This window comes from Nonomuraea jabiensis, assembly GCF_014204795.1.
Taxonomy (GTDB): Bacteria; Actinomycetota; Actinomycetes; order Streptosporangiales; family Streptosporangiaceae; genus Nonomuraea; species Nonomuraea jabiensis.
In genome coordinates, this window is sequence record NZ_JACHMB010000001.1 from 4,242,624 (window position 1) to 4,298,141 (window position 55,518).

Genomic DNA, 55,518 nt, shown 5'->3' on the forward strand with positions numbered 1-55,518 from the left:
GGTTTTGAGATGACTGTCACAGAGCTGGACGGGCGCCGTATCGCCAGGGTGAGAGTGAAACGCGGCCCGGCGGTCGAGTCGCCGCCCGAGCAAGATTCCTGACACAATTGCGTGCTATGGCCAGACCTCGTGTACTCTCCGGCATCCAGCCCACGGCGGACTCCTTCCACCTGGGCAACTACCTGGGTGCCGTCCGGCAGTGGGTCGCTCTGCAGGAGACCCACGACGCCTTCTACTGCGTGGTCGATCTCCACGCGATCACGGTGCCGACCGAGCCCGCCGCGCTGCGCCGCCGCACTCGCGTCGCCGCGGCCCAGCTCTTCGCCGCCGGCCTCGACCCGGAGCAGTCCACGGTCTTCGTGCAGTCGCACGTGCGTGAGCACACCGAGCTCGCCTGGATCCTGATCTGCCTCACCGGCATGGGCGAGGCGGGGCGGATGACCCAGTTCAAGGACAAGTCGGCCAAGTTCGGGGAGAGCGCGGCCAGCGTCGGCCTGTTCACCTACCCGATCCTGCAGGCCGCCGACATCCTGCTCTACCAGGCCAACCGGGTCCCGGTGGGCGCCGACCAGAAGCAGCACCTGGAGCTCACCCGCGACCTGGGCCAGCGCTTCAACCACCGCTTCGGCGACACGTTCACGCTGCCCGAGCCGTACATCCTCAAGGAGGTCGAGAAGATCACCGACCTTCAGGACCCCACGGCGAAGATGTCGAAGTCCTCCTCCAGCCCCGCCGGCATCCTCGACGTCCTGGAGCAGCCCGGCCCGCTGCGCAAGAAGGTCATGCGGGCGGTCACGGACACGGGCTCGGAGGTCCTGTTCGACGAGGAGAACAAGCCGGGCATCTCCAACCTGCTCCGCATCCAGTCGGCCCTGACCGGCACCCCCATCCCCGACCTCGTGGCCCGCTACGAGGGGCAGGGGTACGGCACGTTCAAGAAGGACGTGGCGGAGGCGGTGGCGGACACGTTCACGCCCATCAGGGAGCGCACGGAGAAGCTGCTGTCGGACGAGGCCGAACTCGACCGCCTGCTCGCCATCGGCGCCGAACGCGCGGCGGCGGTGGCCAAGCAGACCATGGCCGAGGTCCGCGACAAGGTCGGCTTCCTCCCCACGCCGTAGGTGGCGCGGCTCCACCCGCCCGTTGCCTGGTTACCGGGTGGGCCTGCTGGAGCCCGCCCCGAGCGGTCCTCGCTATCGCTCGGGCTGTCTTCCTCGGGCGCCCTTCGGTCGCCCGGGCGTGGTTCACCGACCACAGGGGCACGCGAATCGAACTGGCGCGAGAGCCGGACCGCTGTCCTGATCAGGCGGTGTGCAGTGCCTCGGGGTGGGCGGCGAAGTAGTCGGCGATCGACGCGGGCTTGCGGCCGGTGAGGCGTTCGACCGCGTGCGTGGTCACGTCGAACCAGCCGGCGCGCTTGTACGCCCCCAGGCCCGTCCATCCCTGGACGTACGTCTCCGGCATCCCGCGTTCGGACAGCACCGCGGCCAGATCGGCGTCCGATACCGGCTCGCAACGGACCGGACGGCCGGTGACCTGGGCGAGCGCGTCGGCCACGTCCGTGTCCGTCACCGCCTCGGGACCGGTGACCTCCAGGAGCTGCCCCTCGCAGCCGCCCTCCGCCAGCACGGCCGCGGCCACGGCGGCGCTGTCGTCGCGGGTGATGTGACCCACCCGGCCGTCGCCCGAATTGCTGGGCAGCACGCCCGTGGCGACGGCGAAGGCGGGCACGCCGACCAGGTTCCACATCTCCGGCCACTGGTTGAACCGCAGCGCCGTGAACGTCAGCCCCGACTCGGCCAGCAGCCGCTCGGTCTCCTTGTGATTCTGAATGAGCGCCTGCGGCTGGCCCGGCTCGCCCGCTCTGGTGAACGACGTGTAGATCACCTGGCCCACCCCGGCCTTCGCCGCCGCCTCGATGGCGTTGACGTGCCCGCCGGGCACGCCGTCGAACGAGCCCATACTGATCATCAGCAGCCGCTCCGCCCCCTCGAGCGCGCTGGGCAGACTGGCCGGATCGTCGAAATCGGCGTATCGGGTGGCCACTCCCAGGTCGGCGACGGCGTCGGGGGTACGGGTCAACGCCACCGCGCGGGCGGCGTCCACGCGCTGGAGAAGGTGCTTGACGGTGAGGCGTCCGAGCTGCCCGGACGCGCCGCTGATCACGATCACGGCAAATCTCCTTGGAGGTTTGGATGCGTATCCTGATCATTGGCCAGCAGGCGAGAGGTCCGAAAGAAGGCACATCTATGTCCACTGCCGCCATCACCGTCCCCGTGACGGTGAACGATCACGAGAACTGCCCCGCGACCAGCATGCTGCGCCGGGCGGGCGACAAGTGGAGCGTTGTGATCCTGTCGGTGCTCGAACGCGGCACGTACGGCTTCAACGAACTGGACCGGTCCGTGGAGGGTCTCAGCCGCCGCATGCTCACCCGCACGCTGCGGAGCCTCGAAGGGGACGGGCTGATCAGCCGCACGGTCCATCCCGGCGTGCCGCCACGCGTCGACTACGCGCTCACCGAACTGGGGCGCTCCTTCCTGGAGCCGGTACGCGCCCTGGGCCTGTGGGCCCTCGCACACCAGTCCGACCTCGAAGCCGCCCGCACCCGTAACCGTTAGACGGCGCCCGTCACACAAATGCGGCCACACGAATGCCGCCTGATCTCCGAGGTGAAGCCGGCCGACGAGGTCGCTGCGGCATTCGGCGACGTCTCACGGCAGCAGCGTCTGGAGGGGTGGCTCGTGCGCGTACGAGCCACCCCTCATCACGAGATCAACGGAAGGAGAGCATCCAGCCCGGTGTGCCGGGCTGCGGGGTGACGGGCTTCCTGAGCGTCCGGACCTCGGCGGGCGGGACGGCCGGGCAGCGGGCCCCCGGCGCGGGGAGGGTCCGCGAGATCAGGTACGCGTCGGCGGCCTCCGTGGCGCAGGCTCCGCGTCCGTAGACGATGTGGCCCCAGCCCTCGTACGTGAGCAGCCGGCCCGACCGGCCCAGCTGCTGGGTCGTGCTGAGCGCCCACGGGTAGACGGTGGCCGGGTCGTGCAGGGAGTTGAGGACCAGCAGCGGGGTGTCCGTACGCACCTTCAGGCGGTGCTGCGGGTTGGGGATCGGGTCCGGTTGGCCGAGGCACGAGACGACCGGGCCGATCGCCAGCGGGCTGTAACGCATGTCGGGTGCGATCTTCGCCTGGCGGCGCAGGTGCTTGCTGAACTCGCGGTAGTCGCGTACGGGCAGCCGGAAGTCCAGGCAGAAGATCTGGAACGGATTGGGGCTGACCTCCTGCGCCTGTGTCCGGTCGATCGCCAGAGGCAGCGCGTCCGCGCGCGGAGTCCGCCCGGACTCAAGGTCGGCGATCACCTGAGAGAGCGGCAGCCAGTTGGCCGGATCGTAGAAGGCGCCCGAAGCGGAGCTGATGAGCTGGAAGGCGGTCAGTCGCGTGTCCGGCTCGCCCGGTATGGGGAGTTCGCCGCGGTCGGCCCGGTCCAGCAGCCCCCGCCAGATCGCCCTGAGGTCCTTTCCATGCTGGAGGCAGCGGTCGTCGCGCTCGCACCAGGCCACGAACTCGTTGAAGGCGTCCTGCGCGCCCCAGGTCTCCGTGTCCATGAAGCCCTGCGTGCCCAGGCTGTGGTCCATCGTGCTGTCGAGCACGAAGGCGCGGACCCGCGACGGGTAGCGCTCGGCGTACAGCTGGCCGAGGAGGGTGCCGTAGGAGCCGCCCCAGTAGGTCAGCTTGTCCTCGCCGAGCGCGGCGCGGAAGGCGTCGAGGTCGGCCGCGGTGCTGAGCGAGTCGACGTGGTCGAAGAGCGGGCCGGTACGCGCCCGGCAGTCGGCCCGCAGGCGGTCGTTGAAGGCCAGCATCCTGTCGAAGTCGGCCTGGCTCTTCATGAGCGGGTCCGGGGCCTGGGTCATCAGGTCCGTGGAGCAGACCACGGGGTGGCTGCGGTTGGTGCCGCGCGGGTCGAGGCCCACGATGTCGAAGCGGCGCAGGACCTCGGGGCTGAGCATCTGCGGGCTGCCGAGGACCAGCTCCACCCCCGAACCTCCAGGGCCGCCCGCTCCCAGCACGAGCGCGCCGATCCTGGCGGCGGGATCGGTGGCCTTGCGGCGGGCGACACCCACCTCGAACGTGCCGTCCGACGGCCGGCTCCAGTCGATGGGCACGGTGAGCGTCCCGCATTCGACGGCCGGCTCCTCCGGGCACGGCGCCCACGAGATCGTGTCCCGTGGCTGCGCGGCCTGCGTGGTGGCGGTCGCGCCAGGCGTGACTAAGGAGAGCGGGACGAGGAGTCCGATCAACAATGCGCTGATTCTTCGCATGTTCTGATCTTCGACGGCCGCCGGACGGGTGTGAATCGGGCGCAAGTATGGACCGCCGGCTCCTTCCCGAGGACTACGGCCCTGGGCCTTTGGTCCTAGAGGTCGCCCTCCAGCCCGCCCGCCCAGGCGCCACCACAGCCGGGTGCTCCAGGTCCTCGCCAGGCGGCGAACGTCATGGGCGTCCGGGCTTCAGGACGCGGTAGCGCAGGTGGGTCACGGACGCGGCTCCCGTGACGGGCGCACCCTCCGGGACCAGCTCGGCCCGCACCCCGCCGAACAGCGGCGTGCCCGCCCCCAACAGCAGGGGGACGAGGTGGAGCCACACCTCGTCGAGCAGGCCCGCCCCGAGCAACTGGCGGGCGACGTCCGCACCCAGCACCAGGACGTCCTTGTCCCCGGCGGCGTCCTTGGCGCGCCGGGCCGCGGCCTCCAGCCCGTCGAAGGCGAACGTCCCGCCGTTGTCGCCGAGGAGGTCCTGCCTGGTGCGGTGGGTGACCACGAAGCTCGGGACGCCGGGCCAGGGTGTGCCGCCCCACGGGACCAGGCCGAGGTCGAAGGTGCGCCGTCCGATGACGGTGGCTCCTACCGCCGCGTCCACCTGCCGGCGGATGCCGGTGTCGACCCCGCCGTCCGGCCCTTCCCCGGACATCCACTCGTGCAGCCGTTCGCCGCCGTCCCCCATGGGCTCTTCCTTCCGGACGTTCGCTCCCGCCGTGAACCCGTCCAGGGACATCGACACATCCAGCACTACCTTGCCCATCGCGAGCCTTCCTTCGATCCAGCGGCGCCGCCATCCGGCGCCGTCACAAGGAGGTCGGAGCCGACCCGGCCGTCTTGACACACCACGGGCATACGTCCGCACGGGGCGGGGCGGTGTCGTACTACTCGGGATCGATCGCGTCCGCCACGGTGATCTCGGAAGCCGCTGTCGGTGTGCGGAGAGTCCGGCGGACGGCGTCGCGGAGCCAGCGGTGGGCCCCGTCGGCTGTGTGCCGGGGATGCCAGGCCATTCCGATGGTCAGTGGTGGCAGTGCCAGGGGGATGTCGAGGAGGTGCAGTCCGAGGGCGCCGGCGTCGTGGGTGAGGGGCGAGGGGGCGGCGCCGGGAAGCGCGGCAGGTACGAGGCAGACGACGTCGCTGCGGGCGGCGAGGGCCATCGCGGCCAGGTGGCTGGGCAGGACGACGCTGACCCGCCGGTGGAGGTTCTGCTCGGCCAGGGCGGTGTCGAGGGGGCCGGTGAACCGGCCGCGGCGGCTGACCGCGACGTGTTGGGCGGCAGCGAGCCGGGCCGGGGTCAGCGGCCCCTCGGCGAGCGGATGGCCGGGCCGGACGGCCGCCACCATTCGGAGGCTGACCAGTTCTTCGACCTGGGTTTCCGGATCCACGTGGTCGATGGATCCGATCTCCAGGTCGATCCGGCCGTCGCGCAGGGCGGGTCCGGCCTCCAGCTCTTCGGCCCGGATCCGGAACGAGACCCCCGGCGCCTCCCGCTGGGCCAGTCGCAGCAGTCCGGGGGCCAGTGCCGCGCCGACCAGGTCGGCGGCTTGGAGGGTGAAGGTGCTGCGGAGGCCGGCGGGGTCGACGCTCGCGCCGGGGCTGAGCAGCGCTCCGAGGCTGCGTACCACTGCGGCGGCCTCCTCGCGCAGGGCCTGGGCGCGTGGGGTGGGAACCATGGTCTGTCCGGCCCGGACCAGGAGGGGGTCCTGGAGGATGCGGCGCAGACGGGCGAGGGTGCGGCTCATGGCGGCCGGCGAGGTGTGCAGGCGTGCGGCGGCGCGGGTCACGCTGTGCTCGGCCAGCAGAGCATCCAGCGCGATGGCGAGATTGGCGTCGATCACCGGATCCGGGCTGCTCACCAGCATTATTCCATTTCAGTCAAGGATTCCGTGCCGAAGTTCCCATTGTGGCAGCACGGAGATCCTCCGCAGGATGAGGGCGTACCGAACCGGCACGACCTGCGAGGTTTTCATGATCGTCATTACCGCTCCCACCGGGAACATCGGCCGTCACCTGCTGTCCCTGCTCCTGGAGTCCGCCCCCGCCGCGGGCGAGGAACTGCGCGTGATCGTGCGAGATCCCGCCCGGCTTCCGGACGCGGCGCGCGGACGCGTCGAGGTGGTCACAGGCTCGCACGCGGAAGCCGAGGTCCTCGACCGGGCCTTCGAGGGGGCGGACGCCGTCTTCTGGCTCGTCCCCCCGGACGCCTCCCTGACCCCGCAGGATGCCTACATCGGTTTCACCCGCCCTGCCGCCAAGGCGCTCGCCGTCCACGGCGTCGGCCATGTCGTCGGCGTCTCCGCGCTCGGCCGCGGCACCCCGCTCGCGGACCGGGCCGGGCTCGTCACCGCCTCTCTCGCGATGGACGACCTCATCGCCGGCACCGGCGTCGCCTACCGGGCCCTGGCCAGCCCGTCCTTCTTCGAGAACCTCCTGGAGGAGTCCGACTCGATCCGCGAGAAGGGCGTCTTCACCGACACCGTCGAGGCCGACCGCAAGGCCCCCTTCGTCGCCGTCGCCGACCTCGCGGCCGCCGCCGCCGGCCTGCTGCTGGACCGCTCGTGGACCGGCACCGGCAGCGTCCCGGTCCTCGGGCCGCAGGACCTTTCCCCCAACGACCTGGCCCGCATCATGACCGAACAACTCGGCCGCCCCGTCCGCTACGAACGCCGGCCGCTCGACGAGCTCTACGCCACCCTCGTCGGTCACGGCCTCAACGAGGCATTCGTCCAGGGCCTCGTCGACATGAAGCGGGCCAAGGACGAGGGTCTCGACGCCGGCGTCGCCCGCACCCCGGACACCACCTCCCCCACCAGCTTCGAGCAGTGGTGCGCCCAGACCCTCAAGCCCGCCGTCCTGTCCTGAAGCTTTGGAGGCACCCTGATGCCCACCGAGAAGACCGAACCGCCGGTCACGGCGTTCATGCTGGTCAAGACCACACCCGAATGGCTCGCCCTGAGCGTCCAGGAACGCGTGGACGCCTTCACCACCCGGGTCCTGCCGGCCATCGAGGCCAAGACCACCGGCGTCCGGTCACGCTTCTACGACACGGAGTTCTACTCCGCGCGCGTCACCGACGTCTGGGTGTGGGAAGCCGAAGACCACCACGCCTACCAGCTCCTCATCGACGCACTGCGCGAAACCCCGTTCTGGGACCGCTACTTCGAGGTCGTCGACCTCCTCGTCGGCACCGAGAACGGCTACGCCCGAACCTACGGCCTCGAACCCGTAGCCACCATCACCACCTGACCCACCTGCCCGGAGGGCAGTAAGCCCCGCCAGGCGGCTGGAGCGCCGCAAGCGCTCCCTGAGCTCTCGAGGTCGCAAGTCCCCGGCGGCCGCCGACGTTCCTCGGTCAGTTCCGGCGGGCGCCCCGGTGGAGCCGGAGCAGGGCGCGCAGGGCCGCCAGGCTGGGGCGGGTGAGGCGGGTCTCCCCGTGGGTGGCGGTCCAGCCTGAACGATCCCGCTGGAACGACCACCCGGGGAACTCCCGCGTTGCCTCCTGAAGCAGGCGTTCCATGACGAACTCGGCACTCGGCGCTGTGGTCATGAACGCAGAGTGTCACCCGCACCCCGTTCCGTGACGAACTCGGGCCGCAGAACTCCTCGTTCGTACGGCCCGAACTCTCAGTTCGCGATGCCGTGGCGCTCGGCCAGGTAGCGGACCTCCGGCGCCCACGACGGCCGGGCGCGCCGCGCCAGGGACCGCACCATCTCCCTCAGCAGCAGCTTGTGATCCAGCTCCTCCGGGCATTCGCGTTCGATCCGCAGGAGATGGAGCAGGCTGGCGGCATCGTCGCCCACGTCCTCGCAGGCACGGGCGACCTGGCTGAGGTGGGTGGCGCGCCGCTCGATGGACGGGGTGTGCCGCAGGTCGATGTCGTCGGCGATCTGCAGCACCGCCTCCGGGCGCCCCATGTCGTTCTCGATGCTGGCCATGTGGATGGCGACGTTGGTCGGCCCGAAGAAGGCCAGGTCGTAGACGTCGGCCCCGTCCTCGACGCGCTGCGCGAGCCGCGCCGCGGGCCCTCGGACGATCTCCCTGGCCTCGTCGTCGTCGCCCCCGCGCGCCGCGCCGATCGCGGTCAGCAGGTGCAGCGCGCCGAGCGCCTTGACGTGGCGGTCGTCGCCGTCGGCGACGTGGGGCTCCAGCATCTCGATGCCGCGCCGGCCGACGTCGTACGCGATCTGGTGCATGTCGTCCGACAGCATCGACTGCCCCAGACTCCAGTACGCCCACGCCCGGATCAGCGGATCCCCCGACTCCTCCGCGAACCGCATGGCCCGGTCCGCCGCCAGATGCGCCAGATCGACCCGCCGCAGGTGCTTGAGCACGCCCCTGGCCAGCATGTACGCGTCGGCCGCGACGCGGTGGGCCGGCGGCGTGTCCGCGAGCGCGAGGTTCTCGGCGTCGGAGATCAGGGACGGCAGGGACGCCATCAGGATCGAGTAGCGGTGCGCCGAGGTGAACCAGGCGTTGCGTGCCGAGGCCACCCGTTCGGAGAGCTGGTCGGCGTCGGGCGGCTCGAGGTCGGGCTCCAGCGACCGCCACGTGAACAGCGCCCGCTCGATGTCGCTGATCTGCGGCCGGCTGGGCTCGTGCGAGTCGCGCGGGGTCTCTCCTAATAGCACGGCGGTGCGTACGCCCAGCACTTTGGCGATCTCCCGCAGAAGGGGGAGCGAGGGGGTTCGCTTGCCGTGCTCGATCAGCTCGATGTGCCTCGGCGTGCAGCCGGACTGGGTCGCCAGCGCGGTGGTGCTCATGCCCCTTCGTTCGCGCTGGAGCCTGATCATCTGCCCGGTGGCTATTTCGGACATGGACGTGAGGCCTCCTGGGTGGGTCCCGACATCCCACAGGCTAGGGCTCCAGGAGATCGCCTGTCCTGGATTCAGCCCTGCTCAGAGGAGCTGCCGGGGCGCGCGTGATGCTCCAGGAGGCGCGTCAGCAGACCTGACAACTGCTCGCGTTCCGGCTGGCTCAAAGGGGCGAACAGCTCGTCCTGAAGGTCCGCGATGAGCGTCTGCAGCCGCCGTACCTGCTCGATCCCCTCGGGGGTGATGGTGATGACGTTGCGGCGGCGGTCGGCGGGGTCGGGGGTGCGCTCGACGAAGCCGCGCTCGGCGAGCTCGTTGATGACGGCGACCATGTCGCTGCGGTAGATGCCGGTGCGCCTGCTCAGCTCGGCCTGGCTCACCGGACCCGCCTCGCGGAGCGCGACGAGCGCCGCGTAGTGCCACTTGCGGGCGTCGACGGCGGCCAGGCCCTCGTTCACCAGCCGGTCGGCGTGCATCGCGACCAGCGACAGCGTCCGGCTGGGCAGGAGCCGCAGCGCCGCGGGGGTGGCCCTGAGGTCGTCGTCCGTCATGCTCCCGATCATAGCTCCTTGCGTTAGTGGCACTAACGATGTACGTTCGTTAGTGCCATAAACGTTAGTCGCACTTACGAAATGAGAACCGTCATGCCGACGATCGACGTGCTCGACTCGACCATGTACTTCGAGGACTCCGGCGCTTCCGGCCTGCCCTTCGTGTTCCTGCACGGGAACCCCGCCTCGTCCCATGCGTGGCGGAAGGTGCTGCCGGGGCTGGACGGCCGCCTGCTCGCCCCTGACCTGATCGGCATGGGGCGGTCGGGGAAGCCCGGCATTCCGTACCGGTTCGGCGACCACGCCCGCTACCTCGACGCGTGGTTCGACGCGCTCGGGCTGGAGGAGGTGGTGCTCGTCGGGCACGACTGGGGTGGCGCCCTCGCGTTCGACTGGGCCGCCCGCCACCCGGAGCGGGTCCGGGGGGTGGCGTTCATGGAGACCATCGTCCGCACGATGAGCTGGAGCGACCTGGGCGAGGCCCCGCGTGCCCGCGCCGAGACACTGCGCAGCGCCCAGGGGGAGGCGCTGGCGCTCGACCAGAACTTCCTCGTGGAGACGGCGTTCTCGGGCGGGGTGCTGACGAGCCTGAGCGAGGAGGAGAAGGAGCCGTACCGGGCGCCGTACCCCACCAGGGAGAGCAGGCGGCCGCTGCTGGAGTGGGCGCGGTCCCTGCCGCTGGACGGCGAGCCCGCCGACGTGGCCGAGCGGGTCGAGGGGTACGGGAAGTGGCTCGGGGCCAGCTCCGACGTGCCCAAGCTGCTGCTGACCTTCGACTCCTCCCCGACACTGCTGATCGGGCCGGAGGTGGCCGCCTGGTGCGCCGCGAACATGGCCGCCCTGGAGGTCGAGCACCAGGGCCCGGCCGGCCATCACGTCACCGAGGACCAGCCCGAGGCCATCGCCGCCGCGATCGCCGGCTGGGCGACCCGTCACGGCCTGCGGGAAAGCGCAGGTCAGCGGTAGGCGGCGACCGACGCGGGGAAGCGCGGGTCAGCGGTAGGCGGCGACCGACGCGGGGGAGTGCCGGTCAGCGGTAGCGGCGGCGGCCGACGCGGGAGAGGACCTCGCGCAGCGCGTCGGCCGCCTCGCGCACGACCTCGTCCGGGATCCCGCCCGCCACCTCCTCGTGCGCCCGCCCCGAGGCCACCAGCGCGGCCTCCGCCATGCGCCGCCCCTCCTCCGTGAGCTGCACCCAGCGGCTGCGCGCGTCGCCCGCGTTGGCCTCGCGCTCGACGTATCCCGCCGCCGCCAGCCGCTGCAGCACGTTGCTGATCCCGCCCGACGTCAGGAACAGCGCCTTCGACAGCTCGCTCGGCTTCATCCGGTACGCCGGCGCCCGGCTCAGCGCGGCCAGCACGTCGAACTCGGCGTACGTCAGCCCCAGCTCGGCCAGCTCGGCCTTGATCACCTGATCGAACATCAGGTGGAGCCGCGCCGCCCGCTTGCTGAGCTCCAGGGCGGCGATGAGGGACGGCGACAGGCCCGCGTCCTTCCATCGGGGGACCAGCGCGTCGACCTCGTCGTGGTTCACGCCATCGAGGATACCTGTCGCAATATTGCTTTTAGAAAAGCTTCTCATTAAGCTTTCGGCTATGACATCTACGATCTTGATCAGGAACGGCGTCGTCGTGGACACCGAGCCCGACCCCGTCGTGCTGGGGCAGGTGGACGTGCGGATCGAGGACGGCCTCATCGCCGAAGTGGGCCCCGGCCTGCCGGACGTCCCCGGCGCGGAGGTGATCGACGCGACCGGGCGGATCGTGCTCCCCGGGTTCGTCGATACCCACCGCCACACCTGGCAGGCGGGCATCAGGGCCGTCGCGGCCGACATCACGTTCGACACGTACCTGCGGCGGGTCCTCGGCGAGCTCGCCCCCCGCCACCGCCCCCAGGACATCTACGCGGGCAACCTCGCGGGGGCGCTGGAGTGCCTGGACGCGGGCATCACCACGCTGCTCGACTGGTCACACGTCCAGTTCAGCCCGGACCACACCGACGCGGCCGTACGGGCGCTGGGCGAGTCGGGCATCCGGGCCGTGTTCGGCTACTGCTACGGCGGCGACTCCGGCGAGCTGACCAAGGAGACCCGGCGCGTCCACGACACGCTCTTCTGCGCGTCCGGGCTGGTCACGATGGTGGTCGCGGCGCTCGGCCCGGAGATCGTGGGGGAGGAGCGTGCGCTGGAGGAGTGGCGCGTGGCGGCCGAGCTCGGCCTTCCCGTCACCGCGCACCTGGGCGGCCACGGCCCCGAGAGCGCCGAGCGCGGGCTCGCGTTCCTCGAGGCGAACGGCCTGCTGTCCACCCCCACGACGTTCGTGCACGCGCTGCACTACACCGACGAGGCGCTGCGGCGCATCGCGGACGCCGGTGGCACCGCCTCGCTCGCCCCCGTGGACGAGATGAACCTGGGCCTCGGCTACCCCGCCACCGGCCGGCTGAGGGAGGCGGGGATCCCGACGGGCCTCGGCGCGGACACCGTGGTCTGCGCGCCCGGGGACCTGTTCAGCCTGATGCGTGCGGCCCATCTGCTCGAACGCGGCCGCCCCGACGGCGCCGGGATGGGCTTCACCACCCGCGACGCGCTGCGCATGGCCACCATCGAGGGTGCCCAGGTGCTGGGCCTCGCGGACGTCATCGGCTCGCTGCGGCCGGGCAAGCAGGCCGACGTCGTGCTGCTGCGCACGGACACGCTCGGCATGGCGGCGGCGCACGACCCGATCGGCGCCGTCGTGCTCAACGCCGACACCAGCGCCGTGGACACCGTGCTGGTCGGGGGCCGGGTGGTCAAGCGTGACGGGCGGCTGGTCCACCACGACGTGGCGGCGGTCCTCTCCACACTGATCGAATCGGCCGATATGGTGGCGAACCCCTGATCGTCGCCCCGGCGCCGGGGTAGTGGGTCCCCAGGAGGCGCGTGATGGCGAGCGTGATGAGGCGGATCGAGGCGGTCAAGGCCTGGGGCCGCGGCAAGGTGAGCCGCTGGCGGGAACGGCGTCCGGCCTTGGACCACCTGATCAGGGCGGTGCGGCGGTACCAGCACCAGTCCGGCGACACGCTGGCGAGCGCCGTCACCTACTACGCGTTCCTGTCGTTCTTCCCGCTCGTGGCGCTCTCGTACGCCGTGCTCGGGTTCGTGGTGGCGACCAGCGAGGCCACCCGGGACGCGCTGGAGAAGGCGATCATCGAGCGGCTGCCCGGCATCGCCACCCAGCTCAACCTCGACGCCATCGCCACGGCCAGGCAGACGGCCGGGGTCATCGGTCTGCTCGGCCTCCTCTACGCCGGGCTCGGCGCGCTGGACGCGCTGCGCGGGGCCCTGCGCGAGATGTCCATGACCACCGCGCCGCCGCTCAACTTTTTCGTCGGCAAGCTGCGCGACCTGGCCTCGATCATCCTGATCGGGATCACGATGATCGCGTCCGTGCTGATCGCCGGGTTCGCCACCACGGCCACGGACAAGGTGATGCAGTTCGTCTTCGGGAGCGAGTCGGCACTGTCCACCTGGGGGCTGCGGCTCGCGGGCGTGGTGGCGAGCGTGGGGGCCGACTGGCTGCTGTTCGTGATCCTGCTCGGCTGGGTGGACCGGCCGACCCGGCCGTTCCGGCTGATCGCCAGGGGGGCGCTGCTGGGCGCGATCGGGTTCGGGGTGCTCAAGCAGGCGGCGACCCTGCTGCTCGGGCAGACGCTGAGCAACCCGGTCTACGGGACGTTCGCCGTCATCGTCGGACTGCTCGTCTGGATCAACTTCTCGGCCAGGCTCGTGCTCTACGTCGCCGCCTGGACGGCCACCGCCGGCCGCTGCCCGCCGCCTTCCCCGACCCCGGTCCCGTCCTCGGACCCGGACGCCTGGGCCCTGCGCGAGGGCACGTCAGGAGCCTGAGCGGCGGCGCCGGCGGCGGATGCCGAACCCGAGCCAGATCAGCCCGAACAGCAGCCCCCCGCCGATCACCACGGACCCGATCGTCCTGGTGGAGTCGGTCTGCTTGGAGGCGGCCGTGTCCAGCAGCGGCGGCTGGGCGGCCGGCGTGACCTTGGAGGCCGGCGGAGCGGAGGAGCGCGGGACGGCCTGAACCTCCGAGAGCGGGTCCACGAGCCGGCCGACCGGCTGGACCTTGCCCCTGACCGAGAAGCCCCAGTCGAGCAGCTTGGCCACCTCGTCCCAGAAGTAGCCCTCGTGCCGCATGATGCTCACGACGATCGTGTGCCCGTCGCGGCTGGCCGCGCCGACGAAGCTGCCCAGGGCCTTCGAGGTCCAGCCGTTCTTGACGCCGATCATGCCCTTGTAGCGCCAGAGCAGCTTGTTGTGGTTGCTGATCTCGTAGTAGCCCTTGGGCGCCGGGAACTTGGAGGTCTTTGTACTGATATATCCGCGGAAAGCGGGATTGGCGAGGCCGGCGCGGGCGATCAGCGCCAGGTCGTACGCCGAGCTGCTCTGCCCCGGCTTGTCCAGCCCGCTGGGCGTCTTGGCCACGGTGTCGTACGCCTGCAGCCGCTTGGCCAGGGCGTTCATGTCGCTCATGGTCTTGGCGACGCCGCCGTTCGTCTCGGCCAGGGCCATGGCCGCGTCGTTCCCCGACGACATCATCAGCGCCCGGAACAGGTCGTCGATCTTGTACGTCGCCTTGACCGACAGGCCGACCGCCGTGCCCTCCTGGTTGCAGGCGTTCTCGCTGGGCCGGATCTTGCGGTCCTTGTCGAGCTTGGGAATGAGCGTGAGCGCGGTCAGCGTCTTGAGCGTGCTGGCCGGCAGGAAGCGCCCGTGCGGGTCCTTGGCCGCGAGCACCTCACCCGTGTCCGCGTCCGCGATGACGTACGACGTAGCCTGGGTCTTGGGCGGCTCCTTGACGCCCTCGGGCGTCACCAGGCCGCGGCTGCCCAGCGCCTCACCCCCGACCGGTGTCGTCGGAGCGGCATACGCGGTCCCGCCGGTGAGCGAGACCGAGGCGATGAGTGCCGTGACCGGCACGAGTTTCGTCCACATGGCGATCTCAGCGTAGCTTCGAGTGAATGCCCATGTGGCGACACATCCCCCGTTGATCCACCTTCGATACTAGAGAGGCACTCATGTCACGAAAGATCGCCGGATTCCTCATCATCCTCGGCGCATTCATGATCTTCGAGTGGGTGAACCTCGGGTTTAACTTGGCCGACGGGCATCCGACCAGCTTCTACGTGGTGCACGGAATCCTGATCGCGGTGAACATCATCCTCGCCATCGTGCTGGGGATCATCGGCTGGCGGGGGTTGCGCGGCAGTCGCGGCAAGGGGCTCACGGGCCGCACAGGAGACGCCGGGTGAGGGCGTGCAGTTCGTCCGCCTCCTCCCGGGAGTCGCCGATCGAGGTGAAGCCCAGCTTCCCGTGCTCGGGGACGGCGCCGAGCAGGTGGAAGACGTTGCCGGTACGCCGTTCCGCGTCGAACCCGATCCCGAGCCGATCGGCCATGCGCACGACCTCGCCGGGGCTGCGCCCGCGCAGGCAGGACGAGGAGCAATTGTCGGTCGCGGTGTAGAACTTCGGCTGATTTCCGGACATGAGGAGGCCGGTGGCCGGATCGTACGTGGCCCCGGTCGTCAGCACGGCGGCGCCGAACGGATGCGTGGTGCCGCCGATCCGCAGATTGATCTCGCACAGCAGCGCCGCGTACCCGGCGTCGGCCTTCAGCGCGAAGAAGTCCATGCCGAATATCCCCACCACGCCCCGATCGGCGAGGACCTGGGCGATGCGCTCGGCGGACGAGCCCACCTCGGCCCGGTACTCGGGCGCCGCGGGGAACGTGCAGCCCTGGTAGACGTGGCCGTTGGGCCCGCCGAGCACCTGGTCGTGCGTGGCCAGCACCCGCGCGGTGCCGCCCGGCGTGATGCAGGCCAGCGCGCTCGGGTAGTACAGCGGCCGGTGCTCGATGAACTCCTCGACCACCGCCCCCCGGTCCCTGATCTTCGCGGTGAAGTTGGCCCAGGTCTCCCCGGAGGCCGAGAAGCTGGTCAGCGACCGGTCGGCCTTGGTGACGATCGCGTTGCCGAGCCCGGAGTAGCTGTCGTTCAGCTTGACGATCACCCGCTCGCCCGGCAGGGCCTCGATCGCCTCCTCGATCTCCAGCACGTGCCGGACGTCGCCGAAGCCCCGCGGCATGGGCACGCCCGCCTCGTGGCCGACCTCGCGCGCCCCGCTCTTGGAGCCGTAATAGGCCAGGGCGGTGGCCGGTCCGTAGAGGGGGACGTTGAGTAACGAGGCGAGCTCCTCCTCGAGCTCGCTCAGGACGAACGGCACCAGCCAGGCGTCGCCCTCGACGGCCGCGCGCACTTGCTCCAGCGCGTCCGGGCGGGCGAGCAGGGCCTTGGTCAGCGGCTGGGACCAAGGGTCGTCGAGGCTGATCAGCGTGAGCCGTTTGGCCGCGTCGTCCGGATCCGGCAGGAACGCGAAGTAGTAGTCGATGATGTCGGGATCGATGGGCGCGGAGGAGAGATAGACCACCCTGACCCCGGGCTCGCGGAGCGTGAGCAGCAGGAACAGCAGCCGTTCCTCGTAGGATCTGGCCGCCGTGATCCGGCGGAGCTCATCCTGCGGAAGGGAGAGCGAGGGCACGACCACCAGGGTCCCCTCGCTCGGCTCGAAGATGCTTAACCCAGCATACTTCTCCCCGAACGGGATATTAGTGATCATATTGCGAGTGAAACACGCATTCTTCTCAAATGCAGCCCTCGCTGAAGTGTGATGACCATGACAGAAGGTGACAGGATTCGGAATCGCTGACCACGTTTGAACTGGGAGCATCGGGTCATGATCTACTGATCCGTTGTGACCATTTCCGGATCACCTGAACGTTCACTGGCCGTGACCACCTGGGGTTACGGACATGCGCACAGGAACTTTTGGAGTATCTGTCACCGCGAACTTGCGCGAGGGCGATAAAGTCGAAGCATCGCCATCGGGCTCACGGCCGACCGCTGTGCTCCCGGGCTGCAGCGGCGCTCGCGACTGACGAACGCAAGGCCCATGCTGACGATCTCGCGCACCCCGACCAGAGGGTGTGCTTTTTGGTTCGCCGAGTGTGCCGCTCCACCGGGAGGCCACGGCGGGATGACGAGCTTTCACAGCGGATGAGCCGCGGTGGTCAGACATATTGGTGCGCGCGGCATGGACGGGACGGTGACATATGCGGGGACGTGAGCTTCGGGGGGAACTCGACGCGTTCCTGGCGGAGACCGAGCAGGATCTCGTGGCGTTCCGCCGCGACCTCCACATGCACCCTGAGTTGGCCTTCGCGGAATATCGCACGACGCAGCGGATCGCCGAGCGGCTCACCGCCGCCGGGTTGACCCCCTCGGTGCTCCCGCGCGGCACCGGGCTGATCTGCGAGGTCGGCAGCGGCGACGGCCCGACCATCGCGCTCCGCGCCGACATCGACGCGCTGCCGCTGCAGGACGAGAAGGACGTGCCCTACCGCTCCACGGTGGCGGGCGTCTGCCACGCGTGCGGCCATGACGTGCACACCACGGTGCTGCTCGGCACCTCGCTCTTCCTCGCCCAGCAGGCCGCCGCCGGGCTGCTGCCCGGCCGGGTGCGCCTGATCTTCCAGCCCGCCGAGGAGCTGCCCGGCGGCGCGCTCGAGGTCATGGCCCAGGGCGGCATCAGCGGCGTCGACCGCATCTTCGGCCTCCACTGCGACCCGCGCGTGGACGTCGGCCAGGTCGGGCTCAAGGCCGGCCCCATCACCTCGGCCTGCGACAAGCTGGTCGTCAGGGTGTCGGGCCCCGGCGGGCACACCGCCCGCCCCCACCTGACCGCCGACCTGGTCTTCGCGCTGGCCAAGATCCTCACCGAGCTGCCCGCCGCGCTGTCGCGCCGGGTCGACCCGCGCTCCTCGCTCAGCCTGGTCTGGGGCAAGGTCGAGGCCGGCACGGCGGCCAACGCGATCCCCGACGACGGCGTGGCCGCCGGGACGGTCCGCTGCCTCGACGAGGCCGCCTGGCACGCCGCGCCCGACCTGATCAAGTCGCTGCTGGAGTCGGTGGCCGGCGCCTACGGCGTGGAGGCCGAGATGGACTACACGCGCGGCGTGCCGCCGGTCGTCAACGACGAGGTCAGCGTCGAGATGCTCGCCGAGGCCGCCGAGCGCGTGCTGGGCGCGGGCGCGGTGGTCCCGACCCAGCAGTCGCTCGGCGGCGAGGACTTCGCCTGGTACCTCGAGTCGATCCCCGGCGCGTTCGCCCGCCTGGGCACGCGCTCGCCCGACGGCGTGACGTACGACATCCACCAGGGCACCTTCGACGTCGACGAGAAGGCGATCGCGATGGGCGTGCGCGTCATGGCCGCCACGGCGCTGACCGCGCTGTGGGAGGTCGGCCCGCTCGACACGGTCACCACCACCGCGATGGCCTAGCTCCTACAGCAGCTTGCCGAGGACCACGGGCAGTCGCAGCGACGACTGCCCGGGCGAGACCGTGATCTTCGTGCCCGGCGGGTAGCGCAGGGTGTAGTCGAAGTCGGTCGAGATGATCACGAGGCCCAGCCGGTGGCCCTTCTTGAACAGGTAGTCCGTCGGCTGGAAGTCCCACGTGAAGGTGTACTCCTTGCCCGGGCGCAGGGCCTCGGTCCGGTCCGCGCGGTGCCGGTTGCGGACGTCCAGCCAGCCCCTGGTGACGATCTTGTACGGGGTGGTGGCGGTGCCGAGCGTCCTGAGCGTCGTGCAGCCCGTGTCACCCGGGACGCCCTCGCCGTAGCAGTAGGACTGGCCGGTCGAGACCAGGGAGCCGTTGGCGCGGACGTCCGTGCCGTAGTCCACCAGCAGGGCCGTCAGGTACGGCGAGGCGCCGTCCTCCAGCGAGGCCCGCACCGACACCGTCGGCGTGCCGGAGATCCGCACGTCAGCGGGCAGGTCGCCGGTCACGTACGCCAGCCGGTTCGGGTCGGAGCCCGTGGCCTCCACCAGCTGCTCGGCCGTCCTGGCCTTCTGGTCCACGAACGACTCCCTGGCCGAGCGCGGGCTGGGCAGCGGGCCCAGTTTCGAGCCCGAGCCCAGCCAGAGCGGCACCGTGGCCGCGCCCGGCAGCGGCCACGAGGCGTGCCGGTTCCACTGGCCGGGTGCGATCTCCACGTCGGCCTGCGGCTCGCGCATGATGCCCGAGTCGATCCCGTACAGCCAGTAGTCGAACCAGCCGTGCAGCTGGCGCAGCCACTCGACCGTGCGCAGGCTGAAGGGGTTCATGTGGGTGCCCTGGTGGAGCCAGATCTTGCGTGGCACGTGCCGCTTGGCCAGGGCGTACCACCACTGGGCGAACTGCTTGGTCTTGACGTTCCAGTCGTTGAGCCCGTGCACGAGGAAGACGCTGGCCTTGACCTTGCCGACGTCGTTCAGGTAGTTGCGGGCGTCCCACATGGGGCTGTAGTCGCCGGTGATCCGGTCCTGGGCCGTGGTGATCCCGTCGATCAGGGCTCCGCAGGCGGCCTGGCCGTCCTGCCTGGTCAGCACGTACTTGGCGAGCACGTCCAGGTCCTCGCCCTGGAAGCCGCCGGGCGCGAGCACGCCGCCGTTGGCGCGGTAGTAGTCGTACCAGCTGGAGATCGAGGCGATCGGCACGATGGTCTTCAGGCCCTCGACGCCGGTCGTGGCGACCGCGTTGGGCAGCGTGCCGTTGTACGAGACGCCGATCATGCCGACCTTGCCCGTCGACCAGGTGGCCTCGACCGGGTCGCCGCCGGCGTCGAAGCCCTTGGCGCGGCCGTTCAGCCAGTCGATCGCGGCCTTCGGGCCGGCCGTCTCGTTGCGGTCGCCGGAGGTGGGGCAGCCGGTGGCGCGGCCGCTGCCGAGGTTCTCCACCAGCGCGATGGCGTACCCGCGGGGCAGGAAGTAGTTGTCGTAGTAGCCGTCGAAGGGCTCGGCGGCCAGCTTGTTCCTGGCCGCGGTGAGGGCGGGCAGCGGGTTGCCGCCGGCGTCCACGTCCACGGGGTGGTTGGGGACGTCGTTGCCGCCGGCGTAGTACGGGCTGGCCTCCATGATGACCGGGACCTTCAGCCCCTGGTCGGTCTCCTTGGGGCGCAGGATGTCGACGGCGACCCGGTCGGGCTTGCCGTCGTTGTCGCTGTCGGTGCCCTCGACCTCGACGAACACCGTCTGCTTGACGGCGTCCGCGCGGGAGAAGACGGGCTGGGTGGCGTTGTTCTCGATCTTGATGGCCGGTGTGTCGGCCGTCGCGGGCGTGTTTCCACTCAGGGCCACGACGAGCAGTGTGGCCAGGGGCACTGTCAGGGCCTTCCAAGGATGCATACGGGGCTCCGAGATCAGGTTTCCACCGTCTGTCGGAATCTCCGTCATGATCCGCGCCGGCACAAGGGGTCAAATTTGGGGAAAACCTTCCGTGTATCGTGGATTGCTCCCGATTCGTCCCTCAGGTCACGGACGCGAGTGATGTCGATAACGGAGCGGTTGCGACCCTGTGTGCTGGTTTGGTTCGCCCTGGTCAAGCAACTATCTTCCGTGCAGGTGCCGTACGTGCTTCGCGCGTGCGATGAAGTATCGACAGCGGCGAAGACGACGGGGAAAGGGAAGGGAGTCGCCTTGCTCGGCAAGCGATTCAACAGGATGGCGATCGGCTCGGTAGCCGGGGTCATGCTCATGGCAGCGGCCGCCTGTGGCGGCAGCGGCGGGGGGACCACGGCCAGCGAGGCGTCGAGCGGCGCCGACCCGAGCAGTGCGGCGTCGAAGGGCGCACTCAAGGTCGGACTGGCGTTCGACGTCGGCGGTCGGGGTGACAAGTCCTTCAACGACGCGGCCTACGCCGGTCTGGAGAAGGCCAAGACGGATCTCGGCGCGGACATCAAGGAGCTGAGCCCGTCGGCCGACGGCTCCAACCGCGGCGACCTGCTGCGCCAGCTCGCCGACGCGGGTTACAACCCGATCATCGGCGTCGGCTTCGCGTACGGCGACGACATCAAGAAGACGGCGGCCGAGTACCCCGACATCCAGTTCGCGGTGGTCGACTCCGCCTCCAACGGGCCCAACGTGACCGGCCTGCTGTTCGCCGAGGAGCAGGGCTCCTACCTGGCGGGCGTCGCGGCGGCCACCAAGTCCAAGTCCAACCACGTGGGCTTCGTCGGCGGCGTCGAGAACGACCTGATCAAGAAGTTCGAGGCGGGCTTCGTGGCCGGCGTGAAGTCGGTCAAGTCAGACGCCAAGATCGACATCAAGTACCTCACCCCCGACGGTGACTTCTCCGGCTTCAAGGCCCCCGACAAGGGCAAGGTCGCGGCCGAGAAGATGTACCAGGACGGCGCCGACATCGTCTACCACGCCTCCGGCGACTCGGGCCTGGGCGTGTTCCAGGCGGCGGCCGCGGCCAAGAAGAAGGCCATCGGCGTCGACTCCGACCAGCGCCAGACGGTCAAGGAGACCGACCTGCAGAGCGTCATCATGACCTCGATGCTCAAGCGCGTCGACGTCGGCGTGTTCGAGTTCGTCAAGGCCTTCCAGGGCGGCGCCAAGGGCGGCTCCAACATCACGTACGACCTCAAGGTCGACGGCGTGGGCCTGTCCACCACCGGCGGCGAGATCGACGACATCAAGGACAAGCTCGACGCGGCCAAGAAGGACATCGTCGACGGCAAAATCACGGTTCCGTCGAAGCCGTAATCGGGGTAGGAGTGACAGCTGAGGGCCCGGAGTCCCCACTTCGGGCCTTCTGTCTATCCCCCGCCCCCCGCTAGGAGAGGCGAAATGAGTGCTGACACCCTGGCCACGGCGAAACCCGCTGTAGAGCTGGAGGGCATCACCAAGCGTTTCCCCGGTGTCGTCGCGAACCATGACATCCGCATCACCGTCGAACCAGGGACGGTGCACGCCATCGTCGGGGAGAACGGCGCGGGCAAGTCAACGCTGATGAAGATCCTGTACGGCATGCAGAAGCCGGACGAGGGCACCATCAGGATCAACGGCGCCGAGGTCAGCTTCCGTACGCCGAGCGACGCCATCGACGTCGGCATCGGCATGGTCCACCAGCACTTCATGCTGGCCGACAACCTCACCGTGCTGGAGAACATCGTCCTCGGGGCCGAGCCGAAGAAGGCCGGCATGCTCGACACGGCCTCCGCCCGGAAACGCATAACCGAGCTGGCCGAGAGCCACGGCCTGCGGGTCGACCCGGACAAGCTCGTGGAGGACCTCGGCGTCGGCGACCGCCAGCGCGTCGAGATCCTCAAGGTCCTCTACCGGGGCGCGCGCATCCTCATCCTCGACGAGCCGACGGCCGTGCTCGTGCCGCAGGAGGTCGAGGAGCTCTTCCAGAACCTGCGCGAGCTCAAGGCCGAGGGCCTGACCGTCATCTTCATCTCCCACAAGCTCGACGAGGTGCTCGGCATCGCCGACGCGATCACCGTGATCCGGCGCGGCACCACGGTCGCGAGCGTGGACCCCGGCGACGTCACGGCGCGCCAGCTCGCCGAGCTGATGGTCGGCAGCGAGCTGCCCACGCCCGAGACCCGCGAGTCCACGGTCACCGACGTCGTGACGCTGCGGGTCGCCCAGGTCACCATGGAGGCCGACGGCTACCACGCCGCCGCCGACCCGGCCAAGCTGCGCGAAGAAGGCAAGCGGCTGCTTCTCGACGACGTGTCGTTCGAGATCCACCGGGGCGAGATCCTCGGCATCGCCGGGGTCGAGGGCAACGGCCAGTCCGAGCTGATCGAGGCGATCATGGGCATCCGGCCCGCGCACGGCAGCATCGAGCTGGACGGCCAGGACATCAGCCAGTGGTCCACGCTCAGGCGCAGAGAGTCCGGCATCGGCTACATCCCGGAGGACCGGCACCGGCAGGGGCTGCTGCTGGAGGCCTCGCTGTGGGAGAACCGCGTGCTCGGCCACCAGACCAGGAAGCCGGCGCGCAGCGGCATCTGGATCAACCGGCGGGCCGCCAAGGCCGACACCGAGCGCATCGTCAAGGACTACGACGTACGCACGCCCAGCGTCGACACCCTGGCCCTGGCCCTGTCGGGCGGCAACCAGCAGAAGCTGATCGTGGGCCGCGAGATGAGCGGCGAGCCGAGGTTCCTCATCGCCGCTCACCCCACCAGAGGCGTGGACATCGGCGCGCAGGCCGCCATCTGGGACCACCTGCGCAACGCCAGGGCCGCCGGGCTGGCCGTGCTGCTCATCTCCGCCGACCTCGACGAGCTGATCGGCCTGTCCGACACGCTCCGGGTGATCTACCGCGGGCGGCTCGTGGCCACGCTCGACCCTTCCGACATCACGCCCGAGCGGCTGGGCGGCTACATGACCGGCGCCATCGCCGGCAACGAGGAGACGTGATGCCCGCCGGGCTCAACCGGGCGCTGCTCACCGTGGCGGGCGCCGCCGTCGCCATCATCCTCGCGATCGCGATCTCCAGCGTGGCGATCATCGCGGCGGGCGCCAGCCCGCTCGACGCGTTCGCCGCCTTCTTCGACTTCGGCCCTACCGCGCGGTCCGTCTCCAACGGCATCGCGACCTTCCTCAACCGGGCCGTCCCCCTGTTCATCGCCGGTCTCGCGGTCGCCGTCGGCTTCCGCATGAACCTCTTCAACATCGGCGTGGAGGGCCAGTACCGGCTCGCGGCCATCGTCGCCGCGTACGTGGGCTCGACCTTCGAGGCGCCGGCGCCGATCCAGATCGCGGTGATCATCGTGGTCGCCGCGGCCGTCGGCGGCCTCTACGCGCTGATCCCCGCGGTCATGAAGGTGACCAGGGGCGTGAACGAGGTCATCGCCACGATCATGCTGAACTACATCGCGATCAACCTGACCTCCTACCTCGTGCGCGGCCCCTTCGCGGGCCAGCGCGCCGCGGGCCAGCTCACCACGACCACGCCGCAGCTGCCCGAGTCGGCCATGTTCCCCAACCTGAACTTCCTGTTCGACGGGTTCGGCCTGCTCCCGCCCACGCGCGGCGGCGGCCTGTGGGGCTTCCTGCTCGTGGCGATCGTGCTCGGCGTGGTGATCTGGGTGGTGCTGGAGCGGACCAGGTTCGGCTTCAACGTCAAGGCCAGCGGCCTCAACGGCCCGGCCGCGCTCGCCTCCGGTGTGAACCCCAAGACGATGGTCATCGCGGCGATGGTGCTGTCCGGCGCGATCGCCGGGCTGATCGGCCTGCCCGAGATCCTCGGCGACAAGGGCGCGTTCAACTCCAACTTCACCGCCGGCCTGGGCTTCCTCGGCATCGCGGTGGCGCTGCTCGGCAGGAACAAGCCCGTCGGCATCGCGGTCGCCGCGCTGCTGTTCGCCTTCCTCGACCGGGCGCAGGGCGCGCTGCAGATCGCGAACGTCCCGCCGTCCGTCATCACGATCATCCAGGGCGTCATCGTCCTGCTGGTCGTCGTGGCCAACGAGGTGACGAACCGGCTCGCGCTCAGACTCGAGGAGCGCCGGGCCGCCCAGGAGCTCAGCAGCAAGACCCCGGTTGAGGTGGCAGCATGACCAGGCTAGGCAAGTACCACTTGGCGCTCGTCGCGGTCGCCGCGCTCATCCTGCTGATGTCCCTGGTACGCGTCGTGTCCGGCCAGAACGACATCACCTCGTCCGGCACGTTCTCCGCGGCCCTGCTGCTGGCGGTGCCGATCGGCCTGGCCGGCCTCGGCGGCCTGTGGGCCGAGCGGGCCGGCGTGGTCAACATCGGCCTCGAAGGCATGATGGTGCTCGGCACCTGGTTCGCCGGCTGGGCCGGATACCAGTGGGGCGCGGTGGCCGCGCTGCTGGCCGGACTGCTCGGCGGCGCGCTCGGCGGCCTCATCCACGCCGTCGCGACCGTGACGTTCGGCGTCGACCACATCATCAGCGGCGTCGCGATCAACCTGCTCGGCCCCGGCATCACCCGCTTCCTGTCCGAGGTGTTCTACAAGGAGGGCACCCACGCGGCGGAGGCGGGCGCGGGCATCACCAGCTCGCCGGCGCTCACCTCGCCCGCGCCGACGCCCAGCCTGCCGCTGCTCTCCGACGGGCCCGATCTCCTGGGCAAGCTGGAAGGGACCCACTGGTTCCTCCTCTCGGACCTCGCGGGCATCCTGCGCGGGCTCACGCACGAAGTGAACGTGCTGGTCATCCTGGCCGTCCTGCTGCTGCCCGTGACGTACTTCGTGCTCTGGCACACCGCGTTCGGGCTGCGCCTGCGCTCGGCGGGCGAGAACCCGTGGGCGGCCGAGTCGCTGGGCGTGAACGTCTACCGGATCAAGTACCTCGCGGTCGTGATCTCCGGCGCGTTCGCCGGGCTCGGCGGCGTGTTCCTGGTCTTCGTCTCCACCAAGTACGTCGAGGGCCAGACGCAAGGGCGCGGCTTCATCGGCCTGGCCGCCATGATCTTCGGTAACTGGCGCCCCGGCGGGCTCGCCATCGGCGCCTCGCTGTTCGGCTACGCCGACGGTCTCCAGCTGCGCAGCAAGGGGGCGATCACCTCGTTCCTCCTGTTCGGCGCCGTGCTGCTGCTCGTCTACCTGATCATCAGGGTCCGCCGGATGCTGTCGCCCGACCGGCCCGCCGAGCTCGCGGCCAGGAGCGCCAGGGAATATACGCTGATGGCGGTCGCCGCCGCGGGCATGGTCGTGCTCTTCTGGCTCTGGCTGACCGTCGACCAGCTGCCGAGTGAGATCGTCTTCATCACACCACACGTGCTCACGCTGCTCGTGCTCCTGGTGGCTTCGCAGCGGCTGCGGATGCCCAAGGCCGACGGCGTGCGCTACCGCCGAGGGGAACAACATTGAGCACCATCGACTGGGACGGGCTGCGTTTCGAGGCCGCGGAGGCCATGCGGAACGCGTACGCGCCGTACTCGAAGTTCCCCGTGGGGGCGGCGGCGCTGGTGGCCGACGGGCGGGTCGTCACGGGCTGCAACGTCGAGAACGCCTCCTACGGCGTGGGCCTGTGCGCCGAGTGCGGCCTGGTGTCGGCGCTGCAGGCGTCGGGCGGCGGCCGCCTGGTGGCCTTCACCTGCGTGGACGGGCACGGTGAGCTGCTGATGCCGTGCGGGCGCTGCCGCCAGCTGCTGTACGAGTTCGGCGGCGAGGACTTGCTGGTCGAGACCGTGGACGGGCCGAAGCGGATGGCGGAGATCCTGCCGTACGCGTTCGGCCCCCAGGACCTGAGCCGGAGCGCCTGAATGGACGCGATCGAGGTCATCCGCGCCAAGCGTGACGGTGGCGAGCTGACCACGGCCCAGATCGACTGGGTGATCGACTCCTACACGCGCGGCGGCGTGGCCGACGAGCAGATGTCCGCGCTGGCCATGGCCATCCTCCTGAACGGCATGAACCGCCGCGAGATCGCCGACTGGACCCAGGCCATGATCCGCTCGGGCGAGCGCATGGACTGGTCCGCGCTCGACCGGCCCACGGCCGACAAGCACTCGACCGGCGGCGTGGGCGACAAGATCACGCTGCCGCTGGCGCCCCTGGTGGCGGCGTGCGGGGCGTACGTACCGCAGCTCTCGGGCCGCGGGCTCGGGCACACCGGCGGCACGCTCGACAAGCTCGAGTCGATCCCCGGCTGGCGGGCCTCGCTCTCCAACGACGAGATGCTGCAGGTCCTGCGCTCGGCGGGCGCGGTCGTGTGCGCGGCCGGATCGGGCCTGGCGCCCGCCGACAAGAAGCTGTACGCGCTGCGCGACGTCACCGGCACCGTCGAGTCGATCCCGCTGATCGCCTCGTCGATCATGTCCAAGAAGATCGCCGAGGGCACCGGCTCGCTCGTCCTCGACGTGAAGGTGGGCTCGGGCGCGTTCATGAAGACCCCCGAGACGGCTCGGGAGCTGGCCGAGACCATGGTGGCCCTGGGGACGGACGCCGGGGTGCGCACCGTGGCCCTGCTGACCGCGATGGACCGGCCGCTGGGCCTGGCCGTGGGCAACGCGCTGGAGGTCGCGGAGTCGGTCGAGGTGCTCGCCGGCGGCGGGCCCGCCGACGTGGTGGAGCTGACGGTACGGCTGGCGCGCGAGATGCTGGAGGCGGCCGGGGTGTCGTCCGGCAAGGACCCCGCCAAGGCCCTCGCCGACGGGTCGGCCATGGACGCGTGGCGGCGGATGATCGTGGCGCAGGGCGGCGACCCGGACGCCCTGCTTCCCCGGGCGGCGGAGACGCTGACCGTGGAGGCGCCCGCGTCAGGGGTGGTGACCCGGCTGGACGCGTACGCCGTGGGCCTGGCCGCCTGGCGCCTGGGCGCCGGACGGGCGCGCAAGGAGGACCCGGTGTCGTTCGGGGCCGGGATCACCCTGCACGCCAAGCCCGGGGACCTGGTGCGGGCGGGACAGCCGCTGATGACGCTGCACGCGGACGAGACGGCTCGGTTCGAGCGCGCTCTGGAGGCGCTGCAGGGCGGCTACGCGGTCGGCTCGGCGGGCGAGGAACACCTGCCCCTGGTCATCGACCGCATCACCGCTCCCTGACCGGCCCCGCCCCCGGGGCACCTCACCGCGGCCGCGGGTCAGCGGGCCAGGGCCGGGGCGTCGGCGAAGATTTCCGAGAGGACGGCGCGCTGGGTGGGCAGGGCCTCGGCGTGCCGGGCTCGGCCCGCGTCCGTGATGCACACGAACACGCCGCGCCGGTCCGCGTCGCAGACCCCGCGCGAGACGAGCGCGGCCTTCTCCAGGCGGGCCACCACCCGGGACAGGGCGCTCTGGCTCAGGTGGACCTCGTCGCAGAGCTCCTGGATGCGCAGCTTCCGATCGTGATGGACGATCCGGTCGAGCACCTCGAACTCGCTGGGCCCCAACCCATGCCGATCCCCCAGCTCGCGCTCCAGGGCGCACATGGCCTTGGCGTGCTTGGCCAGGACGTAATGCCAGGTGTCGACCACGAACTCCTCGTCCATGTCGCGGAGGTTACCACTTCGCTAAAACTTATGCAACGGCATTAAATGCGTTTGCATTAGATGCATCCGCATGTATTGTTCTGTCCCATGTCCTCTTCCTCATCCCGTTGGGGCGCGCTCGCCGTGCTCTGCGCAGTGATCTTCCTTGACGCCCTTGACGTCTCGATGGTGGGTGTCGCCCTGCCTGCCATCCAGCACGACCTGGGCCTGAGTACCTCATCTCTGCAGTGGGTGGTCAGCGGCTACGTGCTCGGCTATGGCGGTCTTCTGTTGCTCGGGGGCAGGACCGCCGACCTGCTCGGGCGGCGCAGGGTGTTCCTGGTCGCTCTGGGTGTCTTCGCCGTGGCGTCGTTGCTCGGTGGCATTGTGGACGACGGCGGGTTGCTGATCGCGGCGCGGTTCGTCAAGGGTGTGGCCGCCGCGTTCACCGCCCCCGCGGCCTTGTCGATCATCACGACGACTTTTCCCGAGGGGCCCGAGCGCAACAGGGCGTTGAGCATCTTCACCGCCTGCGGCGCCAGCGGCTACTCGCTCGGCCTCGTGCTGTCCGGCCTGCTCACCGAGATCGGCTGGCGCTGGACGCTGCTGATGCCGGTCCCCGTGGCCATCATCGCCCTGCTGATCGCGCCGCGGGTGCTGCGCGGCCGTGACGAGCGGGCCGAAGGCGGTCACGACCTGATCGGCGCCGTGCTGATCACCGCGTCCATGCTGCTGCTGGTGTTCACGGTCGTGCAGGCGCCCGAGGCCGGCTGGGCCTCGCTGCAGACCATCGGCTCGCTGGTGGCGGTGGCCGTGCTGCTCGGCCTGTTCGTCTTCACCGAGCGGCGCATGCGGCACCCGCTGGTCCGCCTCGGCATCCTGCGCTCCGGCCACATCGTCCGCGCCAACCTGGGGCTGCTCATCCTCATGGGCTCGTACGTGGCCTTCCAGTTCGTGGCGATGCAGTACTTCCAGAACCTCCTCGGCTGGTCGGCCCTGGGCACCGCCCTGGCGTTCCTGCCCGCCGGCCTGCTGGTCGCCCTCACCTCGACCAAGATGGGCGACTTCGCCGACAGGTTCGGCACCGGCAAGCTGATCGTCATCGGCTCCGCCGCGCTGGCCGGCGGGTACGCGATGTTCCTCGGCATCGACCGCACCCCCAGCCTGGGCGGCATGGTGATCCCGGGCATGCTCCTGATGGGCATCGCGTTCGCGCTGTCGTTCCCCTCGCTGAACATCCAGGCCACCACCGGCGTGGACGACGACGAGCAGGGGCTGGCCTCCGGGCTGCTCAACACCTCCGGCCAGGTGGGCGGCGCGATCGTGCTGGCCGTGGTCACCGCCGTGCTCACCTCGGGCGGCGGCGAGACGCTCTCGATCGGCTCGCTGCGCTCGGCGATCGTGGTCTCGCTGGTGCTGGCCCTGGTCGGGCTGGCGATCTCGGCGACCGGGCTGCGCGCCCGCAAGGCCCAGGCCGTCGAGAGCGAGAGCGTCAAGGTCTACGAGACCGTCTGACCAGCGGCGTTGTCACCAAGGGCCCCGTTTCGGCGGGGCCCTTTCTCGTCATTTCAGCGCGCCGAGCGGGGAGTCGTAGCCGATCCACTCCTCGCCCCCGTAGTCGGCGCTCTTTCCCGACCGGACGTCGACCCTGGTCAGGTAGGCGTCCTCGTCGTCCTCGTCGGGCTGGCGTACGAGGACCTCGTCGGCGCTGAGCCAGCGCTCGACCGCGATCACCCCGTAGTCGTCGAGCGCCGTGCGGGAGCCGAAGACGCGGCCGGTGCGGGCGTTCATGGTGACGAGCCGCTCGTCGGCCGACACCAGGGCCAGCGTGCGGCCGTCCGGGGATAGCGCGGCGCCGTACTCGAGGAGGCCGGGATCGACGCGGTAGCCGCCCGCGCGGCCCCTGGCGCCCTGGAGCGTGAGGGTCGCGACCGAGGCGTGGCCCGGCACGTCGTTCACGTCCACCTCGTCGCTGACCACCCGCGTGCCGTCGTTTCCCACGGCCAGGATCTTGATCTTGGTTCCTCTGACGTGCCGGGTCGCGCCGGTCTCGAAGTCGAGCATCGCGCCGTCGGCGGCGCCGAAGTCGAGGGCGAAGTAGCGGCCGTTGGGCGAGGAGGTGATGTGCGGGGGCGTTTCCTCGTGCTCGATGTCGATCTTCTTGACGACGCCGGTCGGCAGGTCATGGACGACGTACGAGCCGTCGCGGTGCCGGTAGGCCAGGCGGTGGCCGTCCTGGCTGATGGCGAGGGGCAGGGCGATGAGCGTCTCCTCGTCGTAGCCGGCCCGCGCGGCGGGCAGCCGCCACTCCTTGCCCGACAGGGTCGTCAGCCGCCACTGGCCGCAGGGTCGCGGGTCGCTGGAGTTGGAGGAGGCGCCCTCGCAGTAGTCCGTGTACGCGTACCGGATGGGGTCGCCCAGCTTGTCCGGCATCGCCATGGGGACCTCGTCAGAGGGCGTGAGGGCGGTGCCGCTGTCACCGGTCGCCTTCTCCAGGTTGCCTGCCAGGTTGCTCACCGCGATCACGACCAGGGCCGCGAACGCGCCGACGGCCCCTGCCGACACGGTCGCCCACAGGGTGACGCGGGTCCTGCGCCGCCTGCCGATGCGGGTCAGGACCGGCTCGGAGAGGTTGAGGTGCGGCATGCCGAGCGCGATCCGGACCAGGACGGCGCGCAGGCCGGGGTCGTCGGTGTCCGGCCCCTGGGCCGGGACTGTCCACGGGGTGGGCTCCGGCTCTTGAGCGGTGCCCGGCGGAACCTCCGGGGCAACCCACGGCGCCTGGTCCACCGCCTCCTGCGTGCCACCCTCCGGCTCCGAGGGGGCGTCGCCCTCCGGCTCCGGGGACGGGACGTCGCCTGGCTCCGGCGTTTCGTCGCGCGTGAAGAGCTCGGGGTGCGCGGCCCGGAGGAGGGTGAGGGCCTGGTGCGTCTCCTCCTCCAGGGCGGCGGTCCACAGGCCCGTCACCATGGCCACCTGCTCCGGCGGCAGCGCGTCGTGGTAGCGCGCCACGAGCACGGCTCGCGCCGTGGGCGGCAGCGTGGCCAGCGCGTGCTCCTCGGGCGCGGGCGGCGGCGCGGCGGCCAGGAACTGCGCGTACAGCTCCCGCAGCGCCGCCACGGCCGGCTGGCCCCAGCGGATGGTGGACCAGCGGCGGCACGCCGTGACCAGCGCCTCGACCGCCAGCTCGCGGGCCCGGTCCGCGTCACCCGTCAGCAGGTACGCGGTCCGCGCGAACGACGGCGAGTAGTTGGCCAGAAAGATCGATAAATCGCCAGACTGTTTCACGTATATAACTCCTCGTGGGGTGATCAGGGTACTCGTCAGGGCGGCAAGCCCGATCGCATGCGCGACCGCAGGCCGGGCATCTTGGAGGTATGCGCCCGTCATCCCCGCGAGCGGGCTCCCGGGCTCTCGCCTCGCTCGCCTGCCTGGCCCTGCTCACCGCCTGCGGCCAGGCCGTCCAGACCGCCCTGCCGGAGCAGCCCGCCGCCACCCGCACGGACCGGCCGGAGCCCGGCACGCCGACGAGCACGGCCGAGGTGGACGTCCAGCGCGACGGGATCGAGCCCGCCGTCGTCACGGGTGTCCGGTTCGCCGGTCACGACACGTACGACCGCCTGGTCATCGACCTCAAGGGCAAGGTGCCCGGCTACAGCGTCGAGTGGGTGGACGAGTTCGTCGAGGACGGCTCCGGCAAGCCCATGGACGTGAGCGGCGGCGCGTACCTGCAAATCACGCTCTTCCCGGCGAACGCCCACGACGCGAAGGGCAAGCCCACCTGGAAGGGCGGCCCCGTGTTCACCACCGGCCTGCTCAACGTCACCGACGTCGTCAGGACCGGCGACTTCGAGGGCCGCGTCGGCATCGGCCTGGTGCTGGCCAGGAAAGCCGCGTTCCAGGTCAAGGAGCAGGGCGGTCCCAGCCGCCTGATCATCGACGTGGCACACTGACGTGGTGGTGAGAAAGATCGAGGGCCCGGCCCGCATACCCGTACCCGGCGGCAAGCTCATCGACGAGCACATCGGCCGCGTCAGCAGCGGCGACGACGGGATCTCCATAGCGCACATGACCGCCCCGCCCGGCTGGGAGGAGCCGCCTCAGCGGCCGCAGTTCACCGAGTACACGGTGGTGCTGCGCGGCATGGTGATGGTGGAGCATGCCGAGGGCACGACGGAGGTCGCGGCCGGGCAGTCGGTGGTGACCTCGCCGGGGGAGAAGGTCCGTTACAGCGCGGGTCCCGAGGGAGCCGAGTACATCGCGGTGTGCCTGCCGGCCTTCTCGGCGGAGAGCGCAGGGCGTGACTGAGCCGTAGGCGGAGGACGCCCTATCATGGCCAGATGAGTCCCACGCTTGACGAGATCCGGCGGGCTCCCAAGGTGCTGCTCCACGATCACCTCGACGGCGGGCTCCGCGCCGAGACGATCGTCGAGCTGGCCAGGGAGACCGGCTACGATCGGCTGCCCACTGACGATCCCGACCGCCTGCGCCACTGGTTCGAGGAGGCGGCCGACTCCGGCTCGCTCGAGCGCTACCTGGAGACGTTCGACCACACCGTGGGGGTCATGCAGACGCGCGAGTCGCTCGTCCGCGTGGCCGCCGAGTGCGCTCAGGACCTCGCGGACGACGGCGTGGTCTACGCCGAGGTGCGCTACGCGCCCGAGCAGCACACCACCCGCGGGCTGAGCCTCGACCAGGTGGTCGAGGCGGTGCTCGAAGGGTTCAGGCAGGGCTCGGAGGGGCGCGGCATCCGGGTCGGCACGCTCCTGACGGCCATGCGGCACCAGGCACGGTCCATGGAGATCGCCGAGCTGGCCGTGCGCTATCGCGACGTGGGCGTGGTGGGCTTCGACATCGCCGGGGCCGAGGCGGGCTACCCGCCCACGCGGCATCTCGACGCGTTCGAATACCTCCAGCGGGAGAACGCCCACTTCACCATCCACGCGGGCGAGGCGTTCGGGCTGCCGTCGATCTGGCAGGCGATCCAGTGGTGCGGCGCCGACCGGCTCGGCCACGGCGTACGGATCATCGACGACATCTCCGTGTCCGACGACGGCTCCGCCAAGCTGGGACGGCTGGCCGCGTACGTGCGTGACAAGCGCATCCCGCTGGAGATGTGCCCCACCTCCAACCTGCAGACCGGTGCCGCCCCGTCGATCGCCCAGCACCCCATCGGGCTGCTGCGGCGGCTGCACTTCAGGGTCACCGTCAACACCGACAACCGGCTGATGAGCTCGACGAGCGTGTCGCAGGAGTTCGCCAAGCTGGTGGAGGCGTTCGGCTACGGCTGGGACGACCTGCAGTGGTTCACGGTCAACGCGATGAAGTCGGCGTTCCTGCCGTTCGACGAGCGGCTGGCGCTGATCAACGGCGTGATCAAGCCGGGGTTCGCGCAGCTCAAGTGGCAGCCGTGAAACAGACCTACCGGTCCAAGACCGCGTTCGTGCTCGCCTGGGTCTGGCTGGCCTTCGTCGCGTTCAACGTCTGGGACCTGATCGCTCACTACACCGGCAAGTCGTCGCTGGTGGCGCTGGCCGTGCTCGGCGCGCTGACCGCGCTGGTCTACGTGATCGCGATGCGCCCCGCCACCGTGTTCACGGAGGCGGGGCTGATCGGGCGCAACCCGCTGCGCACGACGTTCCTGCCGTGGGCCTCGATCGAGGACGTGACGGTGTCCCACTCGATCAACGTCGAGTACGGCGACGAGCGGGTGCTGCGGCTGTGGACGCCGATGAGCAGCGCGCGGGAGCGGGCCAAGGCGCAGCGGCGCGGAGCCCCCAGGCAGCAGCGGGGGCGTTTCAGCACCGAGCCCACGCTGTCGAAGGCCGAGCAGGCGGCGGTGGAGGCGTTCGCGGGCAAGACGCACGCCGACTGGGTGGGCGACCAGATCCGCGACCGCGCCGAGTCGGCCAGGCGCCGCGAGGAGGAGGCGGCGCCGGCCCGGGTGACGTGGTCCTACGACTCCATCGCGGTGCTGGTGGCGGCCGTGGTCCTGCTGGTCGCGGCGATCGTCATCGCCTAGCCCGGTTGACGAAGCGGGACATGCCCTCCTGGGCGATGCCCGACTTCTCGACCTGCTCGGCGGCCTCCGTCTCCCTCGCGAAGGCACGCTCGACCTCGTCCATGGGCGGCCGCAGGAGCGCCAGGTGGACCGCCGTGGCCGTGCCCGGCCGGGTCCAGTGGCGTATACGGTCGATCGCCGCGTCCAGCAGCCGCTCCGGGGGGACGATCTCGTCCAGCAGGCCCGTGGCCAGGGCCTGCTCGGCGGTCATCCGGGTCGAGTCGAGCACCAGCTTCAGCGCCTTTGCGCCCACCAGGCGGGGGAGCAGGTAACTGGCGGCGTTCGAGACGGACAGGCCGATGTGGTTCTCCGGCAGGAAGTACTCGGTCGCCGGGGTGCCGATGCGGGTGTCGAAGCAGAGCGTCCACTCGGCGGCCCCGCCCACGGCCAGGCCGTTGACCGCCGCCACGACCGGGACCCGCGTCTCCAGCACCGCCCTGGTCATGTCGTGGAACAGCTCCACCTCCTCGACCAGCGACTTGCCGGCGGCCTCGTGGATGTCCTCCCCGGCCGAGAACGCCCGGCCGGTGCCGGTGACGACGACGCCCCTGACGTCCTCGCCGCACGCCCGGATCGCGCTTGCGAGGTCGCGGCGCATGCCCGCGGTGAGGGCGTTGAGCTTCTCGGGGCGCGCGAGCGTGACGATCGCCACCTCGTCACGTTCGGTCACTTCGATCATGATCTCTCCTTGGGGAACGCGATGGCCGCGGCGCGCTGGTCTCGGGCTGGGGTGAGGAGGTGGCGCTTCTCGATGCGGGAGGACGGGGTGAGCGTGAACTCCGTCACGAACTCCACGTACTCCGGGACCTTGAAGCGGGCCAGCCGCTCCCTGACGTGGCCGATGATGCTCGCGGCCGTCTCCGCGTCGGGGGCGTGCCCCGGGCGGAGCTGGATGAACGCCTTGGGCAGCTCGCCGAACAGGTCGTCGGGAACGGGCACCAGCGCGGCCTGGAGCACCGCGGGATGCTGGGTGAGCACGCCCTCCACCTCGGCGCACGAGATGTTCTCGCCACCCCGGCGCACCATGTCCGTCAACCGCCCGCAATGGTGGATGTATCCGTGCTCGTCCCGGAAGCCGAGGTCGCCCGTGTGGTACCAGCCGTCCCTGAACGCGTGGGCGGTGGCCTCCGGGTGGTTCCAGTAGCCGTTCATCATGGGCGTGCCCCTGACCAGGATCTCCCCGGTCTCCTCGGCCAGCGTGACCTCCTTGCCCGGGTACGGGACCCCCATGGCGCCGGTGCCGACCGTCTCCACGGCGTCGATGGGCACCCCCAGGTCGGGCCCGCTCTCCGTGGACCCGTACAGCTCGCGCCACGGCGCGCCCCAGCGCTCCTCGAACGCCTGGTGCAGGTCCGGCCGGATGCCCGAGCAGAGGACGAGGCGCATCCGGTTGTCGCGGTCGCGGGGGTGGGGCGGCTGCTTGTGCAGGAGGAGGGGCATCGAGCCGAGTACGTACGTGAGCGTCGCCCCGTGCTCCCGGACCGAGGCCCAGAAGCCGGAGGCCGAGAAGCGGGGGAGCACGACGAGGGGGATGCCGCCGACGAGGCAGAAGAGGGTGGCCCACTGGGGATCCATGTACGAGTACGGCTGGGCGATCAGCATGACGTCGTCGTCGCGCAGGCGGGCCTGGTCGGCGATGAGCCGGGCGGTCCTGAGCCAGTAGTCGTGGGTGAGCATGCAGGCCTTGGGGAATCCGGTGGTCCCCGACGTGTACTGAAAATTCGCGATTTCATGGGTTAAAGCTGGACGTTGGTCGCGCGGCTCCGCGTCGAGGACGTAGACCGTACCCGGGATGTGCGGGGCGTGCTCGTCGGTGGTCAGGGTGGCCACGGCGCCCGAGTCGCGCAGGACGTGCTCCAGGTCGGCGGCCCGGTAGCGGACGTTCACCGGCACGGCGACCGCGCCCGCCTTCAGCACGGCCAGCCAGCTCAGCGGCCAGTCGGGGACGTTGTCCATCATGATCGCCACCCGGTCGCCGGGCCGGACGCCCTTGTCGATCAGCGCGGCGGCCAGGCCGTCGGAGCGGGCGTCGGCCTCGGCGAAGGTGAGCGAGGTGTCGGGGAAGCGGAGGAACTCGCGCGTGCCGTACGTGTTAGCGGCGTGCCTCATCAGGTCGGGGATCGTTGCGTGCATCCGGCGGCTCCCATGGGAAGTCGGGCAGCAGGGAGAGATCGAGGGTGGCCCTGGCCGGGGCGGGCGCGCGGACGGCGGCCAGGCCGATCGTGACGAACTCGGCGCACACCTGCTCCAGCGTGGAGTCCCCGTCGGGGCGGTACCACTCGCTGGTGCCGGTGCACATGGACATCAGGGCGAGGCGGGTCAGCTTCTGGTCGGCGACGCGGAACACGCCCTGGGCGACGCCGTCCGCGAGGGCGTCCTTCCAGTGGGCCTCGTACGCGTCGCGCAGGGCGATGATCTCGTCGTGGGCGGCGGAGCCGGGGGTGAGGGAGCGGAGTTCGCCGTCCATGACGCGGCTGGTCATGGGGCTGAGCGCGTGGACCGAGGTGAGGGAGCTGATCAGCAGGGCTAGGCGGTCGGTGGGGCTGCGGACGTCGTCCAGCATGCGTTCCGTGGCGTCGATCAGCCCTTGCTGGGCGACGCGCATGAGGTCGGCGAGCAGGGCTTCCTTGCTCGTCACATGGTGATATATCCCGGCATTGGTCATGCTGACCGCTTTAGCCAGGTCGCGGATGCTCGTGGCCGCGTAGCCCTGCCGGGCGAACAGCAGCACCGCCGCCGTCCTGATCCGCCGGTTCGCATCCTCGCTGGCGATCCTACCGAACGTTCGGTCGCCCATGATGGGAAAAATACCCCATGCATCTAGAAATCGCCATAGGTTGACCCTGACACCGTGTCAGGCCGTACACCTGGAGCCGTTATGTTCAGCATCGGAGATTTCGCCAGGCTCGGGCTGGTCTCGGTACGCATGCTGCGTCACTACGACGCCATCGGCCTGCTGCGCCCCGCGCACGTGGACCCCGTCACCGGCTACCGCTCCTACCAGGCCGCGCAGCTGTCCCGGCTCAACCGCATCGTCGCGATCAAGGACCTCGGCTTCACGCTGGAGCAGGTCAGCGCCATCCTCGACGAGAAGGTGAGCACGGAGGAACTGCACGGCATGGTACGGCTGCGCCGCGCCCAGCTCGAAGCCCAGATCAGCGCCGACCTGGCCAGGCTCCGGGGCGTCGAGACGCGACTGCGCACCATCGAGACGGAGGGGCACATGAGGACCGCAGAAGTCCTGCTCAAGAGGGTGGACCCGGTCCGGGTCGCCGAACTCGCCGCCAGGGCGGCCAGCTACGACGGGGAGGACATCGGCCCGGTCATCAAGCCGCTGTTCCGGGAGATCTGCCGCCGGGTGGAGGCCGCCGGGGTGAGTGTCGTGGCTCCCGGCCTGGCCTATTACGTGCCGGACGACGACGGCTCCGTCATGGTGCACACGTGCCTGCCGGTTTCCGTGCCGCCCGGCCCGTACGACTTCGAGATCGTCGACCTGCCGCCCATCGAGACCGCGGCCACGATCATCCACGTGGGGCCGATGGAGGCGGTGGGGCCGACGTTCCAGACGCTGGCCCACTGGATCGAGGAGAACGGCTATCGCTCCCTGAGCCTGGCCAGGGAGATCTCCCTGCACTGCCCGGACAACCTCGACGAATGGGTCACAGAGCTGCAGATCGAGGTGACGCCGGCATAGTGGACACGACGCAGTTCGAACGACACCGGGCCGAGCTGACGGGCTACTGCTACCGCATGCTCGGCTCGGGGTTCGAGGCCGAGGACGCGGTGCAGGAGACGTTCGTCAGGGCGTGGCGCACGTACGATGCCGCCCGGGGGCCGCTGCGCGCGTGGCTCTTCCACCTGGCCACGAACATCTGCCTCGACATGCTGCGGGGCCCGCAGCGCCGCGCCCGCGCCATGGACCTGACCCCGGCCGCGGTGCCGGGCGCCGACCTCGGCCCGCCGCTCCCTCCCGAGCGCTGGATCCACCCCATCCCGGACAGCCGGCTCAGCCCCGAAGAGCTCGCGGTCGAGAGGGAGACCGTCCGGCTGGCCTTCGTGGCGGTCCTGCAGCACCTTCCGCCCCGGCAGCGGGCCGTGCTCATCCTCCGCGACGTCCTGAAGTGGACCGCCGCCGAGACCGCCACCCTCCTGTCCACCACGGTCACGTCCGTCAACAGCAGCCTGCAGCGGGCGCGCGCCCGCCTGCCCGCCGTGGAGCCCGCCGACCCGAAGGTGGACGAGGACCTGCTCACCCGCTACGTCGCGGCCTTCGAGAGATACGACGTGGACGCCCTGGTGTCGCTCCTGGCCGAGGACGCGACGATGTCGATGCCGCCGTTCACGTGGTGGCTGCGCGGGCGCGAGCACATCCGGGCGGTCCTGCTCGCCTCGGACGCGCCGTGCGCCGGTGCCCGCCTCCTGCCGGCGCGCGCCAACGGCTCCCCGGCCTTCGGGCAGTACGCGGACGGCCGGGCCTTCGCCCTGGTCGTCCTGGAGGTCGCGGACGGCCGCATAACGGGCATGACCACCTACCTGGACCCCGGCCTGTTCCCTTTCTTCGACCTGCCGATGAGTTTCGACCGCGTGCTCCGTACTGAAGGGTGAAGGAGGAACACGACATGCCACAGATCGTCGAATTTCCCGAGCGTCCCTACATCGGGATCCGCAAGACCATCACCATGACCAGCTTCGGCCTGGTCGGGGACCGCATCGCCGGGCTGATCGGCTGGCTCGCCGAGCGCGGGGTGTCCCCGGCCGACGCCCCGTTCTTCAGGTACGACAGCATCAACATGCCGGAGGACCGGCTGGTGGTGCAGGCGGGAGTGCCCGTTCCGGCGCCGGTGGCGGGGGAGGGCGACATCTTCGCCGACGTCCTGCCCGCGGGCCGCTACGTCACCACCTCCCACCACGGCCACCCGGACCAGCTGATGAGCGTCACCTCCGGGATGCTGAAGTGGGCCGAGGAGCAGGGCCTGACCTGGGACATGACCGAGAAGGACGGGACGGAGCACTGGGGCTGCCGCCTGGAGTTCTACCAGACCAACCCCATGGACGAGCCCGACCCGAACAACTGGGACACCGCCCTCCAGTTCCGCCTGGCCTGACCTTCGGGACCTTGAGACAACAACCAAATTTGGTTGTCCCGAATGCGGTACAACCAAATTTGGATGTCTCGGGAGGGCGCATGTTCATCGGGCGGGAGCGGGAGCTGGCCGCGCTCGGCCGCCACTTCGCACGGGTGGGCGCGGGTGACCGCCCAGGGCGGGCCGTCCTCATGCGGGGCCGCCGCCGCGTGGGAAAGTCGCGCCTGGCTGAGGAGTTCATCCACCGGAGCGGCGTGCCCAGCCTCTTCTTCACCGCCGCCCACGAGCCGCTCACCGATCAACTCGCACGTTTTGTCGCGGACGCCGCGGCCTCGGATCTGCCGGACGCCGCTCTCTTCGAAGGAGTGGCTCCGACCTCCTGGGACGGCGCCCTCCGGCTGCTCGCCCAGGCGGTTCCACAGGACTCGCCCAGCATCGTGGTGCTGGACGAGCTGCCCTTCATGATCTCCGAAGACCCGCATCTCGAGGGCAGGTTGCAGCGTCTCTTCGATCGCGAGTTCTCCCGCCGTCCCATGCTGCTCATACTGATCGGCTCCGATCTGTCGATCATGGAGGCGATCAACCAGTACGACCGGCCGTTCTACATGCGAGCCTCGGAGATGGTGATCAATCCGCTCACACCCGCCGACGTGGCGGAGAAGCTGGGGCTGGCACCCGCGGACGCCATCGACGCCTATCTCGTCACCGGCGGCCTTCCCATGATCCTGGACGAATGGCCCGTCGGCGCGACCGTGCCGGAATTCCTGCATGAGGCCATTCCCGACCCGACCTCGGCGCTCACCGTGAGCGGCGAGCGTGCGCTGGCGGCCGAGTTCCCGCCGGAGGCGCAGGCCAGGATCCTCTTGAAGGCCATCGGCTCCCGCTGTCCGTGCGTCCTTCCAAGGACCGCCGTTACCACATCACGGACACCCACCTGCGATTCTGGCTCTCCTTCATCGAACCGGGCATGCCGGAGATCGACCGTGGCCGCGGCGACCTCGTGCTGCGACGTATCGAACGCTCCTGGACGGCCTGGCGCGGCGCCGCGGTGGAGCCCGTCGTCCGCGAGTCCCTCCGGCGGATGGACGGCCTGCCCGAGGAGACCGGGGCCGTCGGCGGTTACTGGACCCGGACCAACAACCCCGAGATCGACCTGGTCGGCGCCGACCGGGAGCCGGTCGCCAAGAAGATCACGATGGTCGGCTCCGTGAAGTGGCTCGAGACCCGGCCCTTCGACCACCACGACCTGGGCGAGCTCATCGTCCACCGCTCCCGGATGCCGGGTGCCGACACCTCCACGCCGCTCTACGTGGTCTCGCGCGGCGGATGCGACGTGGAGGGCGTCAGGCACATCACCCCCGAAGAGCTCCTCGAGGTCTGGCGATAGCGTCAGAGATCCAGGCAGGCGGCCAGGTCGGCCTTCAGGGCGGCGAGGTCGCGAGCCGCCTGCTCGCGGGCCCGCCCGACCTCCCCTGTCACCGGCACCACGACCTCCAGGTAGCACTTCAGCTTGGGCTCCGTGCCCGAAGGGCGGACGACCACGCGGCCGTCCCCCGACAGCAGGTAGCGCAGCCCGTCCGTGGGCGGCAGGCCGCCGTCGCCCTTGGACAGGTCGTCCGTACGCGTCACCGCCCGGCCGCCCAGCGCGGTGGGAGGGTGGGCGCGCAGGCGGGCCATGGCGTCGGTGATCAGCGACAGGTCGGACACCCGGAAGGAGAGCTGGGACGTCGCGTGCAGGCCGTAGCGGCGGGCCTGGTCGTCCAGGAGGTCCAGCAGCGTACGGCCGGAGCGCTTGGCCGCCGCGGCGACGGCCGCGACCGTGAGGGCCGCCCCGATCCCGTCCTTGTCGCGGACCGGCAGGCCCGCGTCGGAGCCGACGCTGTAGCCGATCGCCTCCTCGTAGCCGAAGACCAGCCCAGGACCCGCCTTGATGATCCACTTGAAGCCCGTCAGGGTCTCGCCGTAGCGGACCCCGTGCGCTCGGGCGATCTTGCTCAGCAGGGTCGAGGAGACGATGGTGGTGGCCACCATGCGGTCGCCGGTGGTCTGCGTGATCACGTGCTCGGCCAGCAGGCCGCCGACCTCGTCGCCGGTCAGCATGCGGCACGTCCCGTCCGGCAGCGGGACCCCCACCGCGCACCTGTCGGCGTCGGGGTCGTTGGCCAGGACCAGATCCGCGTCCAGCTTGGCGGCCAGGGCGACGGCCAGGTCCATCGCGCCGGGCTCCTCCGGGTTGGGGAAGGAGACCGTGGGGAAGTCGGGGTCGGGGTCGCGCTGCTCCTCGACGGCCGCCGGGGTCTCGAAGCCGGCGGCCAGGAAGGCGCCGGCGAGCGTGGCGGCGCCCACGCCGTGCAGGGGCGTGTACGCCACGCGCAGGTCGCGGGCCTCGCCCAGGGGCAGGGAGGTCACGGCGGCGAGATAGTCCTCGACGATGTCCTCGCCGAGCTCGGTGAGCGTGCCGGGGCCGTCCAGCGGGAGCCGGTCCACCCGTCCGACGGCGTCGATGGCCGCCGAGATCTCGCTGTCGACCGGGGGCACGATCTGGGAGCCGTCGCCCCAGTAGACCTTGTAGCCGTTGTCGCGCGGCGGGTTGTGGCTGGCGGTGACCGTGACCCCGGCGTCCGCGCCGAGGCGGCGTACGGCGAAGGCCAGCACGGGCGTGGGCAGCGGCCCCGGCAGGAGTGACGCGTGCAGCCCGGCGCCCGTCAGGACGGCGGCCGTGTCACGGGCGAACACGTCGGACTTGTGGCGGGCGTCGTAGCCGATGACCACGTGCCTGCCCGGCCCGAGGACCTGCGCCAGGCCCGCGGCGGCGCGCATGACGGTGACGCGGTTCATCCGGTTGGGGCCCGCGCCCAGCTCTCCCCGCAGACCCGCCGTGCCGAACTCCAGCTTGGCCCCGAACCGGTCGCGCAGGGCCTCCAGGTCGCCGCCGTCCAGGAGCCGGGAGAGCTCGTCGCGGGTCTCCGGGTCCGGATCCTGGGCCAGCCACTCCCGCGCCGCACCCACCAGGTCGCCGTTCACAGGCGGTCCACCACCTTGGCCAGCAGGACGCCCATGCGGGCCGCCGTGGCCCGGCCGACCTCCAGGACCTCCTCGTGGTTGAGCGGCTCGCCCGCCAGCCCCGCGCCCGGGTTGGTGACCAGGGAGACGCCGAGCACCTCCAGCTTCGCCTCCCGGGCGGCGATGGCCTCCAGGACGGTGGACATGCCCACCATGTCGCCGCCCAGCGTGCGCAGCATGCGGATCTCGGCCGGCGTCTCGTACGTGGGCCCGCGGAAGGCCACGTACACCCCCTCGGCGAGGCTCGGGTCGACCTCGCGCACCAGCTCGCGCAGGCGGCGCGAGTAGACCTCGGTGAGGTCGATGAACGTGGTGCCGGTGATCGGGTTGGCCCCGGTCAGGTTGATGTGGTCGCTGATCAGGACCGGGTCGCCGACGTTCTGCGTCTCGGGGCGCAGGCCGCCGGCGGCGTTGGTGAGCACGAGCGTGCGTACGCCGGCCGCGGCCGCCGTACGCACTCCGTGGACGACCGCGTCCACCCCGAGCCCTTCGTAGAGGTGCGTGCGCCCGAGGAACACCAGCGCGTTCCGCCCCGCCGAGGTGCGCACGACGCGGATCTTGCCGCCGTGCCCCGCCACCGCCGGGGCGCGGAAACCGGGCAGATCGGTGAACGGGACCTCGCTCACCGTCTCGCCGATGGCATCGGCGGCGGGCACCCACCCCGACCCCATGACGAGCGCCACGTCGAAGGTGCCGAGGCCGGTCGCGCTCTTGAGAGCCGCGGCGGCCTCATCTGCCAGGGTGTATGCGTCGTTGGTCACAACTCAGTAGTTTAGGAGCAGCCTGTCCAGCACCCGCACCCCGAACTGCAGGGCGTCCACCGGCACCCGCTCGTCCACGCCGTGGAACATCGAGGCGAAGTCCATGTCGGCGGGCAGCCGCAGCGGCACGAAACCGAACCCGCGCACTCCCAGGTCCGCGAAGAACGTCTTGTTGTCGGTGCCGCCCGACATGCAGTACGGGATCGCCCGCGCCGCCGGGTCCTCGGCCTTGAGCGCCGCGATCATCGACTCGACCAGCGCCCCGTCGAAGGTGGTCTCCAGCGCGATGTCGTGGTGCACGAACTCGCGCCGGATCTTCGGCCCGAGCAGCGAGTCGACGGTCTTGAAGAAGTCCTCCTCGAACCCGGGCAGGAACCGCCCGTCGACCACCGCTGTGGCCTGGCCGGGGATGACGTTCGACTTGTAGCCGGCGTCGAGCTGGGTCGGGTTGGCGGTGTTGCGCAGCGTCGCGCCGACGAAGCGGACGAGCGGCCCGATCTTGTCCAGGATCGGCTGCGGGTTCTCCTCGTCGAACGGGATCCCGAACGCGTCCGCGACCTCGGTGAGGAACTGCCGCACGGTCGGCGTGTACGTCAGCGGCCAGTCGTGGGCGCCGATCCTGGCCACGGCCTTGGCGACCTCGGTGACGGCGTTGTCGGAGTTGAGCATCGAGCCGTGCCCGGCCGTGCCGTCGGCGATGAGCTTCATCCAGGCCAGGCCCTTCTGGGCCGTCTCGATCAGGTAGAGCCGCAGCGACGGGTCCACCTCCAGCGAGTAGCCGCCGACCTCGCTGATCGACTCGGTGACGCCCTCGAACAGCTCGGGGTGGTTCGCGGTGAGGTACTTGGCGCCGTACACGCCGCCGGCCTCCTCGTCGGCCACCCAGGCGAAGACGAGGTCGCGGCGCGGCCGGCGCCCGTCGCGCTTCAGCCGGCGCAGCACGGCCAGCATCATCGCGTCCATGTCCTTCATGTCCACGGCGCCGCGGCCCCAGATGTAGCCGTCGCGCACCTCGCCGCCGAAGGGGTCGACGGACCAGTCGGCCGCGTTGGCGGGCACGACGTCCAGGTGCCCGTGGACGAGCAGGGCGGGCAGGGACGGGTCGGTGCCCTCGACGCGGGTGATCACGTTGCCGCGGCCGGGCTCGCTCTCGATGTACGTGGCGTCGATCCCGACCTCGGCCAGCCTGGCCATGACGACCTCGGCCGCGGCCCGCTCGCCGGGGCCGGTGCCGTCCCCGTAGTTGCTGCTGTCCACGCGGATCAGCTCTGCGCAAAGGTCGGCGACCTCATTCTCGGCGGGTGTCATGGCGTCTTCTCCCAACGGTGATCCAACGTGAGCAATCCGGACTTGTGGAGATGGCCGCGCTTGTAGGCGCGGGTGATCAGGGTGAGGTCGCTGTCGGTGATCTCGTCGTACTGCCCGACGACACCGGTCATGAAGCGGTAGAGGTCGGCCTCGTGCGCGGCCACGACCTGCACGATGAGGGAATGGGTGCCCGAGGTGGCGGCGCAGTAACGCACGCTCGGGTGCCCGGCCAGCCGCTGCCCGACCAGGTCCAGCCCGTACGGCCGGACCTTCAGCCACAGCATGGCCTCGACCTCCAGCCCGAGCAGCGCGGGCTCCACCTCGGCCCGCGGCAGCAGCAGCCGCCGCTCGATCAGCGAGGTCACCCGCCTGCGCGCGGTCGGCACGGAGACGTCGAGGCGCTCGGCGACGGCGGTGAAGGCGATCCTGCCGTCGTCGGCGAGCAGCCGGGCGATCTCCTCCTCCAGGGGCGACAGGCCCTCCTCGTCGGGCAGGCGCTCGGGGGGCGGCGCGGGCCGCAGCTCCAGCACCTCCTCCTCGCTGAGGTACGGCGCGTGCCACTCGGCCACGGTCCTGAACGTGTGGAGCACGACCTGGGCCTGCGTCTGCCGCACGCCGTAGATTTCGGACATCTGCGTGGCCAGCACATGGTGCAGGTCCTCGCGGGACGGGGAGACCAGCTCACAGCCGATGTCGGCGGCGCCGGTCAGCGCGTAGACCGAGCGCGTGTCCGGCCGGTCGGCCAGCGCCTCGGCCACCTTGCCCGCCGTGCCGGGGCGTACATGGACGTGCAGGTGGACGGGCCGCCCGTGGCCGGTGCGCAGGTCGTCGTAGATGGCCGTGACCCGCACGATCCCCTCGGAGATCAGGCGCTGCAGCCTCCTGGCGACCGTACGTTCGTGCTCGCCGACGACCCTGCCGATCTCGCCCCATGAGGCGCGCGGGCTGACCTGCAGCGCGGCGACGAGGCGCCGGTCGAGAACGTCCACCTGCAACCTGTTCTGTGTCGGGTTTGTAAATATCTGGCCAGAGATTTGACTGTTTCGGTCGTCCAACTGCACAGTAAGCCATCTCCGCACTTTGCAGCAAAGGAGCCCCCCGTGGCGACCTCCCCCGTGGCACACTCACCGGTCGGCATCCCGAAGAGCCGGGTCCGCCAGCTCATGGCGGCCAGCATCGGCAACGTCGTGGAATGGTACGACTGGTACGCCTATACCGCCCTCGCGACGGTCTTCTCCGTTCAGGTCTTCCCGAAGGACGCCGGTGGCCTGGTGCCCTTGCTGAGCACGTACGGTGTCTTCGCCGTCGGCTTCTTCATGCGCCCGCTGGGCGGCCTGCTGGTGGGCGCGTTCGCCGACCGGTTCGGGCGCAAGGCCGCGATGACGTTCACGATCGTGCTGATGGGTGGCGGGTCGCTGCTGGTGGGCGTGACTCCGACGTACGAGGCCGTGGGCCTGCTGGCGCCGGTCCTGCTCACCCTGGCCCGTCTCATCCAGGGGCTGTCGGTGGGTGGCGAGTTCGCCGCCGCGACCACGTTCCTGGTGGAGTCGGCTCCGTCCGGCCGTCGTGGCCTGTTCTCGAGCTTCCAGTACGTCAGCACCACCATCGGCCAGTTGCTGGCCCTCGGGCTGTCCGCACTGCTGGCCGCCAACCTGGACAAGGCCGACCTGTCCTCCTATGGCTGGCGCATCCCGTTCATCGTGGGTGCCGTGCTGAGCCTCGTCGGCCTGTGGATCCGCAAGGGCGCGGACGAGACCTCGGCCGTCGCGGAGGAGATCCAGCGCGGTGAGGCCAAGCGGCCGCGGCTGTTCGAGTTCCTGGTGGGCTACCCGAAGGAGGCCGCCACGATCGTCGGCATCACGATCGCGGGGACCGTGGCGTACTACACCTGGACGACCTTCCTGCCGACCTACGCGCAGATCACCGTCAACTTCGACGTGGCGGAGTCGCTCGAGATCGGCACGATCTCGCTGTTCTTCTTCATGGTGCTGCAGCCACTGCTCGGCATGCTGTCGGACCGCGTCGGGCGCAAGCCCATGCTGATCACCTTCGGCGCGGCCTTCGTGATCCTGCCGGTGCCGCTGCTCAGCACGCTGGGCAACTCGTTCGGGAGCCTGCTGCTCGTGCAGCTGATCGGCATGGTGTTCCTCGGCTGCTTCACCTCGATCTCGGCCGCGGTGAACTCCGAGCTCTTCCCGACGAGGGTGCGCGCGGCCGGCGCGGGCTTCCCGTACTCGCTGACCGTGGCGATCTTCGGTGGCACCGCCCCGCTCATCGGCACCGCGCTCAAGGACGCCGGCAACGTCGAGGTGTTCCCCTATTACATGTCGGCGCTGGCGCTGATCTCCACGCTGGTCTACATCTTCGTGCTGAAGGAGACCAAGGACCAGCCGCTGCGTTAACCGCCGTACGAGGTGCAGGGGCGCTCCCGCAGCTCCTTGACGTAGTCGTCGGGGGCGCCCGCCCGCTCCGCCGCCTCGGCCAGGCTGCCGAGGTAGCGGGCCGACGGCAGGCCGCCCTCGTAGCCGTCGAGCACGTAGAACCAGGCCACGACCTCCCCGTCGAGGGTCTGCACCCGCAGCCGCACCTTGTGGTACGCCCCGCGCAGCGCGCCCTCCCACTGGTCGAGCGAGGTCTCCTCCCAGTCGGGCACGTCATAGAGCACCACGAACACGTGCTCGTCGGGATCCTCGACGATCGTGGCGATCGCGCCCTCCCAGGTGGGGTCGCTCCCGCCGAAGGTCAGCCGCCAGCCCGTGAGCCAGCCGACGCCCCAGATGGGGGAGTGCGGCGCGCGCATGGCCATCTGCTCCGGGTCCATGTTAGAGCCGTAGGCGGCATAAAGCCTGGGCTCATTCGGCTTTCCTGCAGGACCTGAAAGCCACGCCACGGTCCACCCCTCTCGGCGGGTGCTGCACGTCATCCAGCTACCGCGCCATCCTGCCACGCTGGGCGGCCGACTCGGTCCATCACTTCAGATGTGGGGACGACGTGTCATCCCTCCGTCACCGAGCGGCATCGTACCAGCCATCATGATCTTGAACCTTTTGTCCGCCTTTTATCGGGCGTGTGCGGGTGGCAACGGCCCAGTTGCAGCCTTACCCAGACCATGCGGGACAATGGGTTACGTGACGAGGATCGTGATCATCGGTGGCGGGCCCGGCGGCTACGAGGCGGCGCTGGTGGCCGCGCAGCTAGGCGCGCAAGTCACGATGATCGAACAGGACGGCCCGGGTGGCGCGTGCGTGCTGACCGACTGCGTGCCCTCCAAGACGCTGATCGCGACCTCGGTCCGCAAGCAGGCGCTGCTCGACGCGCCGTCGCTGGGCGTGGCGTTCTCCGGGGGGTCCGACGGCGACGCGGGCGTGGTCGGGGTCGATCTGCCGCTGGTCAACAAACGGGTGAAGGAGCTGGCCCAGGCCCAGTCCGCCGACATCGCCACCAGGGTCGAGGCCGAGGGCGTCGAGATCATCAGGGCGCGCGGGCGGCTGGTCGACCCGCAGGTGGTCCGGGCGGGCGACCGTACGATCAGGGCCGACGTCGTGATCGTGGCCACCGGCGCGACGCCGCGCGTGCTGCCCGGCGCCGAGCCCGACGGCGAGCGCATCCTCAACTGGCGCCAGCTCTACGACCTGGAGGAGCTGCCCGAGCACCTGATCGTGGTCGGCTCGGGCGTCACGGGCGCGGAGTTCGCGGGCGCGTACCGCTCGCTCGGCTCGGAGGTCACGCTCGTCTCCAGCCGCGACCGGATGATGCCCAACGAGGACGCCGACGGCGCCGAGGTCCTCGAAGAGGTCTACCGCCGCCGCGGCATGAACGTCATGGGCCGCTCGCGCGCCGCCTCCGTCAAGCGCACCGACGACGGCGTGGTCGTGACCCTGGAGGACGGCCGCACGGCCGAGGGCACCCACGCGCTGATGACGGTCGGCATGATCCCCAACACCGCCGGGATCGGCCTGGAGGAGGCCGGGGTCCAGCTCGACAAGGGCGGTTTCATCAAGGTCGACAAGGTCTCGCGCACGTCCGCGCCCGGCGTCTACGCGGCCGGCGACTGCACGGGCGTGCTCATGCTGGCCTCGGTGGCGGCCATGCAGGGGCGCATCGCGGTCTGGCACGCGCTCGGGGAGGCCGTCCAGCCGCTGCGGCTGGCCACGGTGGCCTCCAACATCTTCACCGACCCGGAGATCGCCGCCGTCGGGGTCGCCCAGCAGTCCATCGAGGCGGGCGAGATCGAGGCCAACGTCGTCAAGCTGCCCCTGGCCACCAACGCGCGGGCGAAGATGCAGGGGTTCAACGACGGCTTCGTCAAGCTGTTCTGCCGCCCGCACACCGGGATCGTGCTGGGCGGCGTGGTGGTGGCGCCGCGCGCTTCGGAGCTGATCCTGGCGGTGTCGGTGGCGGTGCAGCAGCGGCTGACCGTCGACCAGCTCGCGCACACGTTCGCCGTCTACCCGTCGCTCTCGGGCTCCATCACCGAGGCCGCCCGCCGCCTCATGCAGCCGGGCGTCTCCATCTAACCCCGTCAGCCCTCCCCGGCCAGGCGATCGGCCTGGGCGCAGGAGCACGCGGCCGCCTTCAGGCCCTGACGACAGCAGGTCACCAGGTGACCGGGAGCTCGTGGGCGCCGTAGATGGCGGCGTCCGTCTTGAACGGCAGGTCCTCGACCGGTGCGGCGAGCCGCAACGTGGGGATGCGGCGGAACAGCGTGTCGAAGACGATCTGCAGCTCCATCCGGGCCAGGTTCTGGCCCAGGCACTGGTGCGGGCCGAACCCGAAGGCGAGGTGGTGGCGGGCCCCGCGCTCGATGTCCAGTTCGGCCGGATCCTTGAACACCGCCGGGTCCCAGTTGGCCGACAGTGTCGAGACGATGACGCCCTCGCCGGCCTTGATGCTGACCCCGCCGATCTCCACGTCCTCGGTGGCCACCCGGGAGGTGACCCCGTCGGCGATGGCGAAGAAGCGCAGCAGCTCCTCCACGGCCAGGGGCGTCCTGCCCGGGTCGGCCGTGATCAGGGCCAGTTGCTCCGGGTGGGTGAGCAGCCCGACCACGCCGAGCGAGATCATGTTGGCCGTGGTCTCGTGGCCGGCGGTCAGCAGCAGGAAGGCCAGGCTCACCAGGCCCTCGTGGTCGAGCGTGCCCTCCTGGCGTTGCCGGGCGATCTGCCGGCCGAACAGGTCGTCGCCGGGTTCGGCCTCCTTGCGGGTGATCAGGTCGTCGATGTAGGCACGAAGTTCGGCGAGGGCTCGCCCGCGGTCCTCCGGCGAGGAGGTCCGGCGCACCGCCACCGCCGTACGGCTCTGGAAGAAGTCGTGGTCGGTGTAGGGCACACCGAGCAGTTCGCTGATGACCAGTGAGGGCACCGGCAGGGACAGCGCTTGCACCAGGTCGACCGGGCGCTCGTCGGTGGCGAGCAGGTCGTCGATGAAGTGGTCGACGATGGCCTGGATCCGCGGGCGCAGTGCGGCCAGCCGCCTCACGGTGAACTCGCCGATCACCGGACGCCGGGCCGCGGCATGTTCGGCGCCGTCCATGCCGACCATCAACGGCGGTTGGCTGCGGAACTGCTCCAGGGTCTTCGCGTCGATGTTGAAGAGCGGGAAGCCGTCCTTGCGCCGGTCGGAGGAGAATCGGCCGTCGGCGAGGACGGCACGGCCCTCCTCGTGCCCGGACACCCACCACGCCTCGGTGCCGCTGGTCAGGTGGATCTTGCTGATCGGCGCCCGCTCGCGCAGCCGCTCGTACTCGGCCGGCGGGGCGAACGGGCAGCCGCGTTCGACCGGCAACCGCAGGCCGGTAACGCTCTTCGTCATGAACGACCTCCCAGTAATAGGTCTTTTCAGTGCAGGGTGAGCGGGGTCTCGGAGGCGATGCGGGTCAGCTTGTGCGGGTTGCGGACGTAGTAGAGGCCGGTGATGCGGCCGTCCCCGACGCCGATCGCGACGACGCCGTCGACCTCGCCGTCCACGCGGAGGATGAGCGCCGGGTTGCCGTTGACCACGGTGGGCTCACCGGTGAGCGCGACGCCGGCCTTGCCGATGCCGCCGACGATGAAGCGGGCCACCTTGCCGGCGCTGACGACGGGCCGGGGCGCGGCCTGCTTGATGCCGCCGCCGTCGCTCACCAGGACGACGTCGGGGGCCAGCACGTCCAGCAGGCCCTGCAGGTCGCCGGCTTCGAGCGCGCGCCGGAACGACTCCAGGGCCGCCCGGGTCTGGTCCGCGGAGACCGCCTCGCGCGGGCGGCGGGCTTCCACGTGCTGGCGGGCGCGGTAGGCGATCTGGCGGACGGCCGCGGGGCTCTTGCCGACGGCGGCCGCTATCTCGTCGTAGCCGACGGCGAAGGCCTCGTGCAGCACGAAGACGGCGCGCTCGGTCGGCGACAGCGTCTCCAGGACGAGCATGAGCGCCATCGACACGCTCTCGGCGAGCTCGACGTCCTCGGCCACGTCCGGCGTGGTGAGCAGCGGCTCGGGCAGCCACGGGCCCACGTATGCCTCCTTGCGGCTCTTCATGCTGCGCAGGCGGTTGAGCGCCTGCCGGGTGGTGATCCGGATCAGGTAGGCGCGCTGGTCGAGCACCTGATCGAGGTCGGCCTTGACCCAGCGCAGCCAGGTTTCCTGCAGGACGTCTTCGGCGTCGGCCGCCGAGCCGAGCATCTCGTAGGCGACGGTGAAGAGCAGGTTGCGGTAGGAGAGGAAGATCTCCGTCGCCGGGTTGGTGGTCTGATCGCTCATCTGTCGTCTTTCTCCTACATGGCAGGGCGCTGGGTGCCCTGCGCCTGTGCCGAGAGATCCTGCCAGTCGTCCCAGGTCTTGAGCCGGTCGGCGTAGGCCCGCTGGATCATCGGGTAGAAGCCCTGGCCGAAGAGCACCCGCAGGGGCGGGTTGTCGGAGTCGACGAGCTTGAGGAGTGCCTGGGCCGCGGCGGCCGGGTCGCCGGCGGGCTGCTTTCCGGCGATCGCGCCGAGGCGCCGGCGCAGGCCGTCGTAGGCCGGGTCGGGCTGGGCCACGTGGCCGTTGGCGAGCGGGTCGGGGTTCTTGCCGTCCCTGGTGGCGAATCCGCCGGGCTCGATGATGGTCACCTTCACGCCGAAGTCGGCGACCTCGCCGGCGAGGGCTTCGTTCAGGCCCTCGAGGGCCCACTTGGAGGCGTGGTACGCGCCGCCGAGCGGCATGGCGATGACCCCGGCCGCCGACGACAGCTGGATGATGTGCCCGGAGCGCTGCTCGCGCAGGTAGGGCAGCGCGGCCTGGACCACCCACACCGCGCCGAACAGGTTCGTCTCCATCTGGTCGCGCAACTGCTGCTCGGCCAGCTCCTCGATGGCGCCGATCTGGGCGTAGCCGGCGTTGTTCACGATGACGTCCAGACGGCCGAAGTGCTCCCTGGCCCGCTGCACGCTCTCGAAGACGGCCGCCTTGTCGGTCACGTCCATCGCGAGCGGGAGCACCGCGTCGCCGTAGGCGGTGACCAGCTCGTCAAGGCTGCCGGTGGTCCGCGCGGTCGCGGCCACCTTGTCGCCGCGCGAGAGGGCGGCCTCGACGAAGTTGCGGCCGAGGCCCCGCGACGAACCGGTGACGAACCAGACCTTGCTCATGATGTCTTTCCGTTCTCTCTTGCCTGCTGTTACGCCCCTAAGACACGCGGCGAGGCAGCGACATAACGCCCATCCGATGTGACCTGCGTCTCTCCCGCGCTCACGGATGCGTAGAGCGACACCGTTGACGTTTGTTGGTATGGACAGCAAACTAATTCACGAGTTGGCGCAGCCGTTCATAAGGAGCCTCCATGCCCTATCGCCCCCCATTGGTCGCGCACGAGTACTTTGTCGCGGACCCGCCCGAGCTGCCGGTTCGCGGACGAGGCGAGGGTGGTCTGTCGGCGGTGACCGCCGCGGAGCTGGTCGCGGCGGACGGTGCCGAGGTGATGGTGAAAGCGGTCACCACGGCGGAGGAGACGCTGGTCGTCCAGGTCGGAGTGGCCGGTGAGGGCGTCATCCGGGTGCGGCTGTCGGAGGACCCGACCGCCAGGCCGCGCTCGGAAGGGGCCATCTCCCTGGTGACCCCCGGCACGTATCCAGGGGCACGTGCCGGAGTCGCCCCGGGCGAGCCGATCGTGATCGACGCGGGCTCGCTGCGGGCCGAGATCAGCTTGGCGCCGTGGCACCTGAGGTTCACGGACGCGACCGGCAGGACGCTGGTCGAGCAGGATCGGGGGCACACCGACATCAGCGGACGGCTGCGTACGCTGCCCTTCGGCCGCTCCAGCGTCAACGGCGCCCCCGTCGCCTACCACGAGAGCTTCGCCGCCGCTCCCGACGAGGCCTTCAGCGGGTTCGGGGAGTCGTTCACGCGGTTGGACAAGCGCGGCCAGCGCCCGCTCATGTGGAACTTCGACGCGTTCGGCGCCGAGTCGCAGCGCGCGTACAAGAACATCCCCCTGTACGTCTCCAGCAAGGGCTACGGGCTGCTCGTCGACAGCGGCGCCCCGACGGAGTTCGACGTGTGCCAGTCCACGCACAGCGTCGTGCAGATCCTCGTGCCGGACGACGTGATGGACTACTACGTGATCGCCGGGCCGACGCCGCCGGAGGTCCTGGACCGTTACGACCTGCTGACCAGCCGCCCGTCGCTGCCGCCGAAGTGGGCGTTCGGGACGTGGATCTCGTCGGGGTTCTGCGTGGACAGCCAGGAGCGGGTGCTGGCCAGGGCGCGGACGATCAGGGAGCGCGGCATCCCGTGCGACGTGCTGCACCTGGACACGTACTGGCAGAGCGACGGGCACTGGTCGGACCTGCGGTGGGATCCCGTGAACTTCCCCGACCCGGACGCGATGCTGGCCGAGCTCAAGGGGATGGGGTTCCGGGTCTGCCTGTGGATGAATCCATATATTTCCCACCTGAGCCCCGCCTTCGCGGAGGCCTCCGATGCCGGATATTTCTTGAAGAATCGGGCGGGGGAGACCTACGTCGCCGACTGCTGGCACGGGTCGTTCCCGGCGTGCGGGATCGTGGACCTCACCAACCCGCAGGCCGTCGCCTGGTTCCAGGGCCTGCTGCGCGACCTCCTGCGCCAGGGCGTGGACACGTTCAAGACCGACTTCGCCGAGGGCGTGCCCGCCGACTCCGTCGCCTTCAACGGCATGAGCGGCACCGACCTGCACAACGTCTACACCCTGCTGTTCAACGACGCCGTCGCCGCCGTGACCCGTGAGGTGCACGGCCACGACCTCGTCTGGGCCCGCTCCTCCTACCTCGGGGGCCAGCGCCACAGCGCCCAGTGGGGCGGCGACACCTACACCAGCTACGCCGCCATGGGCAGCACGATCCGGGGCGGCCTCGCGCACGGCCTGTCCGGCGTGCCGTTCTGGAGCCACGACGCCGGCGGCTTCACCGGCCGGCCCACCGACGACCTGTACGTGCGCTGGACCCAGTTCGGCGCGCTCTCCCCGCTGCTGCGCCTGCACGGCACCACCACCCGCGAGCCGTGGGAGTTCCCGGCCGTCGAGGAGCAGGCCGTCAGCGCGCTGAAGCTGCGTTACCGGCTGATGCCCTACATCTACACGGCGGCCGTCGAGGCGGCCCGCACCGGCGCGCCCATGATGCGGGCCCTGTGCGTGGACCACCCGGACGACCCCGTGGCCTGGCAGGCCGACCTGCAGTACCTGCTCGGCCGGGACCTGCTCGTCGCCCCCATGACCGCGCCCGAGGGCGCCCGCCAGGTGTACCTGCCGCGCGGCACGTGGGTCGACTACTGGACGGGCGAGGTGCTCGAAGGCTCCCGCTACGTCACGGTCGGCAAGCCGCTCGACCAGATCCCCCTCTTCGTCCGGCACGGCGCCCTCATCCCGGTGGTCACCGACCCGGGGGACACGGTGGACGTGCCGGCCGAGATCACCCTCGTCGCCTTCGGGGGCGGCGACGGGACTGCGGAAATCCACGACGCGGACGGCGTGACGGTCGCCGTCGCCACCAGGGACGGCGACGTGCTGCGTGTCGCCGTCACCGGCCCGAAGCGCGTCACCGGGGTCGAGATCGCCCCGGTGGCCGGTGCTCCCGCGCGGGCCGAAATCTCGTAACACCCCCTGGAGGGATCATGGTGAAATCAAGAGCCGCGGCGGCGCTGGCCGTCGCGGTCCTGCTCCTGTCGGCGTGCGGCTCGGGAGGCTCGGAGACCCCGTCCGCCCAGAACAGCAGCCAGCCCCGCACTCTCAAACTCTGGCACTACGAGTCGGCCGAGGGCGCCATGGGCAAGGCGTGGGCCGAGGCGATCAAGAAGTTCGAGGCGTCGCACCCGAACGTGAAGATCAAGTTCGAGGCCAAGGGCTTCGAGCAGATCCAGAAGACGGCGAGCATGGTGCTCAACTCCGACGAGGCGCCCGACATCATGGAGTACAACAAGGGCAACGCCACCGCCGGCCTGCTGTCCAAGCAGGGGCTGCTCACCGACCTGAGCGAGGAGGCCGCCAAGCGCGGCTGGGACAAGCTGCTGCCCGGCGGCCTGCAGACCACCGCCAAGTACGACGACCGCGGCGTCATGGGCTCCGGCAAGTGGTACGGCGTGCCGAACTACGGCGAGTTCGTGATGGTCTATTACAACAAGGACCTGTTCGACAAGCACAAGGTCCAGGTGCCGACGACGTTCGAGCAGTTCACGGCCGCGATGGACACGTTCGTCAAGGCAGGGGTGACCCCCCTCGGCACCGCCGGCGCCGAGTACCCGGCCCAGCAGATCTTCTACCAGCTCGCGCTGACCAAGGCGCAGAAGCCGTGGCTGGAGGCCTTCCAGTCCTACAAGGGCAAGGTCGACTTCCACGGCCCCGAGTTCACCTACGGCGCCGACACGTTCGCCGACTGGGTGAAGAAGGGCTACATCGCCAAGAACTCGTCCGGGCTGAAGGCCGAGGACATGGGCGTGGCGTTCATGAACGGCAAGTTCCCCATGATGATCAGCGGTAGCTGGTGGTACGGCCGCTTCGCCTCGGAGATCAAGAAGTTCGAGTGGGGCCACTTCCTCTTCCCCGGCGCCACGATGTCCCCGGGATCGAGCGGCAACCTCTGGGTCGTGCCCGAGAAGTCGGAGAACAAGGACCTGGCCTACGACTTCATCGACATCACGATGAGCAAGGACATCCAGAACCTCCTGGGCAACTCCGGCGGCGTCCCCGTGGCCGCCGACCCGGCCGCGATCACCGACGCGAAGAGCAAGGAGCTCATCGAGTCGTTCAACAAGCTCACCAGCCAGGACGGCCTGGCCTTCTACCCCGACTGGCCCGCGCCCGGCTACTACGACGTGCTGGTGGCCGGGATCCAGAACCTCATCAACGGCAGCAAGGCACCGGCGGCGGTGCTGGACGAGATCGCCAAGCCGTACGAGGACAACCTCGCCGACATTGGCAACTAGATGAGGGTGCGCACGAGGGGGTACTGGCTCTACCTGGCCCCCAGCCTGCTGCTGTTCCTGGTCGTCATCGTCGTGCCGTTCCTCATGAACGTGGGCGCGAGCTTCACCCGCTGGTCGGGGGTCGGCACGCCCAGGTGGATCGGGTTCGACAACTACACCAGGCTGCTGAAGGACGAGCGGTTCTGGCAGTCGTTCCAGCACAACGTGGGCCTGATCGTGGCCATGGCCATCGTGCCGACCGCGATCGGCCTCGTGCTGGCGGCGGCCCTGTTCGACTACATCGGCAAGAGGTTCGGGCCGCGCACGGCCTCGGCGCTGCGGGCCATGTACTACCTGCCGCAGGTGCTGCCGGTGGC

54 protein-coding genes (2 of these 54 running past the window's edge) are annotated in these 55,518 nt (G+C 70.3%); 30 read left to right on the forward strand and 24 right to left on the reverse strand.

The genetic code is table 11. The annotated features are described in order from the left end of the window. Window positions 1-102, forward strand: partial view of a hemolysin family protein gene (locus tag HD596_RS19555; RefSeq protein ID WP_185070794.1) — the 3' end only. The gene continues 1,212 nt to the left of window position 1, outside the view; 102 of the gene's 1,314 nt are visible here — the last part of the coding sequence; the start codon falls outside the window, past its left edge; its stop codon occupies window positions 100-102. A gap of 14 nt (window positions 103-116) precedes the next feature. Beyond that, window positions 117-1,121 (forward strand): tryptophan--tRNA ligase, encoded by a 1,005-nt coding sequence (gene trpS / locus HD596_RS19560; RefSeq protein WP_185070795.1) that lies wholly within the window; start codon window positions 117-119, stop codon window positions 1,119-1,121. Window positions 1,122-1,302: 181 nt separating this feature from the next. Here trpS and HD596_RS19565 read toward each other — a convergent pair whose 3' ends face one another. Next, window positions 1,303-2,172 (reverse strand): NAD(P)H-binding protein, encoded by an 870-nt coding sequence (locus HD596_RS19565; RefSeq protein WP_185070796.1) that lies wholly within the window; start codon window positions 2,170-2,172, stop codon window positions 1,303-1,305. Between the two features lie 77 nt (window positions 2,173-2,249). Here HD596_RS19565 and HD596_RS19570 point away from each other — a divergent pair, with 77 nt between their 5' ends. Beyond that, on the forward strand, window positions 2,250-2,621 hold the full coding sequence (locus HD596_RS19570; RefSeq protein ID WP_185070797.1) for a winged helix-turn-helix transcriptional regulator: 372 nt from the start codon (window positions 2,250-2,252) through the stop codon (window positions 2,619-2,621). A gap of 154 nt (window positions 2,622-2,775) precedes the next feature. Here the strand turns inward: HD596_RS19570 and HD596_RS19575 are convergent, their stop codons facing one another. The 3 genes from HD596_RS19575 to HD596_RS19585 all read right to left on the reverse strand — a co-directional run bounded on the left by HD596_RS19575 (window position 2,776) and on the right by HD596_RS19585 (window position 6,176). Continuing rightward, the gene (locus tag HD596_RS19575) at window positions 2,776-4,320 is read right to left on the reverse strand and encodes an alpha/beta hydrolase (RefSeq protein WP_185070798.1); all 1,545 of its coding nucleotides are present in this window, start codon (window positions 4,318-4,320) and stop codon (window positions 2,776-2,778) included. A gap of 172 nt (window positions 4,321-4,492) precedes the next feature. After that, on the reverse strand, window positions 4,493-5,080 hold the full coding sequence (locus tag HD596_RS19580) for a dihydrofolate reductase family protein (protein WP_185070799.1): 588 nt from the start codon (window positions 5,078-5,080) through the stop codon (window positions 4,493-4,495). A 121-nt stretch (window positions 5,081-5,201) separates the two neighbouring features. Next, window positions 5,202-6,176 (reverse strand): LysR family transcriptional regulator, encoded by a 975-nt coding sequence (locus HD596_RS19585; protein ID WP_185070800.1) that lies wholly within the window; start codon window positions 6,174-6,176, stop codon window positions 5,202-5,204. A 73-nt stretch (window positions 6,177-6,249) separates the two neighbouring features. On the opposite strand from HD596_RS19585, the gene HD596_RS19590 reads away from it, so the two are divergent. Both HD596_RS19590 and HD596_RS19595 read left to right on the forward strand, forming a co-directional pair. Further along, window positions 6,250-7,182 (forward strand): NAD(P)H-binding protein, encoded by a 933-nt coding sequence (locus tag HD596_RS19590; RefSeq protein WP_221519400.1) that lies wholly within the window; start codon window positions 6,250-6,252, stop codon window positions 7,180-7,182. An 18-nt stretch (window positions 7,183-7,200) separates the two neighbouring features. Next, window positions 7,201-7,566: a darcynin family protein gene (locus HD596_RS19595; RefSeq protein WP_185070802.1), complete on the forward strand. Its 366-nt coding sequence runs from the start codon at window positions 7,201-7,203 to the stop codon at window positions 7,564-7,566. Between the two features lie 106 nt (window positions 7,567-7,672). On the opposite strand, the gene HD596_RS19600 is transcribed toward HD596_RS19595, so the two are convergent. From HD596_RS19600 to HD596_RS19610, 3 genes are all read right to left on the reverse strand, one after another. Beyond that, window positions 7,673-7,867, reverse strand: a complete 195-nt coding sequence (locus HD596_RS19600; RefSeq protein WP_185070803.1) for a hypothetical protein — start codon at window positions 7,865-7,867, stop codon at window positions 7,673-7,675. 77 nt (window positions 7,868-7,944) lie between these two features. Further along, complete coding sequence (locus HD596_RS19605) at window positions 7,945-9,135, reverse strand: helix-turn-helix domain-containing protein (RefSeq protein ID WP_185070804.1); 1,191 nt, start codon at window positions 9,133-9,135, stop codon at window positions 7,945-7,947. 71 nt (window positions 9,136-9,206) lie between these two features. Then, window positions 9,207-9,683 (reverse strand): MarR family winged helix-turn-helix transcriptional regulator, encoded by a 477-nt coding sequence (locus HD596_RS19610; protein WP_185070805.1) that lies wholly within the window; start codon window positions 9,681-9,683, stop codon window positions 9,207-9,209. 81 nt (window positions 9,684-9,764) lie between these two features. On the opposite strand from HD596_RS19610, the gene HD596_RS19615 reads away from it, so the two are divergent. Further along, window positions 9,765-10,649, forward strand: coding sequence for a haloalkane dehalogenase (locus tag HD596_RS19615; RefSeq protein ID WP_281398259.1), 885 nt, complete (start codon window positions 9,765-9,767; stop codon window positions 10,647-10,649). A gap of 64 nt (window positions 10,650-10,713) precedes the next feature. Here the strand turns inward: HD596_RS19615 and HD596_RS19620 are convergent, their stop codons facing one another. Next, on the reverse strand, window positions 10,714-11,217 hold the full coding sequence (locus HD596_RS19620) for a MarR family winged helix-turn-helix transcriptional regulator (protein ID WP_185070807.1): 504 nt from the start codon (window positions 11,215-11,217) through the stop codon (window positions 10,714-10,716). Between the two features lie 61 nt (window positions 11,218-11,278). Here HD596_RS19620 and HD596_RS19625 point away from each other — a divergent pair, with 61 nt between their 5' ends. Together HD596_RS19625 and HD596_RS19630 are read left to right on the forward strand one after the other, a co-directional pair. Next, a complete protein-coding gene (locus HD596_RS19625; RefSeq protein WP_185070808.1) occupies window positions 11,279-12,559 on the forward strand; it encodes an amidohydrolase family protein in 1,281 nt (426 codons plus the stop codon). A gap of 44 nt (window positions 12,560-12,603) precedes the next feature. Continuing rightward, the gene (locus tag HD596_RS19630; protein WP_185070809.1) at window positions 12,604-13,566 is read left to right on the forward strand and encodes a YihY/virulence factor BrkB family protein; all 963 of its coding nucleotides are present in this window, start codon (window positions 12,604-12,606) and stop codon (window positions 13,564-13,566) included. Here HD596_RS19630 and HD596_RS19635 read toward each other — a convergent pair. Next, a complete protein-coding gene (locus HD596_RS19635) occupies window positions 13,555-14,667 on the reverse strand; it encodes a D-alanyl-D-alanine carboxypeptidase family protein (protein WP_185070810.1) in 1,113 nt (370 codons plus the stop codon). The genes HD596_RS19630 and HD596_RS19635 overlap by 12 nt on opposite strands. A gap of 83 nt (window positions 14,668-14,750) precedes the next feature. Between HD596_RS19635 and HD596_RS19640 the strand changes: the two genes are divergently transcribed. After that, window positions 14,751-14,984, forward strand: coding sequence for an SCO4848 family membrane protein (locus HD596_RS19640; protein ID WP_185070811.1), 234 nt, complete (start codon window positions 14,751-14,753; stop codon window positions 14,982-14,984). Here HD596_RS19640 and HD596_RS19645 read toward each other — a convergent pair. Next, on the reverse strand, window positions 14,956-16,347 hold the full coding sequence (locus tag HD596_RS19645) for a peptide ligase PGM1-related protein (RefSeq protein ID WP_185070812.1): 1,392 nt from the start codon (window positions 16,345-16,347) through the stop codon (window positions 14,956-14,958). The genes HD596_RS19640 and HD596_RS19645 overlap by 29 nt on opposite strands. A gap of 493 nt (window positions 16,348-16,840) precedes the next feature. Between HD596_RS19645 and HD596_RS19650 the strand changes: the two genes are divergently transcribed. Then, on the forward strand, window positions 16,841-18,067 hold the full coding sequence (locus HD596_RS19650; RefSeq protein ID WP_185070813.1) for a M20 family metallopeptidase: 1,227 nt from the start codon (window positions 16,841-16,843) through the stop codon (window positions 18,065-18,067). 3 nt (window positions 18,068-18,070) lie between these two features. On the opposite strand, the gene HD596_RS19655 is transcribed toward HD596_RS19650, so the two are convergent. Further along, window positions 18,071-19,999, reverse strand: a complete 1,929-nt coding sequence (locus tag HD596_RS19655; protein WP_313044604.1) for a Xaa-Pro dipeptidyl-peptidase — start codon at window positions 19,997-19,999, stop codon at window positions 18,071-18,073. 243 nt (window positions 20,000-20,242) lie between these two features. On the opposite strand from HD596_RS19655, the gene HD596_RS19660 reads away from it, so the two are divergent. From HD596_RS19660 to HD596_RS19685, 6 genes are all read left to right on the forward strand, one after another. Further along, window positions 20,243-21,313 (forward strand): BMP family lipoprotein, encoded by a 1,071-nt coding sequence (locus HD596_RS19660; RefSeq protein WP_185070815.1) that lies wholly within the window; start codon window positions 20,243-20,245, stop codon window positions 21,311-21,313. A gap of 84 nt (window positions 21,314-21,397) precedes the next feature. After that, the gene (locus HD596_RS19665) at window positions 21,398-22,984 is read left to right on the forward strand and encodes an ABC transporter ATP-binding protein (protein WP_185070816.1); all 1,587 of its coding nucleotides are present in this window, start codon (window positions 21,398-21,400) and stop codon (window positions 22,982-22,984) included. Further along, the gene (locus HD596_RS19670) at window positions 22,984-24,126 is read left to right on the forward strand and encodes an ABC transporter permease (RefSeq protein WP_185070817.1); all 1,143 of its coding nucleotides are present in this window, start codon (window positions 22,984-22,986) and stop codon (window positions 24,124-24,126) included. The genes HD596_RS19665 and HD596_RS19670 overlap by 1 nt, the downstream gene beginning before the upstream one ends. Next, entirely contained in the window at window positions 24,123-25,403 is a 1,281-nt protein-coding gene (locus tag HD596_RS19675) for an ABC transporter permease (RefSeq protein WP_185070818.1), read from the forward strand. The genes HD596_RS19670 and HD596_RS19675 overlap by 4 nt, the downstream gene beginning before the upstream one ends. Next, window positions 25,400-25,798 (forward strand): cytidine deaminase, encoded by a 399-nt coding sequence (locus HD596_RS19680; protein WP_185070819.1) that lies wholly within the window; start codon window positions 25,400-25,402, stop codon window positions 25,796-25,798. Before HD596_RS19675 ends, HD596_RS19680 begins: the two co-directional genes overlap by 4 nt. Beyond that, complete coding sequence (locus HD596_RS19685; protein ID WP_185070820.1) at window positions 25,799-27,079, forward strand: thymidine phosphorylase; 1,281 nt, start codon at window positions 25,799-25,801, stop codon at window positions 27,077-27,079. It begins immediately after the preceding gene. 38 nt (window positions 27,080-27,117) lie between these two features. Here HD596_RS19685 and HD596_RS19690 read toward each other — a convergent pair whose 3' ends face one another. Further along, window positions 27,118-27,504: a MarR family winged helix-turn-helix transcriptional regulator gene (locus HD596_RS19690; protein ID WP_185070821.1), complete on the reverse strand. Its 387-nt coding sequence runs from the start codon at window positions 27,502-27,504 to the stop codon at window positions 27,118-27,120. An 87-nt stretch (window positions 27,505-27,591) separates the two neighbouring features. Between HD596_RS19690 and HD596_RS19695 the strand changes: the two genes are divergently transcribed. Then, window positions 27,592-28,998, forward strand: coding sequence for an MFS transporter (locus HD596_RS19695; protein WP_246554617.1), 1,407 nt, complete (start codon window positions 27,592-27,594; stop codon window positions 28,996-28,998). 48 nt (window positions 28,999-29,046) lie between these two features. Here the strand turns inward: HD596_RS19695 and HD596_RS19700 are convergent, their stop codons facing one another. After that, window positions 29,047-30,771, reverse strand: coding sequence for a hypothetical protein (locus HD596_RS19700; RefSeq protein WP_185070823.1), 1,725 nt, complete (start codon window positions 30,769-30,771; stop codon window positions 29,047-29,049). An 89-nt stretch (window positions 30,772-30,860) separates the two neighbouring features. On the opposite strand from HD596_RS19700, the gene HD596_RS19705 reads away from it, so the two are divergent. From HD596_RS19705 to HD596_RS19720, 4 genes are read left to right on the forward strand one after another with little or no spacing between them, the layout of a single operon-like run. Beyond that, window positions 30,861-31,436 carry an AMIN-like domain-containing (lipo)protein gene (locus tag HD596_RS19705; protein ID WP_185070824.1) on the forward strand — a complete coding sequence of 192 codons (576 nt, stop codon included), beginning with the start codon at window positions 30,861-30,863 and terminating at the stop codon, window positions 31,434-31,436. Window positions 31,437-31,440: 4 nt separating this feature from the next. Next, window positions 31,441-31,791: a cupin domain-containing protein gene (locus HD596_RS19710; RefSeq protein WP_185070825.1), complete on the forward strand. Its 351-nt coding sequence runs from the start codon at window positions 31,441-31,443 to the stop codon at window positions 31,789-31,791. A 32-nt stretch (window positions 31,792-31,823) separates the two neighbouring features. After that, window positions 31,824-32,897: an adenosine deaminase gene (locus HD596_RS19715; RefSeq protein WP_185070826.1), complete on the forward strand. Its 1,074-nt coding sequence runs from the start codon at window positions 31,824-31,826 to the stop codon at window positions 32,895-32,897. Further along, window positions 32,894-33,505: a PH domain-containing protein gene (locus HD596_RS19720; RefSeq protein WP_185070827.1), complete on the forward strand. Its 612-nt coding sequence runs from the start codon at window positions 32,894-32,896 to the stop codon at window positions 33,503-33,505. Before HD596_RS19715 ends, HD596_RS19720 begins: the two co-directional genes overlap by 4 nt. On the opposite strand, the gene HD596_RS19725 is transcribed toward HD596_RS19720, so the two are convergent. From HD596_RS19725 to HD596_RS19735, 3 genes are read right to left on the reverse strand one after another with little or no spacing between them, the layout of a single operon-like run. Continuing rightward, window positions 33,495-34,223, reverse strand: a complete 729-nt coding sequence (locus HD596_RS19725) for an enoyl-CoA hydratase/isomerase family protein (RefSeq protein ID WP_185070828.1) — start codon at window positions 34,221-34,223, stop codon at window positions 33,495-33,497. The genes HD596_RS19720 and HD596_RS19725 overlap by 11 nt on opposite strands. Further along, complete coding sequence (locus HD596_RS19730) at window positions 34,220-35,653, reverse strand: AMP-binding protein (RefSeq protein ID WP_185070829.1); 1,434 nt, start codon at window positions 35,651-35,653, stop codon at window positions 34,220-34,222. The genes HD596_RS19725 and HD596_RS19730 overlap by 4 nt, the downstream gene beginning before the upstream one ends. Next, window positions 35,637-36,341 (reverse strand): TetR/AcrR family transcriptional regulator, encoded by a 705-nt coding sequence (locus tag HD596_RS19735; RefSeq protein ID WP_185070830.1) that lies wholly within the window; start codon window positions 36,339-36,341, stop codon window positions 35,637-35,639. Before HD596_RS19735 ends, HD596_RS19730 begins: the two co-directional genes overlap by 17 nt. A gap of 81 nt (window positions 36,342-36,422) precedes the next feature. On the opposite strand from HD596_RS19735, the gene HD596_RS19740 reads away from it, so the two are divergent. From HD596_RS19740 to HD596_RS61845, 4 genes are all read left to right on the forward strand, one after another. Continuing rightward, window positions 36,423-37,238 carry a MerR family transcriptional regulator gene (locus HD596_RS19740; RefSeq protein WP_185070831.1) on the forward strand — a complete coding sequence of 272 codons (816 nt, stop codon included), beginning with the start codon at window positions 36,423-36,425 and terminating at the stop codon, window positions 37,236-37,238. Then, complete coding sequence (locus HD596_RS19745) at window positions 37,199-38,149, forward strand: sigma-70 family RNA polymerase sigma factor (protein ID WP_185070832.1); 951 nt, start codon at window positions 37,199-37,201, stop codon at window positions 38,147-38,149. Before HD596_RS19740 ends, HD596_RS19745 begins: the two co-directional genes overlap by 40 nt. Window positions 38,150-38,163: 14 nt before the next feature. Next, on the forward strand, window positions 38,164-38,649 hold the full coding sequence (locus HD596_RS19750) for a GyrI-like domain-containing protein (protein ID WP_185070833.1): 486 nt from the start codon (window positions 38,164-38,166) through the stop codon (window positions 38,647-38,649). An 868-nt stretch (window positions 38,650-39,517) separates the two neighbouring features. Beyond that, on the forward strand, window positions 39,518-40,015 hold the full coding sequence (locus HD596_RS61845; protein ID WP_313044609.1) for a DUF234 domain-containing protein: 498 nt from the start codon (window positions 39,518-39,520) through the stop codon (window positions 40,013-40,015). Window positions 40,016-40,017: 2 nt separating this feature from the next. Here HD596_RS61845 and HD596_RS19760 read toward each other — a convergent pair whose 3' ends face one another. From HD596_RS19760 to HD596_RS19775, 4 genes are read right to left on the reverse strand one after another with little or no spacing between them, the layout of a single operon-like run. Beyond that, the gene (locus tag HD596_RS19760; RefSeq protein WP_185070834.1) at window positions 40,018-41,652 is read right to left on the reverse strand and encodes a phospho-sugar mutase; all 1,635 of its coding nucleotides are present in this window, start codon (window positions 41,650-41,652) and stop codon (window positions 40,018-40,020) included. Beyond that, window positions 41,649-42,452 (reverse strand): purine-nucleoside phosphorylase, encoded by an 804-nt coding sequence (locus HD596_RS19765; protein WP_185070835.1) that lies wholly within the window; start codon window positions 42,450-42,452, stop codon window positions 41,649-41,651. Before HD596_RS19765 ends, HD596_RS19760 begins: the two co-directional genes overlap by 4 nt. A gap of 3 nt (window positions 42,453-42,455) precedes the next feature. After that, window positions 42,456-43,760 carry a M20/M25/M40 family metallo-hydrolase gene (locus HD596_RS19770; protein ID WP_185070836.1) on the reverse strand — a complete coding sequence of 435 codons (1,305 nt, stop codon included), beginning with the start codon at window positions 43,758-43,760 and terminating at the stop codon, window positions 42,456-42,458. Further along, window positions 43,757-44,749 (reverse strand): Lrp/AsnC family transcriptional regulator, encoded by a 993-nt coding sequence (locus HD596_RS19775; protein ID WP_185070837.1) that lies wholly within the window; start codon window positions 44,747-44,749, stop codon window positions 43,757-43,759. The genes HD596_RS19770 and HD596_RS19775 overlap by 4 nt, the downstream gene beginning before the upstream one ends. Before the next feature lie 111 nt (window positions 44,750-44,860). Between HD596_RS19775 and HD596_RS19780 the strand changes: the two genes are divergently transcribed. Beyond that, on the forward strand, window positions 44,861-46,162 hold the full coding sequence (locus tag HD596_RS19780; RefSeq protein ID WP_313044611.1) for an MFS transporter: 1,302 nt from the start codon (window positions 44,861-44,863) through the stop codon (window positions 46,160-46,162). Here HD596_RS19780 and HD596_RS19785 read toward each other — a convergent pair. Next, window positions 46,159-46,650 (reverse strand): gamma-glutamylcyclotransferase family protein, encoded by a 492-nt coding sequence (locus HD596_RS19785; RefSeq protein ID WP_313044612.1) that lies wholly within the window; start codon window positions 46,648-46,650, stop codon window positions 46,159-46,161. The genes HD596_RS19780 and HD596_RS19785 overlap by 4 nt on opposite strands. 238 nt (window positions 46,651-46,888) lie before the next feature. Between HD596_RS19785 and HD596_RS19790 the strand changes: the two genes are divergently transcribed. Beyond that, window positions 46,889-48,277 (forward strand): NAD(P)H-quinone dehydrogenase, encoded by a 1,389-nt coding sequence (locus tag HD596_RS19790; RefSeq protein ID WP_185070839.1) that lies wholly within the window; start codon window positions 46,889-46,891, stop codon window positions 48,275-48,277. Window positions 48,278-48,356: 79 nt separating this feature from the next. Here HD596_RS19790 and HD596_RS19795 read toward each other — a convergent pair whose 3' ends face one another. From HD596_RS19795 to HD596_RS19805, 3 genes are read right to left on the reverse strand one after another with little or no spacing between them, the layout of a single operon-like run. Continuing rightward, on the reverse strand, window positions 48,357-49,571 hold the full coding sequence (locus tag HD596_RS19795) for a cytochrome P450 (protein ID WP_185070840.1): 1,215 nt from the start codon (window positions 49,569-49,571) through the stop codon (window positions 48,357-48,359). A gap of 26 nt (window positions 49,572-49,597) precedes the next feature. Then, window positions 49,598-50,494: an RNA polymerase sigma-70 factor gene (locus HD596_RS19800; protein ID WP_185070841.1), complete on the reverse strand. Its 897-nt coding sequence runs from the start codon at window positions 50,492-50,494 to the stop codon at window positions 49,598-49,600. Window positions 50,495-50,508: 14 nt separating this feature from the next. Then, complete coding sequence (locus HD596_RS19805) at window positions 50,509-51,357, reverse strand: SDR family NAD(P)-dependent oxidoreductase (protein WP_185070842.1); 849 nt, start codon at window positions 51,355-51,357, stop codon at window positions 50,509-50,511. 191 nt (window positions 51,358-51,548) lie between these two features. Here HD596_RS19805 and HD596_RS19810 point away from each other — a divergent pair, with 191 nt between their 5' ends. The 3 genes in view from HD596_RS19810 to HD596_RS19820 are tightly spaced (at most 17 nt apart) and all read left to right on the forward strand, a layout consistent with a single transcriptional unit that may run on beyond the window. Then, entirely contained in the window at window positions 51,549-53,837 is a 2,289-nt protein-coding gene (locus HD596_RS19810) for a TIM-barrel domain-containing protein (RefSeq protein WP_185070843.1), read from the forward strand. A 17-nt stretch (window positions 53,838-53,854) separates the two neighbouring features. Further along, entirely contained in the window at window positions 53,855-55,162 is a 1,308-nt protein-coding gene (locus HD596_RS19815) for an ABC transporter substrate-binding protein (protein ID WP_185070844.1), read from the forward strand. Next, window positions 55,163-55,518 carry the 5' portion of a carbohydrate ABC transporter permease gene (locus HD596_RS19820; protein WP_185070845.1) on the forward strand. The gene runs 508 nt beyond the window's last position, so 356 of the gene's 864 nt are visible here — the first part of the coding sequence; it begins with the start codon at window positions 55,163-55,165; the stop codon falls past the right edge of the window.

Excerpts from the sequence above, each read along its gene's own strand:
- HD596_RS19625 (WP_185070808.1), top strand. The coding sequence starts at position 11,279 with ATGACATCTACGATCTTGATCAGGAACGGCGTCGTCGTGGACACCGAG.
- HD596_RS19655 (WP_313044604.1), bottom strand. The coding sequence starts at position 19,999 with ATGACGGAGATTCCGACAGACGGTGGAAACCTGATCTCGGAGCCCCGT.
- HD596_RS19685 (WP_185070820.1), top strand. The coding sequence starts at position 25,799 with ATGGACGCGATCGAGGTCATCCGCGCCAAGCGTGACGGTGGCGAGCTG.
- HD596_RS19605 (WP_185070804.1), bottom strand. The coding sequence starts at position 9,135 with ATGTCCGAAATAGCCACCGGGCAGATGATCAGGCTCCAGCGCGAACGA.
- HD596_RS19750 (WP_185070833.1), top strand. The coding sequence starts at position 38,164 with ATGCCACAGATCGTCGAATTTCCCGAGCGTCCCTACATCGGGATCCGC.
- HD596_RS19640 (WP_185070811.1), top strand. The coding sequence starts at position 14,751 with ATGTCACGAAAGATCGCCGGATTCCTCATCATCCTCGGCGCATTCATG.
- HD596_RS19670 (WP_185070817.1), top strand. The coding sequence starts at position 22,984 with ATGCCCGCCGGGCTCAACCGGGCGCTGCTCACCGTGGCGGGCGCCGCC.
- HD596_RS19600 (WP_185070803.1), bottom strand. The coding sequence starts at position 7,867 with ATGACCACAGCGCCGAGTGCCGAGTTCGTCATGGAACGCCTGCTTCAG.
- HD596_RS19745 (WP_185070832.1), top strand. The coding sequence starts at position 37,199 with ATGGGTCACAGAGCTGCAGATCGAGGTGACGCCGGCATAGTGGACACG.
- HD596_RS19690 (WP_185070821.1), bottom strand. The coding sequence starts at position 27,504 with ATGGACGAGGAGTTCGTGGTCGACACCTGGCATTACGTCCTGGCCAAG.
- HD596_RS19610 (WP_185070805.1), bottom strand. The coding sequence starts at position 9,683 with ATGACGGACGACGACCTCAGGGCCACCCCCGCGGCGCTGCGGCTCCTG.
- HD596_RS19575 (WP_185070798.1), bottom strand. The coding sequence starts at position 4,320 with ATGCGAAGAATCAGCGCATTGTTGATCGGACTCCTCGTCCCGCTCTCC.
- HD596_RS19800 (WP_185070841.1), bottom strand. The coding sequence starts at position 50,494 with ATGAGCGATCAGACCACCAACCCGGCGACGGAGATCTTCCTCTCCTAC.
- HD596_RS19730 (WP_185070829.1), bottom strand. The coding sequence starts at position 35,653 with ATGAGGCACGCCGCTAACACGTACGGCACGCGCGAGTTCCTCCGCTTC.
- HD596_RS19590 (WP_221519400.1), top strand. The coding sequence starts at position 6,250 with ATGAGGGCGTACCGAACCGGCACGACCTGCGAGGTTTTCATGATCGTC.
- HD596_RS19695 (WP_246554617.1), top strand. The coding sequence starts at position 27,592 with ATGTCCTCTTCCTCATCCCGTTGGGGCGCGCTCGCCGTGCTCTGCGCA.
- HD596_RS19795 (WP_185070840.1), bottom strand. The coding sequence starts at position 49,571 with ATGACGAAGAGCGTTACCGGCCTGCGGTTGCCGGTCGAACGCGGCTGC.
- HD596_RS19635 (WP_185070810.1), bottom strand. The coding sequence starts at position 14,667 with ATGTGGACGAAACTCGTGCCGGTCACGGCACTCATCGCCTCGGTCTCG.
- HD596_RS19725 (WP_185070828.1), bottom strand. The coding sequence starts at position 34,223 with ATGATCGAAGTGACCGAACGTGACGAGGTGGCGATCGTCACGCTCGCG.
- HD596_RS19665 (WP_185070816.1), top strand. The coding sequence starts at position 21,398 with ATGAGTGCTGACACCCTGGCCACGGCGAAACCCGCTGTAGAGCTGGAG.
- HD596_RS19580 (WP_185070799.1), bottom strand. The coding sequence starts at position 5,080 with ATGGGCAAGGTAGTGCTGGATGTGTCGATGTCCCTGGACGGGTTCACG.
- HD596_RS19770 (WP_185070836.1), bottom strand. The coding sequence starts at position 43,760 with ATGACACCCGCCGAGAATGAGGTCGCCGACCTTTGCGCAGAGCTGATC.
- trpS (WP_185070795.1), top strand. The coding sequence starts at position 117 with ATGGCCAGACCTCGTGTACTCTCCGGCATCCAGCCCACGGCGGACTCC.
- HD596_RS19675 (WP_185070818.1), top strand. The coding sequence starts at position 24,123 with ATGACCAGGCTAGGCAAGTACCACTTGGCGCTCGTCGCGGTCGCCGCG.
- HD596_RS19650 (WP_185070813.1), top strand. The coding sequence starts at position 16,841 with ATGCGGGGACGTGAGCTTCGGGGGGAACTCGACGCGTTCCTGGCGGAG.
- HD596_RS19630 (WP_185070809.1), top strand. The coding sequence starts at position 12,604 with ATGGCGAGCGTGATGAGGCGGATCGAGGCGGTCAAGGCCTGGGGCCGC.
- HD596_RS19735 (WP_185070830.1), bottom strand. The coding sequence starts at position 36,341 with ATGGGCGACCGAACGTTCGGTAGGATCGCCAGCGAGGATGCGAACCGG.
- HD596_RS19705 (WP_185070824.1), top strand. The coding sequence starts at position 30,861 with ATGCGCCCGTCATCCCCGCGAGCGGGCTCCCGGGCTCTCGCCTCGCTC.
- HD596_RS19595 (WP_185070802.1), top strand. The coding sequence starts at position 7,201 with ATGCCCACCGAGAAGACCGAACCGCCGGTCACGGCGTTCATGCTGGTC.
- HD596_RS19570 (WP_185070797.1), top strand. The coding sequence starts at position 2,250 with ATGTCCACTGCCGCCATCACCGTCCCCGTGACGGTGAACGATCACGAG.
- HD596_RS19645 (WP_185070812.1), bottom strand. The coding sequence starts at position 16,347 with ATGATCACTAATATCCCGTTCGGGGAGAAGTATGCTGGGTTAAGCATC.
- HD596_RS19815 (WP_185070844.1), top strand. The coding sequence starts at position 53,855 with ATGGTGAAATCAAGAGCCGCGGCGGCGCTGGCCGTCGCGGTCCTGCTC.
- HD596_RS19740 (WP_185070831.1), top strand. The coding sequence starts at position 36,423 with ATGTTCAGCATCGGAGATTTCGCCAGGCTCGGGCTGGTCTCGGTACGC.
- HD596_RS19810 (WP_185070843.1), top strand. The coding sequence starts at position 51,549 with ATGCCCTATCGCCCCCCATTGGTCGCGCACGAGTACTTTGTCGCGGAC.
- HD596_RS19715 (WP_185070826.1), top strand. The coding sequence starts at position 31,824 with ATGAGTCCCACGCTTGACGAGATCCGGCGGGCTCCCAAGGTGCTGCTC.
- HD596_RS19805 (WP_185070842.1), bottom strand. The coding sequence starts at position 51,357 with ATGAGCAAGGTCTGGTTCGTCACCGGTTCGTCGCGGGGCCTCGGCCGC.
- HD596_RS19615 (WP_281398259.1), top strand. The coding sequence starts at position 9,765 with ATGAGAACCGTCATGCCGACGATCGACGTGCTCGACTCGACCATGTAC.